The sequence below is a fragment of the Rhizobium sp. 05N49 genome, assembly GCF_056396805.1.
The window spans coordinates 1-57,671 of sequence record NZ_JBFTME010000028.1; the positions used below are offsets into that span (position 1 = coordinate 1).

The following is a 57,671-nucleotide window of genomic DNA, read 5'->3' on the forward strand; positions in this document are numbered from 1 at the left end:
GGGCGTCGGCGTGAACATTCCGCATGTCGAAGTCACCCGTCCCCAGGGCACGACCTTCGACTACGAATTCGGCGGCGTAACCTTCCAGGCGCAGGCCGGCGTCGACTTCCGCGTCACCGACAACTGGTCGACCTTCGTGGAATACAAGGGCACCTATTCGCGCGTCGATGTTCCGATCGATAGCGGCGACCGTCTGAAGACGAACATCGTCACCAACGCGGTCAATGTCGGTATTTCCTATCACTGGTGATCTGGAGCAATTCCAGCAAAAGTGTCAGCGGTTTCGCTGGAATTGCGTCAAACGGAGAGAGCTGCGGGACTATTTCTTGCCGCAGCTCACCTTGCCTTCGACGACGAAGAAGCTTGTGCTACCTTCGATCCGCAAGCTGTAGGTGCCGCCGAAATCCGGCGAGGTCTTGCCGTGCTGGCTTGCGAGAACCGCGAGATCCAGCGACTCGCTTTCGGCGTCGGTACCTTCTGTCGTGAAGACTTCCAGGCGCAGATCGCCATCGCGCGACCAGCGGTTCGTCAAATCCTTCGATTCGAGGATCCGCTTGCCGAAATTCTTGGATTTATTGTCGTCCTTGAGCATCAGCGCACCGCGGAAATGGATCAGCTGATGGCCGCCTCCATCTTCAAAAGCGCTTTCGAGCGTGAAGCGCACATCCTTGTCGTCTGCAGAACAGAAATAGCGGCCGTCTGCGTGCGCCGCACCAGCCGCGCCGAGCAATACGGCAAGCACCATCAATCCACGCCACATAGCCAGAACTCCTGAGATCGGCCCACGAAATCGGCCAATGAATCGGTGTATTCAGGCTAGCGGCAAATCCCTTAATTTTTCAGGCACAGCACCACCGTAAGCCCAGTCCAGAAGCTCGACAGTGTGCAGGATCGGTATTGATGTACCCGACCTGATCTGGGTGATACAGCCAATATTGCCCGTGGCGATGATATCCGGTTTCGTCGCTTCGATATTCCTGACCTTGCGGTCCCTAAGGCTTGCGGAAATATCCGGCTGCAGAATGTTGTAGGTGCCGGCGGAGCCGCAGCAGAGATGGCCTTCGGCCGGATCGCGAACGGTAAAACCGGCGGCCTTCAGCAGGTGCTTCGGCGCGGTGGTGATCTTCTGGCCATGCTGCATCGAACAGGCTGAATGATAGGCAACCGTAATGCCTTTTGGCGTGTGAGCGGGCAGTTCGAGGCCGGCCAGATATTCGGTGATGTCCTTCGCAAGCGCCGACACGCGCGCCGCCTTGCCGGCATAGGCAGGGTCGAGGCGCAGCATGTGACCGTAATCCTTGATCGTCGTGCCGCAGCCGGAGGCGGTGATGATGATCGCGTCGAGGCCGCCAGCCTCGATCTCGCGGATCCAGACATCGATATTGGAACGCGCCGAGGCGAGCGCCTGTTCTTCGCGACCCATGTGGTGAACCAGGGCGCCGCAGCAAGCCTCGCCTTCCGGCACCACGACCTCGACGCCCAGGCGCGTCAGCAGGCGAATGGTCGCCTCGTTGATGGCGGGATCGAGAACAGGTTGCGCGCAACCTGTCAGGATCGCGACGCGGCCGTGACGCTCGGCCTGCGGCTGATGACGACCGGGCCGGGCGAAAGGCGATGGTGCCGGAACGCTTGACGGCGCAAGCGCCAGCATGGCTGCAAAAGGCTTCAGCGCCTCGCCGCGCATCAGGCCAGCAAACGGACGGCCGATGCGGGCAAGCGCAAGGGCCGCGCGAAAGCGACCGGGATAGGGCAGCACCGCCGCCAGAATGGCGCGCGTCAGCCGGTTCATGACCGGCCGCTTATAGGTCTTCTCGATGTGAGCCCGGGCATGGTCGATCAGATGCATGTAGTCGACGCCGGAGGGACAGGTCGTGGTGCAGGCAAGACAGGAAAGACAGCGGTCGATATGGGTGACGACCTCGGTATCGGCCGCACGGTCGTTCTCCAGCATGTCCTTGATCAGATAGATGCGCCCGCGCGGGCTGTCGAGCTCGTTGCCGAGGGTGACATAGGTCGGACAGGTAGCGGTGCAGAAACCGCAATGGACGCATTTGCGCAGGATCTGCTCGGATTCGGCCACATGCGGATCGGCAAGCTGGGCGAGAGTGAAGTTGGTCTGCATTTCAGTGTCTCGCCATCTTGCCCGGATTAAGTATCCCCGCCGGGTCGAAGCTTTCTTTCACACGACGCGACAGCAAGGCCACGGCCTCTTCCTCGGGATGGAAGGCCAATATCGCGGCTCTCGCACTGGCCGGGGCGCGGATCAGCGTCGTGTGGCCACCGCCGAGCGCCTTGACGAAACGGCGGAGGAGATCGGCCTCGGGATCGGCCTCCATGCGCATCCAGACGAGCCCGCCCTGCCAGTCGTAGAACGCGTCGACCCCAGCTTCGAGCCTTAACGCCGCGACCAGCTGGTGGCCGATATCAGGTGCGACCGACACGCGCCAGACAGGTCGCTGCGTTTGATCGGCATAGGGGGCGACATCACGGATTTCCCGCCAGAGCTGACGGCTCGCCGTCTGGCCGAGCCTTGCGGCGTGGCCGCAGGGCGCCATAGCCGACAGGAGCTTGTCCGCCCGCGCGTCTACAGAACCAGGCAGGCCCTCGATGCGCAGCACTGTTGCCTCTCCCTCCGGCAACTCGCCGCCGAGGAATTTCCAGGTGACGGTCAAGGGTAGATGAGCAGCGCCCGAGACTTCCATGGGCAGGGCCATGGCTGCCGCCATCGCATTTGCGGCTTCGGCATCATTGAGGCCGGAGATGACGACGGTTTCCTCGGCCTTGGCGCGTGGCGGCACGCGGAAGGTCACTTCAGTGAGGAAACCGAGCGTGCCGTGCGAGCCGGAAAGCAGCTTCACCAGGTCGAGGCCGGTGACATTCTTCATTACGCGGCCGCCGGCCTTGACGATCTCGCCCTTGCCATTGACGAAACGGATGCCGAGCAGGCTGTCGCGCGCCGCTCCCGCCACGAACCGGCGCGGACCTGAGACATTGGCGGCAAAGACGCCGCCGATCGTCGGTTCGCCCGACGTGCCCATCAGGGCGCGGTGGTCCATAGGCTCGAAGGCCATCATCTGGCCGTTTTCGGCAAGGGCCGCGTCGACCTCGGCGATCGGCGTGCCCGCTCTTGCTGTCATCACCATCTCGCCGGGATTATAGGCGACGATGCCGGAGAGAGCGATCGAGCGCAGGCGGGCCTCCGCCTCGACTGCATTGCCGAAACCGGAGCGTGTATCGCCGCCGCTGATGGCAAGCGCCCTACCCTCTTGCGCATGCGCGCGGATAATGGCCGCGGCTTCCTCTTCGCTTGCCGGCACCAGATCAATCATGCGGCCGAACGCCCCTCGAGCGGGAAGACTTTTGACGGGTTCAGCAGCCATTGCGGATCGAAGGCTGATCGCGCAGCCATCTGCTGGGCGAGATCGACGTCGGAATATTGATGGCGCATCAGGTCGCGTTTTTCGATGCCGACGCCATGTTCGCCGGTCAGGCAACCACCGGCATCGACGCAGAGCCTGAGGATATCGTTGCCGGCCGCTTCGGCCCTGGCGGCATCCTCGGGATCATTGGCATTGAAAAGGATCAGCGGGTGCATATTGCCATCGCCGGCATGGAAGACATTGGCGACGCGCAGGCCATAAGAGGCAACGATTTCCGAGGTGCGCTGCAGCACGAAAGACAGCTGGCTCAGCGGCACGGTGCCATCCATGCAGATGTAATCGGCAATGCGACCGGTGGCGCCGAAGGCCGACTTGCGTCCCTTCCAGATCAACGCCGCTTCGGTGGCCGACTGGCATTCGCGCACGGTTCTGACACCGTGTCTGCGAGCGATCTCCACGATGCTTTTCAGCATATCGTCCATTTCCGCTTCCGATCCCTCGACCTCAACGATCAAGAGCGCGCCGACATCGAGCGGATAGCCGGCATGGGCGAAGGCTTCGCAGATCTCGATCGCCGGCTTGTCCATGAATTCGATGGCGACGGGGATGATGCCAGCGGCGATGACATCGGCGACACAGCGGCCGGCCTCTTCCGAGCTTTCGAAACCGAACAGCACAGGACGGGCGCCCTCCGGCTTGGCGATCAGGCGCACCGTCGCTTCCGTGACGATGCCGAGCTGGCCCTCATGGCCACAGACCAGGCCGAGCAGATCGTAGCCTGCGGCATCGAGCGCCTTGCCGCCGAGTTCGATGACCGTGCCATCGGTCAGCACCATCTTGACGCCGAGCAGGTTGTTGGTCGTGACACCATATTTCAGACAGTGCGCACCACCGGAATTCATGCCGATATTGCCGCCAATCGTGCAGGCAAGCTGCGAGCTCGGATCAGGCGCATAGAAGAAACCGTCCGCCGAGACTGCTTCGGAGATATTGAGATTGGTCACACCGGCCTGAACGACAGCGCAGCGGTTGGCAAAATCGACTTCGAGGATGCGGTTCATCTTCGACAGGCCGAGCACGACGGCATCTTCCTGCGGGATGGCGCCGCCCGAGAGCGAGGTGCCGGCGCCGCGCGGGACGACCGGAATGCCATAGCGATGACAGTATTTCATCACGGCCGCCACTTCCGCGGTCGAACGCGGCAAGGCAACCGCGAGCGGCAGGCGGCGATAGGAGACGAATGCATCCGTCTCGAAAGGCACGAGTTCGCGCGCTTCGTGGATCAGGCATTCCCGCGGCAGGAGATCGACGAGATCGGCAACGATTTCCTTGCGGCGCGCCAGAACGTYAGGACGCGGAGCGAGGAACGAAATGGCGTCGGACATGGCGTTCTCCCTCGGCCAACATGACGGAAACCGGTGACAAATCCTCCCTGCAACCGGTTCTTTCGGCTTAGCACTTTCCCGATACCGGCGCAAATGTTAAGCACTTATGCCAAAAGGGAAAAAGTTATAAAAGCTTATGACCAATCTGGGTGATCTCGAAATCTTTGCCAAGGTCGTTTCAACCGGCAGCATGTCGCTCGCCGGCCGCGCGCTCGGCTTTTCCCCTGCTGTCGTTTCCAAGCGCATCAAGCGGCTGGAAGACCGGTTGGGCACGCGGCTTTTGCAACGCACGACGCGACAGATTTCGCTGACTGAAGCCGGCCAGGGTTTTTACGACCGCGTCCTCGGCATTCTGGCGGGGCTGGAGGAAGCAGAATTCTATATATCCGGCCGCTCGGCGCAGATGCACGGCACGCTGAAAATTTCCGCCCCCACTTCCTTCGGCCGCATGCATATCGCGCCGTATCTGAAAGCCTTCATGGAGGCGCATCCGGAGCTGGCGATCAATCTGGTGCTGACCGATGAATTCAGCGACATCGTCGGCGGCGGCTTCGATCTCGCCATCCGGATCGCGGAACTCACCGATTCCAGTCTCGTGGCGCGGCGGCTGGCCCCTGTGCGCCGCGTGCTCTGCGCCTCGCCCGACTATATCGCCGCTCATGGCATGCCCAAACATATCGAAGAGCTGAAGCAGCACCGCTGTCTGCCCGCCCATAACAATGACGTCTGGCGGCTGGATGGGCCGGACGGCGCCTTCAGCCTGCGGCCCGAGGGCATGCTGATCACCAATTCCAGCGAAGTGATCCGCGAAACTGTCATTGCCGGGCTCGGCATTGCGCTGCGCTCCACATGGGATATCGGCGAAGAGCTGAAAAACGGCAAGCTCATACAGGTGCTGCCGGCCTACGAGGGCTCGCACAATGTGACCCTCTCCGCAGTCTATCCGAGCCGCCAGTTTTTGCCGGCCAAGGTTCGGTTGTTCATCGATTTTCTGGCCGAGCTTTACGGTCCGGTCCCCTATTGGGAGCGCTGAAGCGGGCGACTATTGTGCCAGCCTCTCGATGACGAGATCGAGAAGCGCCCTCAGCCGCGCCAGCCGCTTCATATCGCGGTGATAACCAACCCAGGTATCGCGACCTGGCGGCGGCTCGCCGAGATCGACAGGTTCGATCGCCGGGATGGCGTCGCCAAGCGGGCGCGGCAGGACGGCAAGACCGGCGCCTCTGGCACAGAGTGTCGCCTGCACGTCGCGGTTATTGCTGCGCATGGCGATATCCGCCTTTGGCAACTGCCGCTGCAACCAGCCGACATCGGGCATGCCGCCGAAGGCCTCGTCCATTGTGACGAGCCGGGCGCCTTTACCATCGCCCGCCTCAGGATGCGGCAGACCGCGGCGGATATAGAGACCATAGTCGATATGCAGCAGCTTGCGGGATATGACCTCGGCCTCGGTGAAAGGCGCAATCCGGAAGACGATATCGGCTTCCCGGCGTGAGAGGCTGAGAAGCCGGCTGTCAGTCAGCAGTTCGATGACGACCTTGGGATAGGCAGCAGAGAACTCGGCAAGCACCGGTGAAAGAACATGGGCGCCGAACCAGTCCGACGAGGAAAGCCGCAGCAAGCCGTCGAGCTGCCTGCTCTGGCCGGCGAGCTCGCGCTCCAGCCCGAGCGCATCCTCTTCCATGCGCTCGGCATGAGCGAAGACAGTCGTGCCTTCATCGGTCAGGACAAAACCGTCGGCTGTGCGCTGGAAGAGCGTCTGGCCAAGCGAGGTCTCAAGCGCTCGGAGACGGCGACCCATGGTGGGCTGCGTCAGCCCGAGGCTGCGCGCCGCGGCACCGAGTGTTCCGAGGCGTGCGATTGCGAGGAAGAGTTTGAGATCGCTCCATTCCAACAGCCTAGCCTCAAACAAAATTGCATGATCTTCATTCTGTATCTTTCATTTTCATTCATAATTCAATGAGGCATTCTGCGTCCAACAAACCAAGGAGAGTTCCATGAGCACGATGAAAGCCGCGCTTATCGAGGCGCAGAATTCAGAATTCAAGATTGCCGATCTCGCAAGGCCATCGCCCCAGGCCGGCCAGATCCTCGTCCGCATCAAGGCGGCCGCACTCAATCCGCTGGATCTGAAGATCCGGGCCGGCGAGGCCGCGCATGCCCGTCACCCCCTGCCCGCCATCCTCGGCATCGATATGGCAGGTATCGTGGAAACGGTCGGCCCAGGCGTCGAAGGCTTTCGCCCTGGTGACGAAGTCTATGGCATGACCGGTGGTGTCGGCGGCCTGCAGGGATCGCTTGCCGAATTTGCGGCCGTCGATGCCGATCTCGTGGCCCTCAAGCCGCGCAATCTCTCCATGCGTGAGGCAGCGGCCTTGCCGCTGATTGCAATTACCGCCTGGGAAGGCCTGGCGGAACGTACCCAGGTGAAAGCCGGACAAAAGGTGCTGGTCATCGGCGGCGGTGGCGGCGTCGGCCATATCGCCGTGCAGATGGCGGCTGCTGCCGGTGCCCAAGTCTTTGCCGTCGATGGCGGTTCGAAGGCCGAATATATCCGCAGCATCGGGGCAACGCCGATCGACCATGCCAAGGAGACTACGGAAGATTATGTTGCCCGGTACACCGACGGAAAAGGCTTCGACATCGTCTATGACACGATCGGTGGCAAGGGGCTCGACGCCGCCTTCCAGGCTGTCGCCAAGTTCGGCCATGTCGTCACCAGCCTGGGCTGGGGCACGCATTCGCTGGCACCATTGTCGTTCAAGGGCGCGACCTATTCCGGCGTGTTCACGCTGGCACCGCTGCTGACGGGTGAAGATCGCGCCCATCATGGCGAGATCCTGAAGCAAGTCGCATCACGCGTGGAAGCTGGCTCGCTGATGCCGAATCTCGACCGACGGCAATTTTCGCTTGGAGACGTGGACGAAGCCTACCGGCTGCTCGAAAGCCGGCAGGCTGAAGGCAAGGTGGTCGTCGACATCTGACGACCACCGCAATTTCGGACGCAAAACCACGATGCACTTTTGCTGGAATTGCTCTAGCGCGCCAGATCGAGATAGGCGCTCGCAACCATCGCATCGATATCCGCCGGAACCGGCACGATGCAGGATTCGGCGCCGACGCCACGCTTCGCGACCCGCTCCAGGCAGCGGGCCTGCAGGGTGAAGCCGAGGTCCATGGATTCCACGGAATTGCCAAGCGGACGCGGGCCGGCCAGGTTGGCCATATGACCGCCGCCGAGAACGTGGAATGACCTGCCGTTCTTGAGATGGAAGGTCTCGATAAAATCGGCATCGTAGCGATCGATATCAACGACATCGGGATGGCTGCGGAAGGCGGCCACATCGATCTCATGCGGGAAATGTCCGCCATTCATGAGGATTGCACCGTCCTTGATCAGCGCGAGATCGGCTGCTGTGACGATACCGGGGAAACCGGTAACGGTGGCGATCACGTCGGCCGAGCGGATCGCCTGTTCGCGGAGCGGCGTGACGAAACCGTCGAGATGCGCCTCGAGGCTGGTGACGGGATCGATATCGACGACGCTGACCGTCGAGAAGGCGTTGCGGAAGGCAGTTGCCGTGCCCTTGCCGCAGGCGCCGTAACCGAAGACGGTCACGCGTTTGCCATTGGTGGAACGGTTGGTAAAGCGCATATAGCTTTCGAACAGGCTCTGGCCGACGGCGTGCTTATTTTCTGCGAATTGCTTGATCGGGCTATCATTGATGACGAGGATCGGCATGGCGAGCCTTTCGCGCATCGGCAGCAGGCGGGTTCGGCCGGATGTCGTTTCTTCGGTGCCGCCGAGCAGATTGGCATAGGACTTGTCGGCGGCAATGGCGAAAAGATCGCCGCCATTGTCCAGCAGGAGATCGGGCTTCTCGGCAACCACGGCTTCAAGGCTCTCGTGGTGAGCGACAGGATCGGTCGTCTGGGTCGCGAAGACGGTGATGCCTTGCGCGCGCAGGAATTCCACGGTTGCCGGCTGCGTACTATTCAGATTGCCGGTGCAGATCAGGCGCGCCCCTCCGGCCCGCAGTGTCGTCAGGAGAGCGACGGTCTTCGGCTCCAGATGGATGCCGGTGCCGATCGAAAGACCGGCAAAGGGGAGCGTCCTTTCGAATTCCGCAGCCGTTGCCTTCAGCAGGCGGCAGCTATTGCCGATCCAGTCTATGCGTGTCGCAGATTTTTCCATCTCATGCCCTTTCGTTCCCTCTGTTCTAGCGAGGCAAAGATAGGGCGGGCATGGAGATATTTCTGATGAAAGGGTAGAAAAACTGCCCTTTCAGGACGCCCCGCCTGAGCCCAGCAGCCAGTTTCGGAGTGCCGCAATGGCCGGCCGTTTCGCGTCTGATGTCCGGCAGCAGAGGCTGTAGCCTGCCGGCCGCCGGATGAAGCCGTAAGGGGCGACCAGGATGCCGCGGTCGAGATCGTCTTCGATCGAGGCCTTCGGCGCCAGCGCAATGCCGAGGCCGGCCCGGGCGGCGCCAACAGCCAGAAGAATATCTTCAAATTCCCGAAGACGGGAAAAGGCAACCGGCGGCGTGCCGCTTTCCGCAAACCATTCCGTCCAGAGTTTCGGCGCGCTGCGGCTGACGAGGATGTTGGATTGCGCCAAGGCCGCGACATCGTCTGCAAGTCTTGCGGCAATTGCAGGTGTTGCAACCGGGCCGAATTCATCCTCCATGAAGCGTGTCTCGGTGATACCGGCAGAGGATCTGATCTCGCCGCCCATGATCACGGCATCGAAATCCGGATGTTGCGACAAGGGTTCGACCACCGTCATCGGCACAATATCGATCTCGATATCGCCAAGGCTTGCCTGCATGTCGCCCACCCGCGGCATCAGCCACCAGATGGCGAAAGCCGAGGGCACGCCGAGACGGATGCGCTGGTTGCCCGCCTCCTCGAACGCATCGGCAGCGCGCCTCAAGATGGTAAAGGCGGTTCCCGCTGCCTCGGCAAAGGCACGCGCCTTTTCGGTCGGAATCAGTCTGCGGCCGTCGCGCACGAAGAGCTTGCTGCCGAGATGATCTTCCAGCGTCGATATCTGCTGACGCACGGCGCCGCGCACCACACCCAGCTCTTCGGCCGCCTTCAGAATGCTGCCGTGGCGACAAACGGCTTCAAAGGCGCGGATCGCATTGAGGGGCGGAAGTCGCATGGTTACCACACTTCGAAAAATACCGTGGAACAAATGGGCGCGGCATTGATTGGGATGCCGGACAGGCCCATATTGTACAGCTGTGCAAGACGACGCATTCGGGACAGAAAATGGCGGAATTTCCAAACCTGCCCGGCTTCGATTTTTTCTATGTAAGATGAAATAAATCGCGTCCCGGTTCGTTTTGCACGTATGGATCGCGCAAGCTTTTCATACCATGCTAATATAATAACGACTCAGCTCGACGATCTAAAAGGTGACCCGACAATTGACTCTTCTTGCCCGCCTGGCTTCCGATGTGCAACTCATGTTTCGGCGTCCGCCGCGACAGCAGTATGCTGCACTCTGTTACCGGGTCAAGAAGAAGACCGGCAATCTCGAAGTTCTGCTGATGACCAGCCGCGACACCGGTCGCTGGGTAATCCCCAAGGGCTGGCCGATGGCGCGTAAATGTGCCTATGAGGTGGCAGCCCAGGAAGCCTTCGAGGAGGCTGGCGTGCACGGCACGGTGGAGATGGAATCCCTCGGTTATTATACGTACCGCAAGGTTCTGCGCGACGGCCTGAAAGTGACCTGCAAGGTGCAGGTCTATGCTCTCGAAACGACGAACGTGGCGAAGAACTTCAAGGAAAAGGGCGAGCGCGTCGTCGAGTGGGTTTCCTGCGATGAAGCGGTGAAGCGCGTCCAGGAGCCCGAACTGCGCAATCTCTTTCTCGCCTTCAAGCAGCGCATGACCGAGCGCCTTTCCGACGGCATTTCGAAACAAATTCCGGCAGAATAAGTCTTGCCATCTTGTGCGGCTAGAAAAGGCAGCGCAAAAGCAGGACTTGGCCAGGAAACAGAATGCCGCAACGCAACCCCGTCCTTACGAAACGCACGCTTGATAAGGATCTCGACAAGGTTACCCATGTCGAGGATGCGGCCAAATATGTCTCGCGACGGCTGGTGGCACCGGGGCTTGGCCTGATCTTTCTCGGCCTGGCAATGCTTTTTGCCGGTGTCTATGTCTTCGACAGGCCAGGCGCGGTGCTAGCAGTTGCGGCGGCAGCGCTTGCCGCCTACATGGCGATGAATATCGGCGCCAACGACGTGACCAACAATGTGGGCGCCGCGGTCGGCGCACGCGCCATCACAATGAAACAGGCGCTCATCGTCGCCGCGATCTTCGAGGTGCTGGGCGCGACGATTGCCGGCGGCGAAGTCGTCAAGACGATTTCCTCCAGTATCGTCGATACGGTGCAAGTGCCGCAAGCAATGCTCGGCTGGATTATGATGGCGGCGCTCACGGCTGCCGCACTCTGGATCAACCTCGCCACCTGGATGAATGCGCCGGTTTCGACGACGCATGCGATTGTCGGCGCGGTGATCGGAGCAGGCGTGGGAGCGGTCGGGTTAGAGCCGGTCAATTGGCGGGTGATGCTGGAAATCACCGCGAGCTGGGTGACATCGCCGCTGATTGGCGGGCTGATCGCTGCGGGGCTCCTTTATCTGGTCAAGACACTGATTGTCTATCGCGAGGACAAGATCGCCGCCGCCAGACAATGGGTGCCGGTCATGATCGCCGTGATGGCCGGCGGTTTCATGGCCTATATGGTGCTGCAGCTCGCGCCGCCGGAACGATATCCTTCACTGACGATCCTCCTGATCGGCATCGGGATCGGTCTTGTCAGTTGGCTGGCCGCTCGGCCGATCATCCAGCGGCAGGCAGAAAATCTCGAAAACCGCAACAGCTCGCTGCGCACACTGTTCCACTTTCCGCTGATCGGCTCGGCCGCCCTGCTTTCCTTCGCGCATGGCGCCAACGATGTCTCCAATGCGGTCGGCCCGCTTTCGGCGATTGTTCATTCGGCCGGTATTGCTGATAACAGCACGGTCGGCCATCCGCCACTCTGGGTGATGCTCATCGGCGCCCTTGGAATCTCGGTCGGCCTCCTGCTTTTCGGGCCGCGCCTCATCCGGCTCGTCGGCGAGGAGATCACCAAGCTCAATCCGACGCGCGCCTATTGCGTGGCGCTCTCGACCGCTTTCACCGTTATCGTCGCCTCATGGCTCGGCCTGCCTGTCAGTACGACCCATATCGCCGTCGGCTCGGTGTTCGGCGTCGGCTTTTTTCGCGAGTGGTACACGCGTCATTCGAAGCGACGTATCGAGTTCATACGCCGCAAGACCGAAAGCTTCGAGATCGACGAGCCGGAACCGAATGTCCATGAAGCCCGGCGGCGCTATCTGGTCCGCCGGTCGCATTTCATGACGATCATCGGGGCGTGGGTGATAACCGTGCCGGTTTCAGCCGCGCTTGCGGCGGTGATTTATTGGGCTATGTTCGCGCTCTTCATGTGAATCAGGGTCTTAAGATGCGCGCCAATTTCCGCATGCAGCGGCTTTTCATCGATGCTCCCTTGTCAAGAGATGCCGCCGTCGAGGCCACTTCGGAGCAGTTCAACTATCTCGCCAACGTGCTGCGTATGGAAGACGGCGCGGAAATCCTGCTCTTTAACGGCCGCGATGGGGAGTGGAAGGCGAGCCTCTCCTTCCCGACCCGCAAGCGTATCCTGCTGACGGCGATAGAAGAGACCCGGCCGCAGCCTGCTCCTGCCGATCTTCACTATCTCTTTGCGCCGCTGAAGGTCGGCCGCATGGATTATCTGGTGCAGAAGGCGGTGGAAATGGGAGCCGGCCTGTTGCAGCCGGTCATGACCCAGCACGTACAGGGCAAGATTACCAATCTCGACAAGATCCGCGCCAATGTCATCGAAGCGGCGGAACAGTGCGGCATTCTCGGCATTCCCGATGTAGCCGAGCCCATGCGCCTTGCCGACCTGCTCGACCGCTGGCCTTCGGACCGGCGCATCATCTATTGCGACGAGGGCGATGCCGGACAGAACCCGCTGCCGCTGCTTACCAGGGTGGCGGAAAGGAAGCTCGCGCTGCTGGTCGGCCCGGAAGGCGGCTTCTCGGAAGAGGAACGGACGCGGCTGCGCAGCCTCGATTTCGTGACCGCTATTCCGCTCGGGCCGCGCATCCYGCGCGCCGACACGGCGGCTGTCGCAGCAATGGCGGTGATACAGGCCGCCATCGGTGACTGGAATTGACTGCTGCATGCCGAATGCGCGGAAGTGCCGCTATTTTTTTGATGACTTGTTGAAACAATTTCACTTGCAACTTAGCTGGCTTGCGCACTAATCACCCTTCCAATTGCCCCGGCCCCGGCGCCTTCGAATACAGGTACTTTCATGGCTCGCGATACTACCGACCAGACGCCGATCTCTTCGGTTCAGGAGCTGACCGATTATCTCGCCGCCGGCAATAAGCCGAAGGAGCGTTTCCGCATCGGCACCGAGCATGAGAAGTTCGTCTTCTTCCGCAAGGACAACAGCCCGGTTCCCTATTTCGGCGAGGCCAGCATTTCGGCGCTCTTGAAGGGCCTGCAGGCCAAGAGCGGCTGGGAGCCGATCCTGGACGGCGACAATATCATCGGCCTTGGCGAGCAGAGCGGCATGGGCGCCATCTCGATCGAGCCCGGCGGCCAGTTCGAGCTCTCGGGCGCCCCGCTCGAAAACATCCACCAGACCTGCAAGGAATCCAACCAGCATCTGGCGCAGGTGCGCGAGATCGCCGAGCCGATGGGCATCGGTTTCCTCGGGATCGGCGGCAGCCCGACATGGACCTATGCGGAAACCCCGCATATGCCCAAGTCTCGCTACGAGATCATGACCAGCTACATGCCTGAGGTCGGCACCCGCGGTCTCGACATGATGTACCGCACCTGCACGATCCAGGTGAATCTCGATTTTTCGTCGGAAGACGACATGCGCCGCAAGATGCGCGTGTCGATGAAGCTACAGTCGCTGGCAACCGCGCTCTTCGCCTCTTCCCCCTTCACCGAAGGCAAGCCGAACGGTGCTCTTTCCTGGCGCGGCGATGTCTGGCGCGACGTGGACAACCAGCGCAGCGGCCTGCTCGACTTCACTTTCCGCGACGATTTCGGTTTCAAGGATTATGCCGAATGGGCGCTCGACGTGCCGATGTATTTCGTCATGCGCGACGGCCACTATCACCGGGCGACCCACGTCACGTTCCGCCAGTTCATGAACGGCGCGCTGAAGGGCGAAATCGCCGCGTACGAGCCGACGATGGGCGACTGGACGAACCATCTTTCGACGCTGTTTCCGGATGTACGCCTGAAGCGCTTCCTCGAAATGCGCGGTGCCGATGGCGGCCCATGGCGGCGCATCTGTGCCCTGCCGGCCTTCTGGGTCGGCCTGCTCTATGATGATGCCGCGCTGCAGGCGGCCGACGAATTGACAAAGGACTGGGGTTTTGCGGAAGTGAACGCGCTGCGCAATGTGGTGCCGGACGAAGGCCTCAAAGCCACCTTCCGCGGCCATGCGCTGATCGAGACGGCGCGTGAGGTCGTCAATATTTCCCGGGCCGGTCTCAAGGCGCGCAACAGGCTCAACGGCGACGGCGTCGACGAGAGCATCTTCCTGGCGCCGCTCGACGAGGTTCTCGCCAAGAAGGCGACGCTCGCCGAGGACCTGCTGGCACTCTATCACGGCCGCTGGAATGGCTCTGTCGAGCCGGTCTTCCAGGAATATCAATACTAAGAGGCGATTGGCCCTTTCCAAAAAGGCGTTTGCGCATTCCCATTTCGAGCTATAGTGGCACGAACATGCGCCGCGAATCTGGGAGAGGGACTTTCATGCTGCCGCTTTTCGACATGATGATGCAGGCGCAGAACGGCGCGGCGATGGATGCCATCGCCAAGCAGTACAACCTCGCACAAGAACAGGCGACGAAGGCGATGGCCGCGCTGATGCCGGCATTTTCCGCCGGCCTGAAGCGCAGCACCAGCAACCCTTATGATTTCGTCGGCCTCATGCAAGCGGTGGCATCCGGCAATTATGCCAGATATTTCGAGGACATGAGCAAGGCCTTCACCCCTGAAGGCATTTCCGACGGGAATAACGTCCTTTCCCAGCTTTTTGGATCGAAGGAAGTCTCGCGCGCCATCGCCGCGCAGGCCGCTCAGATGACCGGCATCGGACAGGAGATCTACAAGCAGATGCTGCCGGTCATGGCCGGTACGCTGATGGGCGGGCTCTTCAAGCAATCGACGGGACAGATGGCCTCGCCGGTCAATCCCTTCGTCAATACCGCCATGGGCGAGACAATCCAGAAATGGCTCGAAAGCACCGGCTTTGCGCCGAAACCGAAGGTCGCACCCGAACCCAGCATTTTCGATAATCCGTTCACCCAGGCCATGCAGCTGATGTTCAGCGTGCCGAAGCCGGAGCCTCAGCCGCAACCCGCCAATCCCTTCCTCGACAATCCCTTCACCAAGGCATTCCAGGAGATGATGGCAGGGCTCCAGCAGCCGGCAGCCAAGGCTCCGGAACCGCCGAAGGACGCGCCGAAAGCCGAAAATGACAGCTATACCGAGATGCTGAACGCCATGTTCGACAGCGGTCTCGAAGTGCAGAGAAGCTATCAGAAGAGCCTCGAGGCGATCTTCGAGGCTTATCGGCCCAAACCTGCCGCCTCCCCCGAAGATCCCGCTTCCGCAGGCCCGTCAACAGCGGGCAAGAAATAAAAAAACCCGGAGATGGCTTGGGAAAGCCGATCACCGGGTTAAGCAGCAGGGCTATTGGCTATCACCCTGCGGGGAAACGCGTGCGTTCAGTCCCTGTAGGGGCGCATGACCGCAATATGCCAGCGGCGCTTGGCCGCCTGCGTCAGGTGCTCCGACGGATCTTCAAAGAAGGTCGAGGCGAGAAAAGCGGAGGTGACATCGGCCCGCGTCAGACCGATATCCCGCAACTGATTGTCATCGAGCTCGTGCAGCCCGTTCACCTGCGAGCGATTGCGCACAATGCGAAGGGCGTTTGCCAGCGGTGCAAGGCCAGCCATAAGACGTTGCATGAACGTCGGGGCGAGCTTGCCGCAGTCGAGTTCTAGTGTCTGTTCATGAGTGCGCATCGAACTCTCCTTTCTTCGGGGCGCAGAACAGCCCGCCCCGCCTGCGAGGTCGTGCAGGAAGGGTCAAGCTGGTCACAGGCGGACAGGCAGGGTGTCTGTCCTTCACTTTGCTTGATTTGCATCCCGAAGATGCCAAAGAGCTATTGATCAGTCCAACGAATGTTTCTAATGATTAACATCAGAGATCTTTATGGGTGGATGGGATCATGGCGGCGCCTCTTGATATCGACCAGTTGCAGACCTTCATCGCGATCGTAGACTCCGGCAGTTTCACCAAGGCTGCCGACAAGGTCTACAAGACACAGTCTGCCGTCTCCATGCAGATGCGCCGTCTGGAAGAGCGCATCGGCAAGCAGCTCTTCATCAAGGACGGCCGCGGCAACCGCCTGACGGTCGAGGGCGAAAAGCTGCTCAACTACGCTCGCCGTATCATCCGCCTGAACAATGAGGCGATCGCCGCCTTCGACGACAACCGGCTGGAAGGCACGCTGCGCATCGGCACGCCTGACGATTATGCCGATCGCTACATGCCCGAGATCATCGGCCGTTTCGCCAAGACGCATCCGAATGTGGAACTCTACATCGTCTGCGAGCCTTCGGTCGATCTTGCCGAGCGCATGCACAAGGGCGAGCTCGATATCGCGCTTGTCACCCACAATCCGCGCGAGCGCATTTCGGATGTGGTTCGAACAGAGCCGCTTTGCTGGGTAAGTTCCGCCAACCATCCGATCCGCGACGATGCGCCGGTGCCGCTTGCCGTCGGCCGGCGCGATTGCCAGTGGCGCCAGCTCGCCTGTTCAGCACTCGATGCCGTTGGCCGCGAATATCAGGTCCTGTTCACGAGCTGGTCCTGCACGGTGGTTGCCTCGGCCGTTCTCGCCGGCATGGCGGTTTCGGTCATGCCGGAATCCGCACTTCGGACCGGTATGAAGGTCCTGAGCCAGGCAGACGGCTTCCCTGCCCTGCCCCCGGTGCAGATCGGCATCATGAAGCGGCCCGGCGTTTCGCTGTCGCTGATGAACGCGGTCACGGCGCATATCACCGCCTGCCTCGACAACATCACGCCGACCGTCATCGAAGACGGGCTGGAGCAGGATGTGAAGACAGGTTATGCCCGTCACTATCCACGGCTGAAGGCTGCGGCGAGCATGATGCCGAGCTGGTAAAAGGTTCAGGCCGCCGACGCGGATGTCGGAGCAAAGAGGGAAGCGCGGATGACGCGCTTCCATTCCTCGAGAATACGCTCGCCAAGGCCATCTTCGCTCAAGACCGCAAGGCGAATTGCCGCGCCGATCAGATGGCTGAAAAGGTAAGTGCGCGCTTTCATCTGCTCATCGCAGAATTCCGGCGCCTGACGGCGCACAGCTTCCTGGAAGATCTCCGCAACCCGGCCGCTATGCTCGATGTTCAGACGCAGCAGGTCCTGATCTGTCTCCGTACCCATCCAGACGCCGAGATAGGCAGCATCATTGCGGTATTCGGTGTAATACCAGTCGATCATCGCCGAGATCAGGTCGAGCGCTTCATCCAGGGAACGAACATCCGCGAACATCTCAGCCGTCTTCTGCTGGATTGCCTGCGCGTGACGGTCGAACAGGGCTTTGACGATCGCCGCTTTCTCGGGGAAATACTGATAGACCGAGCCGATCGGAACGTTTGCGGCGACGGCAAGTTCAGTCATCCGCATGGCGCTGACGCCCTTTTCGGCAATGAGAGTGGCGGCGGCGTTGAGGATAAGGTCCAGCCGCTGAATGCTGCGCTCCTGTTTCGGCTTTCTGCGAAGAGCAATACGATCCGAAATGTCCGCGCCCATGTGGTTCCCATCTGTCTTGTTATTCAGCGGCGCAAGCGATCTGTCATACCGGCGCTTCGGGCCGATATGACATGCAGGTATTCATCCGTCGTAAATGGAAATGGTCGGATTTTAGGCAATGGCAAGAGCCAATAAAAAACGGGGCATTACGCCCCGTTTTGGTCTGTGCAAAAAGAGCGCTTAACACTTCGTCAAGCAAGCGGGCTCACCACGCCCGTTTCGTCCTGCGACACTCTGCGGAAGCCCGCTCAGGCAAGGTTCTGCTTCAGGAACGCGACCGTGCGGCTCCAGGCGAGATCGGCCGCTGCCTTGTCATAGCGGGCAGCCGAGGTATCGTTGTTGAAGGCGTGGTTGACGCCATCATAGACGTAGATCTCGAATTTTTTACCATTCTCCTCCAGCGCCTTCTTGTAGGCATCGATGCCGGCATTGATACGATCGTCGAGGCCGGCATAATGAAGCAGTAGCGCCGCCTTGATGTTCGTAACCGCCGAGGCCGGCGGTTGTGCTCCATAGTAGGCCACGCCCGCTTTCAGCTCGGGCGATTTGGTGGCAAGGGTGTTGACTGCGCCACCACCCCAGCAGAAGCCGATGGCGCCGACATTACCGTTCGTCGTATCGAGCTTGGAGAGGTAAAGGACAGTCGCCTCACCATTTGCGGCGACAGTGGCCGCATCGAGTTTGCTGAACATATCGCGCGCCTGATCCTCATTCTCGGGCGTGCCGCCCTGCGGCGAGAGGAAATCCGGTGCGAGTGCCACGAAACCTTCGAGCGCCATGCGGCGAGCGACATCGCGGATATGCGGATTGAGGCCGCGGTTCTCGTGGATGACGATGACCGCGCCGAGCTTGCCGGATGCATTCTTCGGCTGCACCAGATAGCCTTTCATGTCGCCGCCGCTGCCCGGATAGGTAATATCCCGGCCGGTCAGTCGATCGTCATTTTCGGCGACGACCTCGGCAGCTGCCTTGTTGGCGGCCAGCAGCGGTGCGATTGCGGCTGCCGCGGTTGCAGAGCCTGCAAGCTTCGTAAGCTTGTCCATGAAGCTGCGGCGATCCAGCGTCAGATGCGTATATTCATCATAGGCGTTGATCATTGCCTGCGTAATGACGGGCTTTTCCATGACAGACCTCCTCTGTTCCCACCCCATGCCCAATCGGCAAGGGGGAACATAGGTCAGCGGCCGATAACGCAGGAACAAAACTGTGTTACCGGCCTACCTGGAAAAAATCGCGGGGATCAGGAGAATAGCATCCAGCCGGCAAGCCAGGCCCACATGCCAGCCAATACGACGAAGCCGGCGGCAAAGAGCGGGCTGCGATAGCGCAGGTCGTTGCTGGTCACATGCACATAGGCATGCGCATAGCGCAGTGCGACGAAAAGCCAGGCAAGCACGACCGCCACCAGATTATCCGCCTCGGTGATATAAAGAAGAATGCTGCAGGCATAGAAGAGTACCGGCAGCTCGAACTGGTTGGCGAGGCTGTTCTTGACGCAGAGACTTTCGACGGGTTCGTCGCGGTTTTCGCGATAATCGGATTTCTTCATCCGGCCCCCCTGGACCACCTTGCGGCGGCGCAGGCCAAGCAGCCCGTAGAGAATAAAGACCAGCAGAACATGGGCAAGCAGAGGCCAGAACATCTCGAAGCCGGTCATCAATCATTCCTTCGTTTACGCGACTGCGCGACCAGTAGCGGAAAGGCCGGATGGATGCCAGAGCCAAGACGGCCCGCCATGGAGCGGGCCGTCTTCAGGGTCAGACCTGGGCAATACCGCCGTCGACAAAGATCTCGGCGCCGGTGATGAAGCTCGAGTCATCGGAGGCGAGGAAGAGCGCCGTTGCAGCGATTTCTTCCGGACGTCCGACGCGGCCAAGCGGAACCTGCGAGGCCAGGTAGTCCAGCAGGCCCTGCTGCTGCGCCTTGTCCTGGCCGGCGAGTTCGACGAGGCCGGTCGTCTCCGTTGGGCCGGGGCTCAGCGTATTGATGCGGATGCCGCGATCCTTGAGATCGAGGATCCAGTTGCGGGAGAAGTTTCGGATTGCAGCCTTCGAGGCCGCGTAGACGCTGAAGGCCGGCGTGCCGGTGGCGCCTGCCGTCGAGCCGGTCAGGATGACGGAGGAACCCTTGCCGAGCAGGGGCAGCGCCTTCTGCACGGTGAAGAGCACGCCCTTCACATTGCGGCCGAAGGTGTCGTCATACTGTTCTTCGGTAATTGCGCCGATCGGAGCGAACGAGCCGCCGCCGGCATTGACGAAGAGCACGTCGATACGGCCGGCCTCTGCCTTTACCTGATCATAGAGACGGTCGAGATCGGCAAGATTTGCGGAATCGGCCTGGACGCCGGTGACATTGCCGCCGATTTCGGCGACGGCCGCATCCAATACTTCCTTGCGGCGGCCGGTGATGAAGACGCGCGCGCCTTCCGCTGCAAAGCGCTTTGCGGTGGCAAGGCCGATGCCCGAAGTGGCACCAGTGATGACAGCGATCTTTCCATTCAGTCTGTTTGTCATTGTCGTCGTCTCCTGTTGTGTTCGACTGAGCTGAAGATGTGGACGGCGATATCGTTTCGGAATAGAAAGAAATGAAAGACATCATTGCAGGAATGAAACAATGAGTTTTCCGGATTTCGAAGGCCTGGCGATGTTTGCCAAGGTGGCCGAGGAGCGCTCCTTCGCTCGTGCCGCCAAGACGCTCGGCGTTTCGGTACCGACGGTTTCGCGGGCGGTAAGCCGACTGGAGGAACGGCTCGGCGCACGGCTCTTCAATCGCACTTCGCGGCAGCTGGCGCTGACTGATTTCGGGCTGCGGCTGGTTGATCGGGCCCAGCACATCTACGCGGAGGCAGAGGCCGCGGAGAATGAGGCGCGCGAGCTTTCGAGCCAGCCGCGCGGGCTGATCCGTCTTGCCGTGCCGATGGTCTTCGGGCGCCAATGGCTGGCGCCGATCCTGCCCGATTTCTTCGAGGCCTATCCCGAGGTCTCGATCGATATGCATATGAGCGATGCCGTAGTCGACCTCGTCGGCGAGGGTTTCGATGCGGCTCTGCGCATTGCCGTGCTGCCGGATTCCTCGCTGGTGGCAAAGAGGCTGACGCCGGTGGCGCCCTTCATTCTGGCAGCACCCGCCTATCTCGAAAAATACGGCTGCCCGCGGCATCCCCGCGAACTCGCGGCGCATCATTGCCTGGGTTATGCCTACCGGCCGCGGCAGGATATCTGGCGTTTCAGCAACAAGGCAGGAGAAGAGGAAATCGTAGTGCCGACCGGGCCATTACGCGCCACCAATTCGGAGGCCCTGATCCCGATGGCATTGCGTGGCCTCGGCATTGTCGAACTGCCGGAGTTCATGGCCTACGAATATCTTGACGACGGGCGCCTGAAAGCGATCCTCACCGACTGGACCCTGCCGAAAGGCGCCGTCTATTTCGTCACGCCATCGGCGCGTGCCCGGCCGGCAAAGGTGGAAGTGCTTGGCGATTTCCTTGCAGCGAGGCTCTCGCACCCTGTCTGGCGCTGGCCGCGATAGGGTTCAGCTTTCGCGCGATTGATGAAGAAGCGCGCTGCGCACAAGCAGGATCGCGCAGACGGCAAGGCTCGCGAATTTCAGCTTGGTCATCCACGGCAGGATCTGGGCAGCAAAGCCCGCAGCACTGCTATTGCTGAACGCTACGAGGCTCGAGATATTTTCCCCGTAATCGGCGAAGCCGTAAAGGAAGGGCAGAATATAGGTGATCCGCCCCAGAAGACGCGGCGCCTGCTTGCCGCGCCATGTCTCGATCGGCCCGAGCCGCAGGAAGATCAGGAATAGAAGGGCTGTCAGCAGGGCGGGAAAGAGGAGTTCCGGGCCGAAATACATGGCCCGGAGAATGCGGTTTGCCGTCTCGTTTTGATCGAGCAGCGTCTGCATGTGGAAGACGGCGGACACGTCGTAGCCGGAGAAATAGGTATCGAGCATCGCCTGGCCGGTCTCATGCTCGAAGGGCACGGTGTAGCCAAAGGTTGTCCAGCCGAGAACGACGAGGCAGAGGGCTGCGAGCAGCGCGATGATCCAGAGTGGAATTGCGCTGCCCGCTTTCATTGTCAGACGCCGACGCCCGGATAGTTCGGGCTTTCGCGGGTGATCGTCACGTCATGCGGATGGCTTTCGCGGAGCCCGGCACCGGAGATGCGCACAAAGGTGGCACGCTCCTGGAACTCCTTGATGTCCTTGCCGCCGACATAACCCATGGCAGCTTTCAGGCCGCCGGCGAGCTGATGCAGGACGCCGGATACCGGACCCTTGTACGGGACCTGGCCTTCGATGCCTTCCGGCACGAGCTTCAGCGTGTCGCGCACTTCCGCCTGGAAGTAACGGTCTGCCGAGCCGCGTGCCATGGCACCGACGGAACCCATGCCGCGATAGGCCTTGAAGGAGCGACCCTGGTAGAGATAGACCTCGCCCGGGCTTTCATCGGTGCCGGCAAGCAGCGAGCCGACCATGACGGCGGAAGCACCCGATGCGATGGCCTTGGCCACGTCACCCGAGAACTTGATGCCGCCATCGGCGATGACAGGAATATCCTGGTCCCTTGCAGCCTCGACTGCCGACATGATGGCCGCGAGCTGCGGAACGCCGACGCCGGCGACGATACGCGTCGTGCAGATCGAACCCGGGCCGATACCGACCTTGACGGCGTCGGCACCGGCATCGATCAGCGCCTTGGTGCCATCATAGGTCGCGACATTGCCGGCCATGATGCGAACGGAGTTGGAAAGTTTCTTGACGCGGCCAACCGCTTCCAGAACGCGGGCGGAATGGCCGTGCGCCGTATCGACGACGAGCAGGTCGACGCCGGCATCGATCAGCCGTTCGGCACGCTCGAAACCATCGTCACCGACGCCGACGGCAGCGGCAGCCCGCAGGCGGCCCTGCGCATCCTTGGAGGCGTTCGGGTTCAGCTGAGCCTTTTCGATATCCTTGACAGTAATGAGGCCGACGCAGCGGCCTTCGCCGTCGACAACCAGCAGCTTCTCGATACGGTGAGAATGCAAAAGGCGCTTGGCCTCCTGCTGATCGACGCTCTCCTTGACCGTCACGAGGTTTTCGCGGGTCATGAGTTCGTAGATCTTCTGGCTCGGATCGGAGGCAAAGCGGACGTCGCGGTTTGTAAGGATGCCGACGAGGCGGCCGGATTTTTCGACGACCGGAATGCCGGAGATGCCGTGCATCTTCATCAGCGCCAGGGCATCGGCAAGCGTTGCGTCCGGGCCGATGGTCACGGGATTGACGACCATGCCGCTTTCGAACTTCTTGACCTGGCGAACCTGCTCGGCCTGCTCGATCGGCGTCAGGTTCTTATGAATGACGCCAAGGCCGCCAGCCTGTGCCATGGCGATCGCCAGTCGGCCTTCGGTCACAGTATCCATCGCGGCAGAAATGATCGGGATATTCAGCTCGAAGTCGGGTGCGAGGCGCGTTGCGACGCTCGTCTGGCCGGGGAGGACTTCGGAATGACCGGGTTGCAGCAGCACATCATCGAAGGTGAGTGCGTCCAGTCCGGTTGGCGTTTCTATGATGCGAGCCATGGCCAAATTCCTTCAAGAAAGAAAAATGCGACCCACCCGGTACGAATCGTCCGCACCGGCGGTGTGCATGAGTTTATGGAAGTTGGCGAGGGCTGGTAACACGTCTATGACAGGAAGGAAATAGCAAAAAGGCCCGGCACGGGGCCGGGCTCGGTATGGCAGCCATGCAGAGAACGCGTGTCGCATGTCGTTCTCGCAAAACCGCGACGCACTTTTGCGCAACCTCAGATGTCGAACTGATAGGTCTTCGGCACGAAGCGGTAACCGGTCTCCTGTTTCTCCACGAAACCGACCGCCGGGAACGGCATGTGATAGCCGAGGAAGGCGATCTTGTCGCTGGCGATCATGTCGAACACCTTCTTGCGGGTCGCGGCCGCCTGAGCCTTGTCCATGTCGAAACGCACTTCCCAGTCCGGACGCTGCAGCGACAGGATGTAGTGGTTTGCCGTGTCACCCGTCATGATCAGCCGTTTGCCGTCGGACTCGACGTGGAAGATCATGTGGCCGGGTGTGTGGCCTGTCGCGAGCATCGCGGTCAGGCCAGGCGCGATGGTGTCGCCTTCCTTGACGAAGGTCGCCTTTTCGGCGAGCGGCACGACATTCGCAAGCACCGCCTTGTGACCGCCCTCCGCCGGCGTGCCTTCACGCGCCTTGTCCGACCAGAAATCATATTCGGCCTGGCCGATAACATAGCGGGCATTCTTGAAGGCGGGTGCGCCACTTTCCATGAGGCCGCCGATATGGTCTCCATGCAGATGCGTCAGTGCCACGACCGTGACGTCGTCAGGCGAATAGCCTGCGGCCTTAAGGCCGGCGCTGAACTGGCCCATGCCGCGCTCGCGACCGCCGGCCCCAAAGCCGGTATCGACGACAATGACATCGGAACCCGTATCAACGACCACAGGCGCATAGCTGTTTACGAACTTGTCGGTCGGCAGGAAATTGGCGGCGAGAAGCGCCTGAACGGCCTGCGGATCCTGATTGGAGCCGAAAGTTTCATTCGGCTTTTCAATGACATTGAAACCATCGCGGACGGCAGTGAACTTGAATGAGCCGAGCTTGAACTGATTGATCTGCGGCTGCGGGGTGACTTCCATATTGCCTTTTTCTCCAGTTGCGGCCGCCTGGGCCGTTACTCTCAAGATGACCGGCGCGGCCAACAGACCAAGGCCTGCGGCAAAAAGCGTGCGCCGCTTTATTCCATCAGATGTCGTCATATATCCATCCTCCACACTGTGCGGTGCGTCGCCGCACGACCCCCGATATATCCTGCCGTTCCAGCGAGATTTCTTGCTCCGGCCGGGTAAGCATATGTCAATCTTGAGAGATGAAAGTGTCGAGCAAGTCGTCTCACGCAGTCGTGATCCAAACGTGTCACCGGGATCGATTGAGGGATTGGCAGAGCCCCTATCTGGGACTACACAGCACGGGCCTCCCAAGCCCCATCCGCAGCCATCAAGGCATTCGCCTATGAACCGCATCGTCCCCCTGATCCTCGCCGTTGCCCTCTTCATGGAACAGATGGACTCGACAGTCATCGCAACGGCCTTGCCGGCGATTGCGGCCGATCTGCATGTCGGACCAATTACCCTGAAGCTGGCGCTTACCTCCTACATGGTGGCGCTTGCGGTGTTCATTCCGATCAGCGGCTGGATGGCGGATCGCTTCGGCGCCAAGAAAATCTTCCGGCTGGCGATCTGCGTCTTCGTCGTCGGCTCGATCTTCTGCGCCTTCTCTTCGAGCCTCGTCGAATTCGTCATCGCACGCTTCCTGCAGGGCATGGGAGGCGCGATGATGACGCCTGTCGGACGCCTCGTGCTGGTGCGGACGACGCAGAAAAGCGAACTGGTCTCGGCCATGGCGCTGTTGACCATCCCGGCCCTTGTCGGTCCGCTTGCCGGCCCGCCGCTCGGCGGCTTCATCACCACCTATTTCAGCTGGCACTGGATCTTCCTGATCAACGTGCCTGTCGGCGTCATCGGCGTATGGCTGGCGACGATCTTCCTGCCGGAAATAGAAGCGACGGCTCCGCCGAAGCTCGATTTCAACGGCTTCATCCTGACCAGCCTTGCGGCCGCCGGCGTCGTCTTTGGCCTGTCGGTCGTCAGCCTTCCGGCCCTGCCGCCGATCATCGGCATCTCGGCCACGGCAATCGGCATCATCTGCGGCGTGCTCTATGTGCGCCATGCCCGGCGCTATCCGACGCCGATCCTTGACCTCAAACTATTCAAGAATTCGACCTTCCGCGCCTCTACGAGCGGCGGAACTCTGTTTCGCATCTGCGTCGGCGCCATGCCGTTTCTGACGCCGCTGATGCTACAGCTCGGATTTGGCCTGACGCCCTTTCAATCGGGCCTTATCACATTTGCCGGCGCGATCGGCGCCATCACCACGAAGTTCATCGCGCGCCGCGTCTACAAGGCTATCGGCTTCCGCACCACGCTTCTGTGCGCCGGCGCCGTCACCACGGTCGTGACGGCCGTAACCGGCCTCTTCACGCCGGAGACACCGCATCTCGTCATCATCGGCGTGCTGCTGGTCGGCGGCTTTTCCCGTTCCTTCATGTTTACCGGTGTCAATGCGCTGGCCTTTGCGGATATCGACGATGCGCAGGCGAGCCAGGCGACATCCATGGCCTCGGTGATGCAGCAGATCAGCCTGGCGCTCGGCGTTGCCCTCGCCGCCTCGATCCTGGAAACCTCGATCTATTTCCGCGGCGCCGAACTGCAGGTCATCGATTTCCACATCGCCTTCTTTGTCATCGCCGGCCTGACCGTCATCGCAACCATCCCCTTTGCCCGCATGGCGAAGGACGCGGGGGCTTCCGTTTCCGGCCACCGCGCCAAGCGCGTGCCGCCGACGATCAACGCCGAACAGGCCGTCAAATAAGGCGCGGTTCTTCGGCTTTTTCACAGACGGCGCACAGCTTGTTGCCGTCGAGATCCCGGACATAGGCTGCGTAGAAATGCGCGTGATAGGAGCGCAGCCCCGGCTTGCCTTCGTCGCTAGCGCCAGTGGCCATTGCCGCCGCATGGAAAGCATCCACCGCCGCTCGCGTCTCCGCCTCGAAAGCCACCATGGAGCCATTGCCGTTCGTCGCGCGGCGCCGGTTGAAGGGAGTTACCACCCAGAAGCGGCAGCGCGTGTCGCCATCGGCGGCATAGCCGATTTCCTCCTCCGAATTGCGCTGGCGGCGGTAGCCGAGCACCGGCAGAACGGCATCATAGAAATGCCGCGCGCGATCGAGATCGTTGGTGCCGAATGTAACGTAGATAAGCATGGGATCGATAGTATCCAGTCCTGGGAAATCATCATCCGCAGGACTGGCGCCAAGATCAAGCGTCCTCGGGCTCCGTCTCGGCCTTGCGGCCTTTGAAACCCTTCGCCAGCAGGAACATCTCGACCGATTCGGCACGAGATGACGCAGGCTTGACGTGCACGACCTGGCGGAAATGCTGCTTCAACATGGCGAGTAGATCCCGCTCGGTGCCGCCCTGGAAGGTTTTGGCGAGGAAGTGCCCGCCCTCCCCAAGCACCTCGACGGCAAAGTGCGCTGCGACCTCACAAAGGTGCATGGTGCGCAGGTGATCGGTGCGGTGATGGCCGGTCGTGGGTGCCGCCATGTCAGAGAGCACCAGATCCGGCGTACCGCCAACGGCTTCCATCAGCTTTTCCGGGGCTGTCGGATCAAGGAAGTCGAGCTGCAGTACCGTGACGCCGGGAAGCTGCGTCATTTCCAGAAAGTCGATTGCGGCGACGCGGATATCCTCATCCGTCGATCCGGTCACTTTTGCGGCGATCTGCGACCAACTGCCGGGAGCGGCCCCGAGGTCGATGATGCGCCTTGCGCCCTTCAGGATGTTGTACTTCTCATCGATCTCCAGCAGCTTGAAGGCCGCGCGGGCGCGATAGCCTTCCAGCTGGGCGCGCTGCACATAGGGATCGTTGATATGGCGCTCCAGCCACTGGCGTGAGGAGGCCTTGAGCTTCTTCTTCTTAACGCGTTGGCCGAGCTTGCGGCCGGTGCGGCTTCCCGCAATCGTTGGCTTGGTCATGCCTACCCCTTGTTACCCCGTTGGCCGCGACGGTTGCGATGCCGCCGCCAGACGCCGTCATCGGCCATCATGTCGGTGAGCAGGCCTTCCCTCAAGCCGCGATCTGCCACACGCATGCGCGGGCTCGGCCAACGGCGCCGGATCGCCTCCAGGATGGCGCAGCCGGCAAGCACCAGATCGGCGCGATCAGGCCCTATGCAGGGATTGGCAGCGCGGCTTTCGAAATTCCAGGAGAGAAGCTTCGCCTGCATGGCGGAAACCTCATCATCGGACAGCCATATGCCATCGACCTTGCGGCGGTCGTAACGCGGCAGGTCGAGATGCACGCCGGCGAGTGTCGTCACCGTGCCCGAAGTGCCGATCAGATGGAAATCGCCATCTTCGGCAATCTCGATCTCCGGGCAATCGAAACTCGACAGCATGCCCGCAACCTCGCTCACCATRCCCTCGAAAACATCGGGCGTCACATCCCGGCCACCGTGCCGTTCCGAGAGGGTGACGACGCCGACGGGCAGTGAGGTCCAGTGGGTGATGTGATTGGCAAGGCGGGCGAAGCGGTTATCGCCGATGCGGATGACGGCAATCTCCGAGGAACCGCCGCCGATATCAAAGAGGACGACGGAGCGCGTCTCGCGGCCGACCAGAGAGGAGCAGCCGGAAACGGCAAGCCGCGCCTCGGTTTCGCGATCGATGATCTCGAGCTCCAGTCCGGTCTCGACTACAACGCGCTGCAGGAACTCCTCGCCGTTGGCCGCCTGGCGGCAGGCCTCGGTAGCAATCAGCCGCATACGGCGGATGTCGCGGTTCCGGAGCTTGGAGGCGCAGATTCTGAGCGCATCGACGGCCCTTTCCATCGCCTCGTCGGACAGCCTGCCGCTGGCGGCGAGCCCCTCGCCAAGGCGCACGATACGGGAAAAGGCATCCACGACGCGGAACTGGCCGGGGCGCGTCGGCTGGGCGATCAGCAGGCGGCAATTGTTGGTGCCGAGATCGAGCGCGGCATAGAGCTCGTCCGGCCAGGGATGTTCACCCCCTGCCCGCGCCTCTTCATGACCTGGCTGACGGCCCCTGCGATTCGCCGCGTCACCATCGTGCACCTCGCGCGGCACAGGACGCGACGGCGCTTCAGCGCGATGTTCGGGCCTTGCGGACGGCGTCGGCTGCACGGGAGCGAGCGGCCTACCCTGCAGGCCGCGCTTGCTGCGATGCTTGCGTCGGTTACGCCGGCTGGAGGACGAATCACCATCCGGCCGCGGACCATGGCCTTGACTGACGGCCTGAACCACAGGCTCCGGCTGGACGACAGTATCGGATTGGGATGCGCCACGCCCACCACGACGACGGCGTTTCCGCTTGCGGGCCGGGCTTTCGGTGTCTTCCTTCGGGCGCGCTGCCTCCCCGGCGTGGCCGGAGAGATCATGCGAAGCGGGATGAGCGGCGCCGCGGGATTGCCCGCCACGCTTGCCCTTGCGACGCCTGGACTTCTTGCCGTCCTTGCGCCCTGCCGCCGACGCCCCGTCAAATTGCGGCTTCACGCCGCCTTCGGGGTCTTCCACGTTCGTTTTCCATCGCGCCGCGCAAGTCCAGAAAGGTATGCAGCAGGCGCTCATTCGATTTTTGCGTTGGCGCGAAGATATCAGCGAGTGGCGAAATCACCAAATTCTTTTTGATTCCGGATTTTAACCACCTGATTTTCACCCGCCGTGGAGGCATCGAATTTTTTCAAAACGGGTATTTGCATTCGGCGTCGTTTTGGTTATAAGCGCCGCACAGCAGCCAAGCCATGCTTCGGCAGCGCCTGCTGGGGAATAGTTCAATGGTAGAACGACGGACTCTGACTCCGTTAATCTTGGTTCGAGTCCAGGTTCCCCAGCCAATTCTCCCTAAACGCCCTTAATTCCTTGATTTTCCAGTCGTGCCGGATATCGTTTTGGCATCATTGGCGACCTGATGCCCAAAACTGTAGCCCACAGGTGATGCCAACGCGAAATATGCGCGACGGCAACACCGGCGGCAGGCAAGGGCAACAACCTGATGGCGGTCCGCCACGACGTCGAGAATCTCACCCGCCGCGGTAATATCTTCTATTGGCGTGCACGCGTCCCGAGCGCCTTCGGGCAATGCCGACCAGGCAGCCGGCTTTCACTGAGCCTTCACTGTTCTGATCATAAGAAAGCGCAGGCGATCGGCCGCAAGCTGAACTTGCTGGTCGCCGAACTGAAGTTGAAGCAGAAGGAACCCATGTCCAAGGCCCAGCTCCAAAAGCTTTGCGAACACGAACGAGACATGATGCTCATGCATCTTGAAGATGTCTCGATCGTGGCACGACGCTATGGCCGGCCCGCCGACATCGCCGAGCTGGAAATGGATGTCGAAAATGGATGGGCCTATCGACTGCTCGGCATGTTCGGCATCACCCATCACCTGACGCTAAAAGACAATTGCCGAGGCTTGGCCTACCTCAGGCAAAACGGGGTTCCCGCGTCCCATATTTCCGCCATCGGCTCCAACTATTTCGAACTGCTTCACGAGGCCAACACGCGCGGCTTCAAGGCGGGTATTCGAAGATTGATGCACCTCTTCGAAATCAGTCCAAACCCGCTCAACGAGGAAAAGGCCATGAAGGCCTATTTCAGTGGCAGGGCAGACGCTCTCTTCGACGTCGCGGAACGGCATCCACTCGCTGATCGTGACCTGAGCGAACTCACGGGTGGTTCGGCTTCGACACCACAGCCTGCCTTCATCGAAGTTGCGCCCTTGGAAACGACGACGCCATTATCGGAGATTGCAGCTCCCGTCGATGACGTTATCGAGTCCCCTAGGCTCGAAGCTCGGCCGATCTTGRCACTCGATCTCGATCCTTCGCCGCGCGCCGCCGCGATCAATAAGCCGGTTGAGGAAGAGACGCGGCCCGTCATTCCCCTCGCGGATTTCGAAGCTGCGTGCGAGGAGCTCGTCGAAAATATGAAGGATGCTTGGGACGACACCACCGCACGTGACGCACGCGCTCTCGTTCGCATGTTCAAGGGCGTACTCGAAGAACACGGTGTTGAGCACACCGGCCAAATTACCCAGTACCATATCGGCAGGCTTCGCAAGCACTTCAACGATATTCCCGCTCGCTGGGGACAGAGCGCCAGAATGAGGGCGATGTCGGCACCCGAGCTTCGCGCTGAGGGCGAGAGGTTGCGCGAGAAGGCCGGGACGGAGGGCAAAGAGGCGGCCGTGGGCCTCAAAGCAGGCACCATTCGCAAACACCTTGGAAACTTGAACCACTTTCTGAACCATGTCCGCGGCCACGGATTCGAAATCGACGATTGGACCTTCGAAGGCTTGAGGCCGAAAAAGCCGAAGCTTGGCAGTATTCGCAAACAGCAGCACAAGCCGACGCCCGACGAGATCAAACCCATTTTCTCCAGCCCGATCTATACAGGCTCGCTAAACCACGACCGGGGCCGCAAAAAGCCGGGACCGCACGTCTTTCATGACGCCGCCTATTTCTTGCCGATCATGTTCTCATACCTCGGGGCCCGGCGGCGCGAGTTTGCAGGGCTTGCATTAGACGATATTGCCGAAGACGATGGCGGTCTCGTGCTGATCCTGCGGACAAACAAATTTCGGCGGCTGAAGACCGAGCAATCAGAGCGGCTGCTGCCGCTCCCGCAAGAGCTGGTTCGCTTGGGCTTCATGGACTATTGCGCTGCGCTCCAGAACCTGGGGTACGAGGCCGTGTTCCCTGACCTCTTCTCCGATAAGACCGTGAACGATCCGGGCGACCGCTTCTACGACGTCTTCCTCCCGATCATGAAGCAGTCCCTCGAAGAGAAGATGTGGGATCGCGCTTTCCATGCGCTACGCCACGGAATGGCAGATACCCTCCTTCAAGCAGGCGTCCCCCCGTTGGTCATCGACGACATCTCGGGACGACTCAGTCAGGGCGGTGAGACCAGCCTTCGCTACACGAACCCTGCTGGTCTGCCGTTGATGCGCGATGCTCTCAGCAAGTATCCGATCATCACCGCCGGCATCGAACCCAAGCCGATCAAGCTTCTCCCATGGATCGAACAACGGTCGCCGCCGCCTTGGGCGCGCGAGGCAAAGAACGAGGCAAGACGCCGGAAATAATTTCCGACGCCTCCTTCTTCGTTAAGCAGCTTCCCAGACCTGGTTCAGGATACGCGCCGCAAGTGCCGCCTTGTCCTGCGGGAGAAAGCGCCCGTAGTGCTTGGCGACCATTTCGGCGGTGTCCTGGATGGCGTAGCTCGCCTGCTCATAGGAGCCAGTCTGCTTCAGGATGTGGGTCGCCAGCACGTCACGGACATTATGAGGACCGTGCGGTAGCAGCCCCTTGATCGCGCCTCGTCCGGTATAGGGGTTATAGATGCCGTAGCGCTGAATGGTGTGACGCCACGCCTCGTAGAAACTCGTCGTGTCATAGGCCGCGTTTGTGCTGGTCGTCTTGACAGTCTTGACGAAGAACGTGCCGGGATCCGCGGCCGACCGCAGGAGCACCGAGCGGTGCCGGTCGACATAGGCGTCGATGTACTTGTAGAGGTCCAGGAGGTCCGGAAGCACGAGCCGAAACGGCTTGTCGCCAAAGAAGGACGAGTGCGAATTCTTGAAGGCGACCGAGGGAATGAAGACCTCCCAGCCACCTTCCCGATCACTCCACCGTATTTCGCCGCGCTTCATCTTTTCCAGCGCGCGTTCCGAGCGCGGCATCGAGCCTTTTGGATTGAGCATCAGTTGCCTGAGGTTCTTCTGGCGAAGCCCAAGATGCAAACCAAGCCTCAGCATCAGGAATGATCGGACCGCCTCGGCGGCCGGCCGAGGATAACGATGCTCATCCGGCATCAGGCGAATGATCTCCTCGGTGATTTTACGATACTCGCCAACGGGGCTTGCCGCCTCAAGGACCGGCATGATCGGCTCGAACGGATCGCGATGGACGCGCGCGATCCGCTGGATTTCCTTGACCCGGTGGGCAGCATGCTTGTGGAAATCGTCGCAGGCACCGTGCCAGTCCGCATTCGCATAGTCGATCTCATTCTGCGAGACGAGGCCGGCGATCGGTTGAACCCGCGCCAGAAGCTCTGGATGCTGCCGAAGCCATCCGGTCCCCTCCTTGGTGATCGCCAAGGCGATCCGCAACATGTCGACTTCCCAAGCAGTGAAAAAGCCGCGGCGCGTCTCCCGCCACTGCAGATACCAATCCCAGACGCCGGGGAATATGAGGAGCCCGAACGTCAACTGCCGGACCGGCACCCCGTAGCCCTTCACCTCTCCATCTCTGGATGCTGCAAGGGCACCGAACATCAGCCCGAGATGCTCGATCTTTTGTGAGGCGGTTTCTTCGCCCCAGACCCCGTTTCGCTGAAAGCCGACCGACGTCAAAGCCGACGTTTTGAAGCGCACGAGGTCGGCCATTTCCATGGCGAGTGACGGTGGCGCTTCTATCACGCCTGACAGCAAGTCAGGATCCTCGACCCAGGTCTGCTCATAGTTCGCAGGCACAACGATCTTACCGTCGCGTGGCGCCCGCCCACCATAGGAGACGCCAGGGAAACGGATAGCGTAGCGCTGCTTGGCGGCGGCCGCCTGGTACTTCCGGTAGTCGGTCGTGCCGCTGATAATGACCCGCCGCACCCAGTCGACGATCTCCTCCCTTTTCTGGAAGGACAGCGTGTTGAAATCCTCAGGAAGATGCCAGGCAATACGACGCCGCTCCGCGGGCTCTATTCCGGAAAGCTCAAACCCTGACGCCGACCGCGAAGGGTGTGCAAGCTTGGATTTGAAATAACCGGCCGGGAGCCGGTACCGTCGCTCGATCCGCGACAGAATCTCAAAACTCTCGACAGTCCGCGGCACCTTCCGGCCTTCGATCCAGCTTAAAAGCGTTGTCTTTTCCGTAACGTCATCCGGACCGGTGATGGCACGATGGAGCGTCCAGTACGTTTCGCCATGGCGTCGGAGCTGGAGCTGCAACGCCTCGGAGAATTCCGTCGGATCTTCCCTGACGTCGAACAGCGCTTCTGGGAATTCGAGATTTGTGCCTGTACTTGCTGCGGTAGCCCCCGATGCTGGTTTGGGCTGGTTCTGGGTCGCGCGAGCTTGTCGGGGCCTCCTGGGCACCGCCTTCGTACTTGGCGTCTTTAGTGTTTGACGGACGTCGGGGTCTGCTGCCGCGGCTACGAGGCGCGTGTCCCGGATCCACCGACCAATCGCGTCGAAGGCCGGATCGATCTGACGTGCATTGCCGGCGAGCAGATTGGTGTCGAGGCCACACGCCGCCGCGACAACGTGCCAGTCCGTCCTGCCGTTGGTTCTTGGCGCCGGCCTCCTCGTCTGAATGAGCGTGTGCAAATACCACTTCAGCCGGGGAAGTTCGTCGTCCTTGAAAAGCGGCGCCAGCCGCAGTTGGCAGAAGGCGTCGATCTTGCGTTGAAAGGCTTTGGCAGAAAATTGGTTCATTTCCATTCACGTAGCTGTTGTTGGTGGTTCCCGCAGATGCGGGGCACGCGAGCTATGCGAATGGAGTTAACCTCCGGTAACCAAGGGTTTCCGTAGGCGAATGACTTCATAAAAACGATTCAGTTGCAAACGGCGTTTCACGAAGTAACGGGGGGACGAAGTCCCCAATGATAACGCCGTTTGCAAAAAAGTTGGTAATCAGGCAGAGCAGATGGCCAGGAATCGTCAGCCCCGCAGGTGAGGCTTGCTTCGGAAGGGACGGTCATCGCGGGCATAGCGATCGACGAGATCATCGAAGACTTCGTAGGATGCCCGCTCGTCAAATCCTTGGTCCACCAGCAGGGAAGTCACGGCGTCGGCTAGCTGATCGATCCGATCGGGCCGATCTTCCTTCAAATAGCCGGTGATCGCCCAGAACAGCATGGTGCGCGCGACGTCGTCTCTATCCGGGCGCCGTTCGGCCCGATGCCGGTCCCTCAGCCGCTGCTGCCGCTCACGCTGCTTCGCGTTCCGCTGCTCTAAGGTCTGTCGTGCCATGGTGTCCTCCCTGTTCTCGTTGATGGCACTATAATGGTCCAGGGACCGGCGGCATGGCGCAAGGCGTTTGTCGCCGAAACGGAATCATTGTGTTTTGAATCGGAATTCTGGAGTTCCGAATCGAATGAGCGCAATTTGTTTCAGGTTACGGGTACGTCGAGACAAGTTGCCGGCAATCCCACAGCTATACTCGCGGCTCCGGAAGCACGGTATCCGACCCTTTCGATAGGACGTGAATCGGAAATCTGGAAAAACGAAACGTTCGCCCGGAGTTTGGAAACGTTGCCCTAGACGTTCGAATCGTCCGCCCGGAGGTTCGAATCGAATGAGCGCAATTTGTTTCGAGTTGCCAGCAACCTGCATCAAATCGTTTCGCCGCGGATCAACGTGTGGGAGACTTAAGCCCGCTGACCGAGGATCCAGCCTTCCCACGTTTTGACGTCATCTACTTCCGGTACGCCTTCGCCCCGTCGGCCATCGACGACGTCGATCATGCCGAGCAGGCCGACCGCGGCGTCGAACCGGTCCTCACCGTCATTGCCGTTTCCGAAACCATCGCTGATCAGACATTGGAGTGCGCTCCCGTCGACGTGTGGCCTGTTCTCCAGCCACCGCATCAGATGACTTGCCACGGACCGGCGCCCGTCTTGCTGTCGCTTACTCCAAACAGGGCGTCGGGGAATTCCAAGCTGGCCATAGACGTCGCCGGGATAGGTCTCAGCGACAACAGTGGCCCCCGGTATCATCAACTCATGGAGCGGCCCGTCGAACGGCCATAGCGATAGCTCCCCGAGGTTCGGGAGGATGATTTCGCGCCAGCCGGTCAAGGCGGCTTTCCCCACTTGGTTGCCGCCGAGCGTCCAGAACAGCATGCAAGCGTCGCCGCGATCCGGCGTCGCCCGCTCACAGCGGCGCAAAAGATCCTTACCGCTCAGCCCTAAAGCGTCGAAAAGATGCTGCCGCTGCGTGCCCCCAGGCCGCATCGGATAAAAGGGTCGGTCGATGGAGATTTCGCTGCGATGCTCCGCAACGTCGAACCACCGCGCAAGGCGTGCGTCCCCGAACGACCGCAAGAAGGAACGAAAGTCGGGCACACCTAAAGYGCTGCCGTAGGCGGCAGGAAGACCGATCGGGAAGTCAAAACCCATCAGCACTGCGGCGTCTGCTGCCGAACGTCGCCGCAGCCGATGTGTGAGATTCCGCGTGTCGCCGACAGGCTCCGGCGCCGACAGCACCCATGTCTTGCCCTGGCGGACCGCCACGCACATCCACCGCTTCTTAGCTTCGATGCTCCAGTCGCAATGCGCGATAACCGTTACAGACATCCCGTCCTCCAGATCTCGCTCAGGATTTACGAGTCAGCGACCAGGATGTCGATAACGGCCTGACCATCAAGGGCCTGGGCATCGAAGAGTTCGCGCACCAGCCGGTCGAAGGCCCGACGGTTCTTCAGGATCACTTCCGTGGCATGTGCCTGTGCGAACTCGAGCCGCCGATGCACCCGCTCTGCCAGATCGGCGTCGCGGCTGAGGATCGCGGTCGGATCTTTGTGTCCGAGGTAGAGCAGCGGATGGCGGCCACCGAAGCCGAGCGCCTGTTCCATGTCCAGCGCGACACGAGTCGCGCGTGCAAGGTCGCTCTCTTCGGTGCCGCCGGAGCCTGCCGATACAGTCTTGAGCACTATCAGCTCGGCGGCGCGGCCTGCCATCAGCATCGCCAGCAGCCGTTCGTACCAAGCCTCGGTATCAGGTGCGTTGGTCGCAAAGGTCACTGCATTGTGGCCGCCGTCCTTGGCGTCGATCGTCAGACCCATGATCGCCCCAAGGCGCAGAGCGTGATGGACGACTGCATGGCCTGATTCGTGAATCGCCAGACGCCATCGGACATCATAAGGCACCGGCGGCCGGTGACCACGAATGCCGGCTTCGACATCGGCGTAGGTCAGGCCGCGCTTTTCGCGGCGAGCTTTCAATCGCGCTTCGCGGACGATCCGTTCAATGTCGGCGCCAGTCAGGCCCATTGCTCGTGTTGCCAGACGTCGCAACGCCTGAAGCACTGGGTTATCCTGCTCGGCCGTCTCTGGCCTGTCGATGCCGGTTTCACCGTCACCTTCCAGGATGATCTCGATCTCGTCCATCAAGCCGCCAATTTTGGTGGTTCCGATCATCGCTCACCTCCGACTTGGGTGTCAGACGCGGTGACGGCGTCGAGGTCGCCGCCTAAATGATAGGCGAGAATGCCGGCGAGGGTCGGAATGTCGGGCCGCGGGATCTCGATCTGCGTTTCCAGCCGTCCTGAGCGGCGGATCGCCTCGTCGATTTCGGTGGGCCGATTGGTAGCGCCGACCACGATGACGCCATCGGTCTTCACGGCACCGTCGAGAAGCTCCAGCACCTTGTTGACGCACGCATTCCAATAGTCCGCGTATGGCCGCGACGCCGAGGCACGCTGGCCGATGCCGTCGATCTCGTCAATGAACAGGATGCACGGTGCCTGACGCCGGGCCTCAGCAAACGTGTCGGCCATCCTGCTCAGCACCTCATGCAAGTACTCACCCTGCAGCCAGGTTGAGACAGAGGTGACGACGAGCGGGATCTGCAGCGTGTTGCACAGGGCGCGTGCGAAGGTGGTTTTGCCGGTCCCCGGCGGTCCGGACAGAAGAAGCTTGGTGCTCATCTGTGACCACGGCAGTTCGCCGCCGAGATAGTCCGCGAGATCGACCTTCAAGCCGAGCGCCCATGCCGTCGCAGCACCATAGCCCCTCAGCGTCTCGACACGCAGCGCGGTCGGCGGAGATGCATCATCGACGGGCTCCGGCCGAATCACTTCGGCGCCCGTCGGCTTGCCTTTTGATTTCCCTTTTCCCTTGGACGATGGTGTAGACGTCGACGAAGCGCGGCCGTCGGACCCGCCGCCATCCCCCGAGTTCTCTCCTCTGCGCTCGCTTGGGCTCTGCGTGATGAGACGTCGCGAAGAGGCCGCCTTGTCTTCCGCGCCTCCATCCTTTTTGTCTTCGCGGTTCAGCGCCGCCAGTCCGGTGAGCGCATCGAGGCTCGACAGGATCGGACGGCCAGGTCGAATGGCGATGGCCAGATCGTCGAGCGTGAGCGCGCTGGCATCGAGTTTGGCGATGCTGCTGTCATGACGCATAACGGCTTCGCTGCCGTAGACAGCCTCCAGCAGGTCGGCGATCAGCAGGCGATCGATCCCGGCGCCCGACAGCCTGATGTCGCAGGTCAGATCAACTTGATCAGGAACGCCAGTGTGCGTCTCCGCCACGGCAAGCACCGGCGTGCCATCCGCAAGCGCCCGCAGCAATTGCCCGCGCAGGGCGGCCCGGCTCGGGCGGTTGGTCTCACCTGCCGGTACCTGCAAGAACACGCGCCGAGTCTCGCCGTCCACCCACTTCCATAGATCGTCGTTGAAGGCGAAATCCGCGGCCACACCGGTGTAAGGCCCATAAGGTACGACGTCGGTCACTTCGATTAGCTGCGGCAAGGCCCGCTCGAAGCCGTCGGCGAGGACTGCCACGGCGAAGACGGGTGCCGGCTGACGCAAATGCGCGACCAAATCGCGCAGCAAGACGCCTGACTGTTCCATCGCCGCGGCAAGCAACAACAGAGTTGCCATGGGTTTGACGCTCGGCTTGTAGCCAGCCTCGGCAACGACGCGGACCGCGTAGGCGAGTGCGGCCGAGCTCGAGTCCTCTTCGTTCGCCGGATGCCGTCTGAGGTTATCCGGCCGCACCGGCACGGCCGGGACGAGAACGGGGCGGCCATGTCCGTCCTGCGGTGCATCGATCAGAAAGCCTGCGAGATGATTCCGCACCCACTGACGGTCCTGTTCAAACTCGCCAGTGAGCTGGGAGGGATCGAAGGCTGGGCTAAAGCGGCCGACAACATGACCATCGACGATGCTGGTGCTCCTAGTCAGCAGGCCGTTGCGGACCGCGAGACGCCGAACGGCAAGGCGCTCGACATGGGCAAAGCGCCGGAGCAGGAAAGAAGAGAGGCGATCCATCAACGATCCTCCTTCAGGGCTGGGTGAACGGAAACAATTTCCGGCGGCACGCCCTGACGCGCGAACGTCCGATAATTGGCGCCAGCCCTTCGCTCGAGGCAATCGAGAACGAGCCGGCAAGCGGGATCTCCGGATTCTGCAAGATGCCGGAGTGGTTCCAGCACCACGGAGGGAATGGCGCGCGCGTCCGATGCCCCCTGCCGGGCAAACGCAAGAGCGAGGCCGATGATCAGAGCTGGGTCGTCCTGCGGACGCGGATCCACAAGGGGCCGATTGGGCTTGGAAGCTCTCGAGCTGCCTCTCTTGAGGCGGGCAGAAGTCGATGGTGCTTGGGTGGACATGATGTCGGCGGACATGCAGGATCTCCTTGCCGATCCGGCTTCAGCGGACGGCGTCTTCTCAAGGATGATGGGAACGGCAAGAGGCGGCCGCGGCGTCACGCGCCGCAGCTATCTCGTCTTTCGAGCGGGTGTCGATCGCCTAGGCGTCGAGCAGCCGCCGGGCAAAGCCGACGCGGATGTGCTCAGGTGGCCAGGAGACCACGTCATCTGCAAGCGCCTCCGGATCATCGCGGCCGTCGTCGTCATCATCGAAGCTCGGCTCTTCACAGGAGCCGCAACGGCATCCAGCTCCCTGATCCTTAGCGTCATCGGTGACGTCCTCGCAGATCTTCACGCGGGGGATCGCCCGCAGCGTCCCAACGCGGCGCGCATGGAGCGACGTCGTGGAGCCGGCAGCCGCGAGCGGTGGGGTGGCCGTCACCATTGGCGTCTCTGGGAGACCAAGCGCAAGGCGAGCTGCAGCCTCGAGAAGCTGCTGCACGCGGCGCCCGAAGCGTAGGCGCAGTTCCGCCATGCAAGCCGCGGCGCCATCGATCTCCAGAAGATCGTCGATTTCAGCGAGCGCCCAGACGCCCGCCGCATGATCGCTCGGACGGCTGGCGCCATCGATGATCGCGACACCGACCGTCTCCACCATCAGCCGCTTCTGGGTCTTGTAGAGCCAGTCCGGCAGCACCATGGCCGATGCCAGCATCTTGAGCTTCAGCTCCTCGAGCCGGCTGGTGTCGCCGTAGGATGCCAGCGACCTCTTGAGGTCTAGCACGAAAGCGGCCCGCCTGGCGCGGTTCACGACGATCAAGTCCGGCGTGTAGCTGCCTCTGGCCGGCGCCTCGCAGTCAAGCCGCACGCCCTCGAGTTGCCTCCAATCATTGCCGGCCACCGCTTCGATGGCTGCCTTGACCAGCGGCAGTTTGATCGACTGCATCAGCACAACGAGATTTGGGTTTACCTTAGCTAGGCGTTCGACGGCCTGCTCCAAAAGCTTGCCTTCCCTGAATGACACCGCCCTGACCATTGAGGCCACGTTGACATAGTGGCCGAGGATTTCGTCCTCGACCGGCTCACTGTCAGCGATCGCGGCGATGGCTCTGTCGATCAGCACGGCGAAGTCGGCCTCGACGTCCGGATAACGAACCAGATGTGGGTGGCGCCGCAGCGCCGGCGGTTCAGCCTGAATACCGGCACGCTCGCCGAAGTAGCGCCGGGACGCCGGGCCAGCGAGTGAAGAGATGGTGGAGGACGCCGAAGTCACGGCGCGGAGAACTTCCCCGGCGGGGGATGAAGCGTATAGGTTGGTCAAAGCCCGATTCCTTTTCGTTGAAGGCTGAGGGTCAGGCTCATGTCGGTGTTGGTAGCACCGGCATGGGCCGCTAGCTCCATTCCGTGGAGCCACCCAGTCCTGACAGGACCCGGACCGGATCTCAAGCCTCCCACCGGCAAAAAGAGAACAGATCCTGAACGCGGTTAACGGCGGGCTCACGCCGGAATTCTGTCCGCACGCGATGGTAAACGACCCGTGAAGCGCAATGAGGTTGCGCTAAGCGGGGCACCAAACGCACAGCCGGAATCAAGAAAGGGGCCCGAAAGCCCCTTTCTTATCTTCAGTCCGCCGACGCCTCGGCGGGTTTGCGCGTGAGCGCCTTTGGCTTCCTTAGTCCAGGCAGCCCTTCGGTCGAACCGAAGGAAAGGATGTTGGAACCAACGGCCTCAGATACGCCACCGCTCCGGGTAAACATCGCCGGCGGCACGTAGTCCTCGATCGTCTCATCCTCGTCCCTCGACGGGTCGAGGTTTGGCGCCTCCACCCGCACGACGCCACCCAGCGCCTCCAGCCCACTGCGCATCGCCTTGCCAGGTGAGTTCGAGGCAGCGCTGGCCTCAAGAGGCCATTCAGGCTGCTTCGCTTTCGAGGTTGCCCAATCGAGGAGCGGCAGCAGCTCCTGGCTCAGCCACAGTTCGAGCTCCTTCGCCTCAGGCCAGGCCTCTCGATCACCAACATCGTCGAGCGTCTCGAACACTCTGTGCCAGCGGCTTCCGGGAGCGAGCTCGGTCGCGGAGAGCTTGCGGACGTCGATGTCGCCTGGCGCATCGAGAAGCAGGACGTTGCCCAGGCTGCGCTTGGCAAGTCGGCCCAAAGGCTCAAGCACCGGAACGAGGGCTTTCTTCTGAAGACGCTTGCCCCGAGGTTTGCGTTCGAGAATGTCCTCGACAGTCTTGGCAAGCATTGCCGCGTTCTCAACGAAGGCGGCAAGACCGCTCTTCGTCTTCACGTCGATCAGCGCCCGCAATCCGGAAAGACCGCCGGCGTCGGCAAGCTCTTTTGCGTTGACCTCTTCGGAGACTGCTTCGGAGCCGTCTGCCAGCAGAGCTTTCACCTCGCTGACGCGAATGCCGTCGTTCTCCTCCGCAAAAGCCAAGGCAGCCTCAACCTTTTCTTCCGGCGCGGACGCCAGATGAAAAAGAACCGTGGGGCTGACGGCCAGCTCGACCGCACGTGTACGGTACGGAGCAAGATTGCGAGCAACAGACCGATAGTTGCGCGCGGTCTTCGAGGAGATATCGCATCGCTGCGATACCCATTTCTCGAAGGTGCCGGGCTCAACGAGCTCGGACGCCTGCTCCAGCAGGTCACCCAATTCGAAGGCCTGCTCCGTGGACCGGCGTCCCAAGGCCAGGATGCCAGCGGCTGTCGCCTCTAGTGCCTTCTTGCTTTGCGCACCGATGTTGAGCGCATCGTAGTCAAAGCGGCCGGATGCCGCTTCGGTCGTTTTCTTCGTCATGTCAAAGATCCTTGCGTGTTGCAAAAGCATCAACTGCACCTGCGCAATTGATACATAAATTATCCCTTAGATTTAAAAGCATCTCAAGACGTATCAAAAGTTGTCTATCCGGTTTTTACTTAAAAAATTGAGGATATTGCGTGTATTAATACTTAAACTACTCAATTTTTCGCGCATTCAAATTTTTCTTACTTGGATTTGGCAAAAGTAACAAAACACAACCATAGGGCGCGCCACCTTGCGCGCCGTGCATGTTTTCGAAAACCTGCCGACCTGGTAACAACGGGACAGTAGAGGTGCCACGATGTCAAAAGCGGTCCTAACGACAAAAGTCGATCCGACCTACGACGATCTTCCGGAGCAGCGCTACCATTTCCCGCGCACCTATCTGCGTCAGGTCGAGGCCGCGCGGGGAGACTGGATCGTCTACTATGAGCCACGGCGGCCGAGCGGCGATCTGATGAAAACGGGCGGCAAGCAGGCATATTTCGCGACAGCCAGGATCACCAACATCATCGGAGATTCGTCGAAGGCCGACCACTTCTATGCGCTGATCGACGACTTCCTTCCCTTCGATCATGCCATACCCTTCAAGGCCGGGGACCACTATTATGAGGACGGCCTGCGCAAGGAGGACGGCTCTACGAACAAGGGCGCCTTCGGGCGCGCCGTTCGCAACATCTCAGATGAAGAATACGACCTGATCCTCGCCGCTGGCTTCGCGCATGTACTGGGCAAGCGAGATCGAAATCGCCCGGCGCCCGATCCGGCTGAGGAGGCCCCTCTCGGGTTGGGTGACAATCCACAGATGCCCTTCGAGGTTGACAGCATCGACCGACGGATCGTATCTCAGGTGGTGCAGCGACCCTTTCGCGACAGGGCGTTTTCCGTAGCGATCAAGGCGGCCTATCAGGACACCTGCGCTGTCACAGGCCTCAAGCTGATAAATGGCGGCGGGCGATCGGAGGTTCAGGCCGCACACATCCGCCCAGTGGCCGACCGGGGGCCGGACAGCGTACGCAACGGCCTCGCACTCTCAGGAACCGTGCATTGGATGTACTATCGGGGTCTGATCTCCGTAGATGACGACTACAGCGTGCTGATCTCAGGTGGCGGAGTTCCTGATACCACACGCGCTTCGTCAATCCGGAGCGACGCCTGCTGGTACCGTCACGCCCCGATGAACTGCCCCATTCACAGTTCCTACTGTATCGCCGCGAGACGGTGTTCAAGGTGTGACGAGGCGGAAATTATTTCCGCAGAAGCGAAAGCCTCCATCGCTTGTTATTCTGCGGGCGTCTCATTTGGGGTCGTGTTCTGCCTGTCCTTGCGAAGTCGGTCGCGGCACGCGATGTAACAAAGTGCGGAAGTTCAGAAGCTGTAGGGATGACATTGCTTTGTCGCATAGCTTACAGATGCCGATCCACCGATGGCGCAACCAATGTTCAGGTGTCGTTCCCGGCCAGATCACCGATCCTTCTCCTGAGGAGCTCGAGGCTTGGCTCGTCCTCTTCTAGGCCATCCAAGTCTTCCCGCGTGACCCGAACGACGTGGACAAATCGATCCGGTCGGCGCTCGGGCCAGCGAACACCCGCAGCCAGCCGCCAGCCGTCATGGAGGGAAGGACCTTCCGCTGCGGCCTGCCAGAGCCACTCGACGCGGCGCGCCAGGGGCGCTAGGTCGCGGAGCGGGTCCCAAGACCACCGGACTGAATAGGAGCCGCCCCCATCCTCGACGAGCAGCGCCATGAAGTAGCGATCTGCGTAACGCTCAGCCTTCTCGCGCTCCAGCTCCGACCAATAAATACGCTCGGCGGTCAAGCTCTTCACCTCGACATGCCATTCCTCGCCGGCTCGCGACAGCAGGACATCAGTCTCGCGTAGTTGATCGTCCCTGACGTTCGCCGTGCATGTCCAGGAGGCATCGAGGTTGCAAGATATTTGCTGCATTAGCCATGCCTCCGCCCGCATCCCGCGGGCGGCCACCGCCTTAGCGGCCTCAGCCGCCTCACGTCTCGCCCCTCTCTTCTGCTCATCTTGGTTGCGGCCGCCGCCGAACAACGCTTTGCGGGTCAGATGACCCGTGGGCCGTCCTCCACCAGAGCGGCTGGCGTTCCCCTCGTTGCCGTTATCATCCTCGGCTGTGTCAACGAGGCCGTCCACGACGCCGGGGTCGTGCTCCCCCTCTCCGCCGTCTTCGCTTTCGTCTTCCTCGTCATCGAAGGAATCGGCATCCTGAGCATCGTCGCCTTCGCTCGCGTCGACGGCGCCCGCTCCAGAAATATCGGTTTCGCCCCCCTCCTCGGTGTCATCCTTATCATCCCCAGTCTCGTCAAAGTCATACAGGGCTTCCTTGATCCGGTACCCTGGGATACCGTCATCGGCGAGGATGGCAGCTACCTCGTCGCGCCGCGCCTTGAGAACCTTCGCGAACCGGTATTTGAGGTCCGCCCCGTGGCCGCCAAATCCCTCGGCTATGGCAGCCGCTACAGCCTCCCATAGATCAGGGGCTTGCAGGCTGATGAGCCACGTTAAGCCGTTGTTGTAGGAGGCTGAGCTCCGGTCGGCGAGCAACTGGCCCTCGATCGAGATACGGAGCCGAAGGTCTTGAACTGCGATCAGGCGAGGAATTGATCTTAGGGGCTGCGCCTTGGTCGCACATATAGCGGCGAGCGCTCCCCGTCGGCCTGCCACTCTACTCTCCAAGAATTTCGTGCGCTTTTCGGGAGCCGACTCATAGCTCGGCTCYACCTCAAGTACCTCGGATGCGCAACGCACGCCGAGAGCCTGGACCGCACCAATACCTCGCTCCAGGCGTACCGGGAGAATCGCCTTTCCGATTAGCCCGAGCCCGTTAAGCACCTCCTGGTTCTCGAAGCGGCCTTGGTCAATCCACAACGTGTTCCCCGACTTCTCGACGACAATCTCGTCCTGTTGTCCTGGCCGAATTGCCGCGACCTTAGAGATCTTCGCCATTCCGTCGGGCCGGCGCGCGGTGCGCAGTAGAGCGTCGTAGAAGTCGCGTACCGCTTTCGTCGACGGGATCGCATCGGCCTCGATGCTGGCAAGAACCTCGTCTGACCAGGCACACCACGTCCCCCAATCGGTCGGCAGGGAGCTGCGCACGCCGAGACCGTCCACGAAGGTCGCCTTCAAGGCCGCGCGCCTCAGGGTATTGGTGGTACCGACGTCCAGAATCGGCGTGATCCCAGGAATACCCTTGCCGGGCCAGAAGAGTTCGTGAGGAGCCAGGCGGTCGCCCCGCCGTCCGCCGATGGGTCGTTGGGGAAGATACCGCTCCTTTCGCATCTGATAGTTGGCAAACGAGGTGTAGGGTATAGGTGTGTGGGTTCGATCCGCGCTGTAGACTTTGCGCCATCGGCCGGAGAGTAGCGCCACCGCGGCAGACAGCGTCATCATGCAGGTTGCGACCTGCGAAGGTCCGACGCGTTCGAGTGCCGCAGGGAAGTGCTCGATGTACCATTCTTGGTTGATATAGTTCAGGCCGAGTTGCGTTAGGGATTGCCGGAACCTGGAATACGCCGGATTTCTCGCTAGCGAACCATTTCGCGGTACCAGCTTGATCTTGGGTTCCCAGGCCACGCCTAGGAACCGCAGCAACGCCTTCCATTTCTTCGATCCAAACAGGAGGGTTGCTTGTCGAGGTGCCCCAACGACATAACGGTCGGAAACTTCCTTGAAGTATGCAGCAAGCTCCGGCGGTGCACCCAGGTCCCGGTTAGCATACGCCTCGACCGCACGTATCCAGCCATCCCTTGCCGGCACCCGCACGACCCTTGCCAGTGCGGCGCGCACGCTCGTGTCGTCGGGGCGCTCGACAAAGGCTCCTTGATGGCCGAACTCCGGCACATTTGCCCATTTCTCGATCAGCGCGAGGGCCTCGAGGCCGTGACTTTCCCAATCCTCGTTGTCCCATGCGTCAATCGTACCGACCAGGGAGCGCTTGAGCCAGTCGTCTTGGGATCGAAGCAGCCGGCCCGTAAGCAACGACATCCAGCGCGCTTCTGCAGCCGCGTCGTACCCGTTAAGGAGTTCTTCGGCGTTCGGATGAAGCGTGTCCGCCGGCAACCACGCAGGCCACTCCTCGGGCCGATGGCGGAGCAGGCTCGGCGCCTGATCCAGCGCACGGACGGTCCCTTCCGCGGTCGGCCAGATCTGTGCACGCGCGAGCGTCTGTATGACCAAGTCCTGCTGGGGAGACGCGAGGCAGCCCGAGTACGCGATCCTCAGTGCCTGCACGGCTGCATCGAGGGTCAATGCCCGCGTGCGCGAGAGAATTTCCGCGTAGTCGACCGGACGGAGCGGCTGGGCCTCGAATGGAGATCGTAGTTCGCCGAAGACGGGCGAGAGCGCTGGCACGGCAAGCTTCTTCTCGCGGCCCAGCTTCGCTGGCACGACGCGGTCGAGCTCGTGCTCCCAAACCCTGCAATCGGCGGGCTTCACGCTTCCGCCACCGATCAACGGAATGAACTCTGCTTCCGTCACCGCCCGCGCTATCGCCTGCTGGATGAGACGATCCGGCCGTTTAACTCGGCCGCCTCTCGTCGCGCGGACCATGTCGGCAAACAGCCTCACGGTTGAGGTAGCTGGGACGTCATGGATTACATGGCGGACAAGCGCCTGGAGCTGTTCTCGCACCAACTGGTCGTGATCATCAGCACGTATGCCGTTACGGTTGCTTGTGAGAGCGAAGGAGCCGTGTATCAGGAACCTGGCCGCGATCGTCTCAGTCGTTGGGAAGAACACGTGAACCGGAATTTCCGCGGGGGCCGGACCCGCGACGCCCCTTTCGATCGGCACTGCGATGGCGGCGCTTAGGCTCTTCGAACGCTCGGACGGAGCCGCCGCAACCGCGCTCCAGATGCGCCAGTCGCTAGAGATGATATCGTCGCCCCTCACGATTGAGAGCGTGGCTGGCGAGTTCCGGAGCGTTGCACCACGTTGGCGCGCTACGGACAGTCTCATCGTTTGCTGGCCATGCCGCTCCACCAGTACGGTGTCGAGGTGGCGACACAGAAGAAGAAAATGGGGATCGAGGGATTCGAGTCTTGCCGAGATCTCATCCTTGTTTTGCTGCGACCGGAACGGCAGGCGGATGATCGTGGCGTAGCCTGCACGGAGCAGCTCGGCCGACTCGCTATCGCGTTCGATACGATGGGGCAGCCTGAACGTCAGCCGAGGTGCATCAGCCTGGATCTCCTCCAATGCAACCTTGGATAATTCCGCGTCGAAGCCGAAGTCGAACGGGCCTGAATGGATGCTTGGGCGGTCACTTATCTCCAAAACGGATTTGAAGCCCAACCCCTTCGCGCCGATGAGGTTGGCCGAGCTCGTCCCACTGGGAGCCAGCGCGTCATCCGCGTTCTGCAGCAGCTCCCAAAGCGATCGCCCCGCATAGTCGCGGCTTGTCTCGTCTTCGTGGTTAGCATCCTCCTGAAGCTGATCGCGATCGATCCGGTAAACTTCGAGACGCCGCTCGCGGATCGCGTCCACGAGCTTCCGATCGGAGACGTCGTCGAGCGTCTCTCCGGGTCCACGTGTGGCCTTGGCGCTCAAGTTTTCGCGACACACGGATATGACGCCGCGGCGGTCGAAGCGCCGGCCGTGGTTGGCCACATACAATGCTCCATCGGTGATGCGGAAAAGAAGCGCTCGCGAGCGGCCCTCAACCAGCCGCGATGAGCTCATGCAACTCTCCTCCGCTGAGCACTCCCGACTCTTGGTCTAGGCCCAGGCTCACCTTGGTTACGACTGAGCCGTCCACCTCCGCCGCCGCCAGCTCAAGCCGCTGGGGGGCGTTGCTGGTGCCCGCGATCAGCGACCGGTAGAGTCCCACGCTACGGCTCTGAAGCCTGAGTGGATCACGTCCACGCTTTGCCGTTCTTTCCGTCCATTCCGATAGAAGCATCATCTCCCCCACGCCCGGTTTAATGGATAGCTTTCATCCCACAATTGTAAAGGTCATCGAGCGCTCGAAAGGTATCAAGGAGATACTCGTCACCGAGAGAAAAGTTGCTGCCCTTGGCTACAGCGGCACTGAGGTCGCCTGCTCAGTCGTCACGTCGGATCCTTGGGGCCGGGAGCAGACTGGCCGGTTCTGGAATGCTTGTGAGTACAACCGCCCACATGCGACCAATCTGACGGTCCCTCAGGTGCGCGGGGAGCCGCAGGGTACAGTGGCCGGCAATCAGGCCGGGGGACCATTGAGGGCGGCGAAGTGAAATCCCATTTTCTCGTCATTTGAAAGGAATTGCGATACGCCGTCTAGCCTGATCGATGCCAGGAGCTTGTCGTCTAAGCAATCGGCTAGATGTAGATGTTGTTCGTCGTCCGGCCAGGAAAATCGTGAATGCTGCCACCACGTGTCCGCAAAGTAGAGCTTTGCCATCAGTAGGCCGAAGCTCCTTGGTGAAAGCTTGCGGGCCGACGGCCAACGGTCTTCGCCTGACATACCAATATGGAAGTGGGCGCCCGGGTGCCGTACATTACGGTACTGAGACCCACTGTACTCGAAACGAACCCGAGGAATAAAAATTTTCGAGGGGATTTCGGCGACCAGTTCGGAAAATTCCTCATCGCTCAGAAGTCCTTCGTCACGCTCTCGTTCGAGGCTTCGGTAGAATTCGATGGCTTCAGGGGAACCGCTTAAACGGGGGTTAGGATAATAGGCCAGTGCGTACTCGGACGGACCGACATGGGAGAATTGGAAGTAGGAAAAATCCGTGAGCAGCAGATTGTAGTGCGATAGGGATAGCCCGCGATCGTAGACCGCAGGATAATCTTTGGAAGTAAGACTAAGTTTGTTAAACTCGATCGACCGCGGCAATGATGTTTCATAGACGGTCGAGAGCCATAAATCCTGCTCGACGAAGAATTCAATCGTCGCCCGGATGCTGGCGTTAAACTCGCCTAGTTGCATTCACTGGTCCTCGATCAAGCTTGCGATGTCTTCGTCCGACAGCTTAAGCTCGTCTTTCATGCGCTCCACTCGGCGCTTCGCTTCGATGATGCGAGCATGCTTTTCTTCAAGTCCGCGTTGGATCGTATTAAGGCTGGTCATGTCCGGCATAGTGAACTCGATCCTTGGACTTCTGCCGAGCGCAGTTGCTACTTCTTCCTCAAGCCTTGAAAACGTCTTGTTCCGATATCCGAAAATTCGGAGCCAACCCTTGGTTCGCGTGAATGCAACGAATAGCTTGTTGCGGCCGGTTCTGGTCTCCAGTACGGCGGCGTCTGCGCCTAGCACAATGACGACCGCCGCCTCATTGCCCTTCGCCCGGTAAACAGTGCTCAAAGTGACTTTTCCTTCGATCCGGAAAGCTGGCTCACTGTAGGGGTCATTAATTATGTTATTGCAGGAGATCTGCGCTTCGATCAACGTTTTGGAAAGCTTCGCGAAGTAGCTCCTGGCTGACATATCATCCAGGCAGACTACGAGAATGTCATCCGGATTGAGGCCTTGTTCGACAAAGGAGCGGACTTGAGCCGCGGCAAGAGCGACTTCGTCGTCGATGTTATCTGCGCCGACGATATCCACCAGCCTAACTTCATGAGGGGTTTCCAGTGTGCTTGGGCTATTAATCGTCGGCCGTTCAACGATGCAGTGGCTCCCGACGGTGAAGTCGCCCTGCACCACGTCGTAGCCTACATCCTCCCAGTGCTTGCCATTCTCGAGCATCTGCACCGTCTTGCGATAAACGCCGAATCCTATTGCATGGGCCAGCACTAGGACGTCCCTTTGATTGCGATACGCACGTTGAAGGACGAAGTCATTCGTATCGGTGCCTGCAGGGAGGCTCCGCGTTAGCAAAATCCTTGGTTGACCATCGCTGTCTTCACCGAAAAGTTGGTCCGGCTCGCGCACTTTGACATCGAACACGTTCTGAAGCTCGTCGTAAGCCCAAATGATCTGCTTCTCGTCTCGCCCTCCTTTCGCGAGGAAAAAGCACATCTGGTAAAAGCTATCAGGGAAGTCCTGGCCTTCATCAACCAGAATGACATCATAGTAAGGGGTAAGCGTCCCGGAATCCACAAGCTCTCTGCATACGGTCCCAAATGGGTCTGCCGCACCTCGAACGTCGCTGAAAGTCCGCGGCGCCATCCCAGCACGAACACTTGCATCGCGATAAACGCCGGGCACATTTGCGCGGCCCCATCCGTGCCTGACATGTATGTTTTCCCAATTCGGATCAACCTCCGCAAAATGGCGATGAAAACGCGTTATCAAGCGTTCGATGATGTCGCGCAGGCTGCGGGTGTAGTAGGTGATCAGGATCTTCGCATCGGGATTTTCAATGTGGGCCAATGCCGCCTTCATGGCCAAGATGACCGTCTTTCCTGTCCCGGCAAGCCCTCTAATCCGTTGGGGACCGCGAATGGCAGTCAGCGCCACTGATCGTTGGGTCGCGTCAAAATTGTAGATCACGGCTTCAAGATCGCGGAATGCGCGTGCAACGGGATGTAGTTGCTCGTAATTCTCAACTTCGGATAGCTGTCCAAGCGCTTTGGCGCCTTCGATGATCGCCTGCACCTCCGCTTGCTGCTCGGGGGTCAGGGAGCCACTTTCTTCCTTAAGAACGCGGACGAGTTCATTTTCGCTGTGAACCAGTTCTACCTCATCGTCGCTCAGGTCGTCTTCGCTCACATTGGGAGCGTAGACCACTGGCACGACGTCGAATATGAGACGACGGCGCTTTTTCAACTGCAGGCTCTTACCCATCAGCGATTCCGTGGACGCGGCAGCTTGCAAGATGCTCAGCGCATCCCGGCGTACATCCTTGGCATTATCGGAGAGCGAAAATTTGATTAACTTGATGCCGTGATCACTGCTGAAAATCGTCAAGTCGGCGCTGTGTGTGCGTCCATCATAATCTTTGACCTTCGGCCATCCCGCATAGAGGATGATCTGATCGTCGACCGAGTAAACCTCACCGTGGCGGATCTTCTTGATTATTTGCGCTGCGGTGTTGCTGATCGGTTGACGTATGGCGGTCGGAATGAAGGATATGGGCATTGAACGCTCTCATGCTGAGGTGACGCGAAGATATGGGCATGCGCCGACCGAAGCAAGTTCTCGTTTGGATCGAGTACCCGCTCAAGATATAACCTATCAGACTACTTCAGCGTCCGCTTCCAGGATCGTCACCCGTGCTTTCCGATGGCCGAGATGGAGGCACAAAGCGGAAATCATTTCCGCGAGTGGGGCCGCAGCCTTTCAGGCTCTTTGTTGGAGGGCAGCGGTTAAAGCAGACGTTCCGCGTTGACAGGAGCGGCGCCACTTACGGCCCTTAGCGGCCATTTTCGACAACCCTCGATACTGCGCTGCAGCTTCGCCGGATCGGCCATTCGCATACTCGCTCGCTTTCTGATCTTCGGTCGGGCATGGGGAAATTGAATTCCTAGGTGCAAACGGACCACCGGCGCGATAGGTAATGGAAAACAAGACCGTTTAGTGAGTCCCTGGCCCTCATGTCCGATGTTTTCAACCTGATCCTGTCCCTGACACCCGAAGATGGTTCCACCATTGCCAACGGGACCATGCTGGCGCTGCTGCGCGAGCACATGCCGGACCTTGCCGAAGATGACTACATCGCCGCGCGCGATGCGCTGATCGATGAGGGCGTCCTGGGGCGTGGCAAGGGACGTGGCGGGTCGATCTTCCGTATCACAGATGAACCGGACGATGAGGATGCTTTCCTCGACGAGGACGAGGGCGACGAGGACGACGGGTTCGAACTGACCCACACCGAAGAGGCAGCCTCGCGTCAGCGACGGGCCAAGGCCGGTAAGAAGGTCGCTCGCACGCCGGACGGGCCGGTGCAGGTGCTGTCCTACCGCCACGGCGAGACGCGGGTGAACAACCCCGAGGTCGGGATGGTCCATGCCGGCACAGATCCGGATGGCGACAAGTCGGTCTGGGCCTATGACCCGCATCTCGACCCGGTGCTGAACTTCGACGCTGCGCGCGCGGGGATCGAGAAGCTGATCAACGATGCGCTGGCCAGCGGTGATCTCGAACAGATGCGGGACGCGCTGCAGGAGCTGAAGCGGCTGCAGGCGCCCTATCTCAACTGGACGGGTAAGGCGGAGCGGACGAGCTTTGAGGTCGATACCGTCTCGCTCCATGTCCATGAACGGGTGGACCCGGCGACGATCCTTGCCAATGCGGCCAAGCGGCTAAAGGGCAAGGATTCGGCGACGCAGTGGCGGCAGCCGGACCTGTTCGCGGCGCCGTTCGAGAACTTGCCGCTGCGCCAGGCGCTGGATTTCTACCACCACGAAAAGGGCTGGTCGAACCGGCTGGTGGCGGGCGACAGCCTGCTGGTGATGAACTCGCTCCTGACCAAGGAGAGCATGGGCGGTAAGGTTCAGATGATCTACATCGATCCCCCCTATGGCATCAAATACGGGTCGAACTTCCAGCCCTTCACCAACAAGCGCGACGTGAAGGATCGCGCGGACGAGGACCTGACCCAGGAACCCGAGATGATCAAAGCGTTCCGGGACACCTGGGAACTCGGTATCCACTCCTACCTTACCTATCTGCGCGACAGGCTGATGCTAGCGCGGGAGTTGCTGACCGAGAGCGGGTCGGTGTTTGTGCAGATTTCGGATGAGAACCTACACCGTGTCCGCGAACTGATGGACGAGGTATTCGGAAATCAGAACGCGCTGCCAATGATAACCTTCCGCAAGACCACGGGAGCTGGCAGCCCTAGCGGCTACGTCGAAGCGTTGCCGCAGACAGTTGATTATCTTGTCTGGTATGCAAAGGACAGGCGCGCAGCCAAGATCAATCGACTTTTCGTCGAGAAGAGCTTTGAGGACGATTTCAATTACTCGAACGTCCAGCTTCCGACAGGCGAGCGCAGGCCAATCAAAAAGAATGAGTCGCTGCCAGACCTTCCAGAGGGCTCACGCACCTACGCGCCGAACCCGATGACTTCGCAATCGGGTGGGCCCACTACGCAATTCGAATATGAAGTAAACGGCGCCAAATTTGTCCCCGGCAAGGGCGGTTGGAAAACCAATCTTACGGGTGTTACGCGCCTTTCCGCAGCAAATAGGCTTATAGGGATAGGGGCCACTCTCAGATTTGCGCGCTATTCGACGGATTTCCCATGCAAGCCTGTCATCGACATCTGGGACGATACACGCCAGAGCGGCTTCGGCGAACAGAAAGCATATGTCGTTCAGACGGCATTGAAGGTCGTCGAACGTTGCCTCCTTATGACCACCGATCCCGGCGATCTAGTGCTCGATCCCACCTGCGGCTCCGGCACGACCGCTTTCGTCGCCGAAAAATGGGGGCGGCGCTGGATAACCTGCGACACCTCGCGCGTGGCGATCACGCTGGCCAAGCAGCGGTTGATGACCGCCAGTTTCGACTACTTCGCCCTGCGCTATCCGCATGAGGGGCTGAAAGGCGGGTTCGATTATGAAACCGTGCCGCACATCACGCTGAAAAGCATCGCCAACAACCCCGACATCGACACCATCTATGACGAGAACCACCCGAAGATCGCAGCGGCGCTGGAAAGCCTCAACGCCGCGCTCAAGGAGGCGCCGCTGCGCCTGAAATCCCCCCAGGGCGGGCGCAAGGGCGAATGGATCGACTTTTCGGCGCCTGACGATGCAACCTTTAGACTTCCGACCGGGCAAGCGGTGCCGGTCAACGCGATGCTGGAATGGGAGGTGCCCTTCGACTGGCCCGACGACTGGCCCAAGGCCGCCCGCGCGTCGTTCGACGCCTTCCACGCCGCCCGGCTGGCGATGCGGCGCCGGATGGACGAGTCCATCGCCGACCATGCCGAGCAGGAGACGCTCTACGACAAGCCGCGCATCGACCGCTCCAAGCTGCGCATATGCGGTCCCTTTTCGGTCGAGGCGGTACCGGCGCCTACCGTCCTGTCGCTGGACGACAGCATCCCACCGCAGGAGGCCGACGAGACCGTCGCCCGCTCCGGCGAGACCTCTCGCCAGGCGCTGTGGCGCGACGAACTGCTCAAGACCGGCGTGCGCGGCAAGGGCGGCGCCATGCTCCGCTTTGCCGAGTTCGAGACGCTGCCGGGGTTGAAGCACATCCACGCCAGCGGATCGCTCGCCGAGACCGGCGAGAGGGTGGTCGTCAGCTTCGGCCCCGAGCACGCAGCGCTGGAGCAGCGGCAGGTGGAACTGGCGCTGACCGAGGTCGAGACCCTACGCCCGTCGCCGAAATTCATCCTGTTCTGCGCCTTCACTTTCGACCCGGAGGCCGCGAAGGACATCGACGAGGTGAACTGGCCCGGCGTCACGCTGCTCAAGGCGCAGATGAACACTGACCTCTTGACCGAGGATCTGAAGAAGGGCCGCAGTTCCAACCAGTCCTTCTGGCTGATGGGCCAGYCCGATGTGGACCTGCGCGAGCGTAAGGACGGGCTGTGGGAGGTTCAGGTCAACGGTTTCGACTATTTCGATCCGCGCAAGGGCGATCTGGTTTCGGGCGGCACCAAGCAGATCGCCATGTGGTCGCTCGACGTGGACTACGACAACCGCTCGCTGATGCCGCATCAGGTCTTCTTCCCGATGGCGGATGCCAAGGGCGGCTGGAACCGCCTGCGCAAGACCGTGCGCGCGGAGCTGGACGAGGACCTGCTGGAGCAATTCCACGGCACCGTCTCGCTACCTTTCGAGGCGGGCGAGAACCGGCGCATCGCGGTCAAGATCGTGGACGACCGCGGGATCGAATCGCTCAAGATCATGTCGCTGGAGGGATAAGCCTATGTCCCTCATCATCAATTCGCCCTTCGTCTGCCCGGCGCAGCATTGGGTCGAGGCCAAGGGCGGCAAGCTGGAGATCAAGCCCGAGCGGCGGCCGGCAAGCTACGAGGTCTTTGACGCGCGCAACAACACCAAGCGCACCGAGGTACTGGATCTGGTGAACACGATCCGCACCCGCGTGGATCAGTGGCGCGAAGACGGCTGGCCTGGCGTTACCATCGTCACCCGCAAACTGTTGGAGCACTGGCACGACCGCGAAGCGCGACAGCATCCGTTCTATTTCTGCCAGCTTGAGGCCATCGAGACGCTGATCTGGTGGGTCGAGGGTGCGGCAGGCTACAAGCAGGGCATCGCGATCCCCGGTGACGGCGGGGTGTGGGAGCGTCTCTGCAACAAGATGGCGACGGGCGCGGGCAAGACCACGGTGATGGCGATGATCATCACCTGGCAGGTGCTGAACGCACTGACTTATCCGAAGCGGAACAAGGATTTCAGCCGCGCCGTGTTGATTGTGGCGCCCGGCCTAACCGTAAAGGAACGGCTTCAGGTGCTGCTCCCCAGCGAGGGCAGCTACTACGACGAATTCAACCTTTGCCCGTCCGAGGCCCTGCGCCAGAAGCTGAACCAGGCCGTGGTGCTGATCGAGAACTGGCACACGTTGATGCCGGTGAAGGAAGCGGACCGCTCGGTGGTGAAGAAGGGGCGAGAATCTGACGAGGCCTTCACGCGGCGGGTGCTGGGCAAGCTGGCGGCGCACAAGGACATCATCGTCATCAACGACGAGGCGCACCACGCCTATCGCAAGCCGCCCGAGGTGAAGATTAGCAAGAAGCATGCCGAGGAGCATGGCATCGACCTCGACGAGGCAACGCGCTGGATTGAGGGGCTCGACCGCATCCACAAGACCCGGCGCATCCAGCGCTGCTTCGACCTGTCGGCCACGCCCTTCGCGCCGACGGGTAAGAAGAGCACCGATACGGCGCTGTTCGACTGGATCATCTCGGATTTCGGCCTGAACGACGCGATTGAGGCCGGGCTGGTGAAGACCCCGCGCGTGGTGGTCAGAGACGATGCGGTTCCGGATGCGAAGACACTGCGCTCGAAACTCTACCACATTTACCGCGACCCGACCGTTTCCGAAGATCTGAACCGCAAGGCCGAAGCGCATGAGGCGCTGCCGAAGCTGGTCCAGGACGCCTATACGCTGCTCGGCGCCGACTGGCGGGAAACCAGGGCGCAATGGCAGGAGGTCGGGCATCATTCACCGCCCGTCATGCTCACGGTCTGCAATCGCACCGAGACCGCTGCCCGCATTGAGACCTATTTCAACAAGGGCGATGCGCACTGGCCCGAATTGCACGCACCGACTCGAACGCTCCGTGTCGATTCCAAGGTTCTGGAGAAGGCGGAGATTGGCGAAACCGCGACCTCCGACAAGGATTACGAGGCCCGGCTGAAAGCGATCATCGATGCGGTAGACATCCCGGAAACGCGCCGCCAGCAGTTCCTCGCCTTGAAGAAGGAGGAACTGCTGCGCGAGATCGTCGATAACGTCGGAAAGCGGGGTGCGGCCGGACAGGATCTGCAGAACGTCATATCGGTTGCGATGCTGTCGGAGGGATGGGACGCCAAAAACGTCACGCACATCATGGGTCTCCGGGCCTTCACCTCGCAGCTGCTCTGCGAACAGGTCGTCGGGCGCGGATTGCGTCGGGTGTCCTATGACATGGACGATAATGGCCTGTTCCTGCCCGAATACGTGAACGTTTTCGGTGTGCCGCTTTCCATTTCGGAAACAGGTGAAGGCGGGGAAGCTCCGCCGCCTCCGAAGCCGACCACCCAGATCGAAGTCCTGCCCGAGCGGGCCCACCTGGAACTTCGCTGGCCGAACGTGCTGCGGATTGAAACGGTCGTGAGGCCGCAGCTTGCCATGGACTGGGGCAAGGTAACACGGCTCGTGCTCGACCCTGCCAGCACGCCAATCAGCGCGGAATTGGCCCCCGCGCTCGGCGGCGCGACCGACATGGGCAAGGTGACAGCCATCGACCTCGAGAAACTGCCTGACGGCTTTCGTCTGCAACGTCTAGTCTTTCAGGCAGCACGGAAGGCCTTCGCCGAACTCAGCCACGGTTTTTCGGGTAACCACGAGTATCTCGCCGCGCAGTTGGTCAGGATCGTCGAGGCGTTCCTCAACTCCGACCGCCTTGACATCCCGTCGCTGTTCCACTCCGACCCGCTTCGGCGGAGGATTCTGATCGCACTCAACATCGACCTTGTCGTTCAGCATGTGCTGAGCAACGTGACCGAGCAGAACACAGAACGTCTGACGCCGGTGTTCGACGAGGAAAACCCGATCGGCGCCACCGGCCAAATGCGGACCTGGTACACCGCCAAGCCGTGCTTTCCTACCACCAAGTCGCATATCAGCGACCTGGTCGGGGATTCATCCTGGGAGGGGCATGCAGCGAACATCTTGGAGAAACGCGACGACGTCATCGCCTATGCCAAGAACGATCATCTCGGCTTCCAGATCTACTACATGTGGGCGGGTTCACGGCGACGGTATGTTCCTGACTTCCTTGTGCGCCTCACAGGTGGGACGATGCTGGCGCTGGAAGTCAAGGGCACTGACAGCCCGCAGGACAAAGCAAAGAGGCTCGCGCTCGACGAGTGGATCAGGGCAATCAATACTTCAGGTGGCTTCGGTCGCTGGGATTGGGACGTAGCGTTTGCTCCCTATCAAATAGAGGACATTATCCGGAGGAGAGCGGGCCATCGGTTTGCCGCACATTCCCTAGTCAGGCTGCGGCGTGCCTTCACGGTCGCGAGAATCGGTATTCCCGCAGGCACCGAAGGAGTCATCGTCGATAGCTATCCGTCGCGAGATGCATACGAGGTTGAGGTTTCGCTTGCCCCGGCCCTGACAGTAACGGTGTTCGGGAGTGATCTGGAGCCGATCGATGCATGACACCCCGCCTCGGCAGCCAATAGGCCAGCAATCGTGGATTGGGAATCCCCAAGAACTTCGCATCGCCGATAATAAGGTCGCTGACTACCTTCTCAACAGCAACCATCCAATAGGAGCAGCGAAGGCCAAATTTTTTGAAGGCGTTGGCCACAAAAGCGAAGACATTGAGTTATTTAAGGAAACGATGCGAGAGCACGCTGCTTGCAATCCTGTCGCTTCAGTAGAGAAACATGCCTTCGGAATAAAGCTGGTCGTTGACTGCTTTGTAGGGATGCCGAATGGCCGCAGTTATTGCATTAGGACGGTCTGGAATGATCACGGAGACGGCCTACCACCTATCTTGATTACCGCGCATCCAATCGATTTAGCCTAAGTACGCGCTATTTCGGAACGAAAAATCAAATCAACAGCCACGCTGGGTGGACTTGAATG

At 60.8% G+C, this 57,671-nt stretch carries 46 protein-coding genes and 1 tRNA gene; 17 read left to right on the top strand and 30 right to left on the bottom strand.

Annotated elements, in window-relative coordinates:
- On the top strand, nt 1-250 hold a 250-nt coding region (locus AC1DF8_RS32705; RefSeq protein ID WP_478155514.1), incomplete at its 5' end, for an outer membrane protein.
- A 69-nt stretch (nt 251-319) separates the two neighbouring features.
- Here the strand turns inward: AC1DF8_RS32705 and AC1DF8_RS32710 are convergent.
- The 4 genes from AC1DF8_RS32710 to AC1DF8_RS32725 are packed head-to-tail and all read right to left on the bottom strand — an operon-like array spanning nt 320 to nt 4,765.
- Nucleotides 320-760 (bottom strand): hypothetical protein, encoded by a 441-nt coding sequence (locus AC1DF8_RS32710; RefSeq protein WP_112969788.1) that lies wholly within the window; start codon nt 758-760, stop codon nt 320-322.
- 51 nt (nt 761-811) lie between these two features.
- Nucleotides 812-2,122 carry a glycolate oxidase subunit GlcF gene (glcF, locus tag AC1DF8_RS32715; RefSeq protein ID WP_478156807.1) on the bottom strand — a complete coding sequence of 437 codons (1,311 nt, stop codon included), beginning with the start codon at nt 2,120-2,122 and terminating at the stop codon, nt 812-814.
- Between the two features lies 1 nt (nt 2,123).
- Nucleotides 2,124-3,329: an FAD-binding protein gene (locus AC1DF8_RS32720; protein WP_478156809.1), complete on the bottom strand. Its 1,206-nt coding sequence runs from the start codon at nt 3,327-3,329 to the stop codon at nt 2,124-2,126.
- Nucleotides 3,326-4,765 carry an FAD-linked oxidase C-terminal domain-containing protein gene (locus tag AC1DF8_RS32725; protein WP_478156811.1) on the bottom strand — a complete coding sequence of 480 codons (1,440 nt, stop codon included), beginning with the start codon at nt 4,763-4,765 and terminating at the stop codon, nt 3,326-3,328. Before AC1DF8_RS32725 ends, AC1DF8_RS32720 begins: the two co-directional genes overlap by 4 nt.
- A gap of 136 nt (nt 4,766-4,901) precedes the next feature.
- Between AC1DF8_RS32725 and AC1DF8_RS32730 the strand changes: the two genes are divergently transcribed.
- A complete protein-coding gene (locus tag AC1DF8_RS32730; RefSeq protein ID WP_112541446.1) occupies nt 4,902-5,798 on the top strand; it encodes a LysR family transcriptional regulator in 897 nt (298 codons plus the stop codon).
- 9 nt (nt 5,799-5,807) lie between these two features.
- Here the strand turns inward: AC1DF8_RS32730 and AC1DF8_RS32735 are convergent, their stop codons facing one another.
- Nucleotides 5,808-6,659 (bottom strand): LysR family transcriptional regulator, encoded by an 852-nt coding sequence (locus AC1DF8_RS32735; RefSeq protein ID WP_183880779.1) that lies wholly within the window; start codon nt 6,657-6,659, stop codon nt 5,808-5,810.
- A gap of 103 nt (nt 6,660-6,762) precedes the next feature.
- Between AC1DF8_RS32735 and AC1DF8_RS32740 the strand changes: the two genes are divergently transcribed.
- The gene (locus AC1DF8_RS32740; RefSeq protein ID WP_478156814.1) at nt 6,763-7,749 is read left to right on the top strand and encodes a zinc-dependent alcohol dehydrogenase family protein; all 987 of its coding nucleotides are present in this window, start codon (nt 6,763-6,765) and stop codon (nt 7,747-7,749) included.
- Nucleotides 7,750-7,802: 53 nt separating this feature from the next.
- On the opposite strand, the gene AC1DF8_RS32745 is transcribed toward AC1DF8_RS32740, so the two are convergent.
- A complete protein-coding gene (locus AC1DF8_RS32745; protein ID WP_478156816.1) occupies nt 7,803-8,960 on the bottom strand; it encodes an adenosylhomocysteinase in 1,158 nt (385 codons plus the stop codon).
- Nucleotides 8,961-9,050: 90 nt separating this feature from the next.
- The gene (locus tag AC1DF8_RS32750; RefSeq protein WP_113116561.1) at nt 9,051-9,929 is read right to left on the bottom strand and encodes a LysR substrate-binding domain-containing protein; all 879 of its coding nucleotides are present in this window, start codon (nt 9,927-9,929) and stop codon (nt 9,051-9,053) included.
- Between the two features lie 268 nt (nt 9,930-10,197).
- Here AC1DF8_RS32750 and AC1DF8_RS32755 point away from each other — a divergent pair, with 268 nt between their 5' ends.
- The 5 genes from AC1DF8_RS32755 (at nt 10,198) to AC1DF8_RS32775 (ending at nt 15,522) form a co-directional block, all read left to right on the top strand.
- On the top strand, nt 10,198-10,710 hold the full coding sequence (locus AC1DF8_RS32755) for an NUDIX hydrolase (RefSeq protein ID WP_112970227.1): 513 nt from the start codon (nt 10,198-10,200) through the stop codon (nt 10,708-10,710).
- 62 nt (nt 10,711-10,772) lie between these two features.
- Nucleotides 10,773-12,269 (top strand): inorganic phosphate transporter, encoded by a 1,497-nt coding sequence (locus AC1DF8_RS32760; RefSeq protein WP_112969797.1) that lies wholly within the window; start codon nt 10,773-10,775, stop codon nt 12,267-12,269.
- 14 nt (nt 12,270-12,283) lie between these two features.
- Entirely contained in the window at nt 12,284-13,021 is a 738-nt protein-coding gene (locus AC1DF8_RS32765; protein ID WP_478156818.1) for a 16S rRNA (uracil(1498)-N(3))-methyltransferase, read from the top strand.
- Between the two features lie 141 nt (nt 13,022-13,162).
- Nucleotides 13,163-14,536 (top strand): glutamate--cysteine ligase, encoded by a 1,374-nt coding sequence (locus AC1DF8_RS32770; RefSeq protein ID WP_478156820.1) that lies wholly within the window; start codon nt 13,163-13,165, stop codon nt 14,534-14,536.
- Nucleotides 14,537-14,631: 95 nt separating this feature from the next.
- The gene (locus tag AC1DF8_RS32775; protein ID WP_478156822.1) at nt 14,632-15,522 is read left to right on the top strand and encodes a DUF937 domain-containing protein; all 891 of its coding nucleotides are present in this window, start codon (nt 14,632-14,634) and stop codon (nt 15,520-15,522) included.
- Between the two features lie 86 nt (nt 15,523-15,608).
- Here the strand turns inward: AC1DF8_RS32775 and AC1DF8_RS32780 are convergent, their stop codons facing one another.
- Nucleotides 15,609-15,908 carry a YjiS-like domain-containing protein gene (locus AC1DF8_RS32780; protein ID WP_112541455.1) on the bottom strand — a complete coding sequence of 100 codons (300 nt, stop codon included), beginning with the start codon at nt 15,906-15,908 and terminating at the stop codon, nt 15,609-15,611.
- Between the two features lie 206 nt (nt 15,909-16,114).
- Here AC1DF8_RS32780 and AC1DF8_RS32785 point away from each other — a divergent pair, with 206 nt between their 5' ends.
- Complete coding sequence (locus AC1DF8_RS32785; RefSeq protein ID WP_478156824.1) at nt 16,115-17,074, top strand: LysR substrate-binding domain-containing protein; 960 nt, start codon at nt 16,115-16,117, stop codon at nt 17,072-17,074.
- A 5-nt stretch (nt 17,075-17,079) separates the two neighbouring features.
- On the opposite strand, the gene AC1DF8_RS32790 is transcribed toward AC1DF8_RS32785, so the two are convergent.
- The 4 genes from AC1DF8_RS32790 to AC1DF8_RS32805 all read right to left on the bottom strand — a co-directional run bounded on the left by AC1DF8_RS32790 (nt 17,080) and on the right by AC1DF8_RS32805 (nt 20,234).
- On the bottom strand, nt 17,080-17,721 hold the full coding sequence (locus AC1DF8_RS32790; RefSeq protein ID WP_183848067.1) for a TetR/AcrR family transcriptional regulator: 642 nt from the start codon (nt 17,719-17,721) through the stop codon (nt 17,080-17,082).
- A gap of 248 nt (nt 17,722-17,969) precedes the next feature.
- Nucleotides 17,970-18,845: a dienelactone hydrolase family protein gene (locus AC1DF8_RS32795; RefSeq protein WP_113015356.1), complete on the bottom strand. Its 876-nt coding sequence runs from the start codon at nt 18,843-18,845 to the stop codon at nt 17,970-17,972.
- A gap of 116 nt (nt 18,846-18,961) precedes the next feature.
- Nucleotides 18,962-19,378, bottom strand: coding sequence for an MAPEG family protein (locus AC1DF8_RS32800; protein ID WP_478156826.1), 417 nt, complete (start codon nt 19,376-19,378; stop codon nt 18,962-18,964).
- Nucleotides 19,379-19,478: 100 nt separating this feature from the next.
- The gene (locus AC1DF8_RS32805) at nt 19,479-20,234 is read right to left on the bottom strand and encodes an SDR family oxidoreductase (RefSeq protein WP_113116569.1); all 756 of its coding nucleotides are present in this window, start codon (nt 20,232-20,234) and stop codon (nt 19,479-19,481) included.
- A 100-nt stretch (nt 20,235-20,334) separates the two neighbouring features.
- Between AC1DF8_RS32805 and AC1DF8_RS32810 the strand changes: the two genes are divergently transcribed.
- Entirely contained in the window at nt 20,335-21,249 is a 915-nt protein-coding gene (locus AC1DF8_RS32810) for a LysR family transcriptional regulator (protein ID WP_478156827.1), read from the top strand.
- A 3-nt stretch (nt 21,250-21,252) separates the two neighbouring features.
- Here AC1DF8_RS32810 and AC1DF8_RS32815 read toward each other — a convergent pair whose 3' ends face one another.
- The 3 genes from AC1DF8_RS32815 to AC1DF8_RS32825 all read right to left on the bottom strand — a co-directional run bounded on the left by AC1DF8_RS32815 (nt 21,253) and on the right by AC1DF8_RS32825 (nt 24,505).
- Nucleotides 21,253-21,801, bottom strand: a complete 549-nt coding sequence (locus tag AC1DF8_RS32815) for a hypothetical protein (RefSeq protein ID WP_113209192.1) — start codon at nt 21,799-21,801, stop codon at nt 21,253-21,255.
- Between the two features lie 2 nt (nt 21,802-21,803).
- Nucleotides 21,804-23,288: an IMP dehydrogenase gene (gene guaB, locus AC1DF8_RS32820; protein ID WP_112541462.1), complete on the bottom strand. Its 1,485-nt coding sequence runs from the start codon at nt 23,286-23,288 to the stop codon at nt 21,804-21,806.
- A 224-nt stretch (nt 23,289-23,512) separates the two neighbouring features.
- Nucleotides 23,513-24,505 (bottom strand): MBL fold metallo-hydrolase, encoded by a 993-nt coding sequence (locus tag AC1DF8_RS32825; protein ID WP_478156830.1) that lies wholly within the window; start codon nt 24,503-24,505, stop codon nt 23,513-23,515.
- Nucleotides 24,506-24,758: 253 nt separating this feature from the next.
- Here AC1DF8_RS32825 and AC1DF8_RS32830 point away from each other — a divergent pair, with 253 nt between their 5' ends.
- Nucleotides 24,759-26,177 carry a DHA2 family efflux MFS transporter permease subunit gene (locus tag AC1DF8_RS32830; RefSeq protein WP_478156832.1) on the top strand — a complete coding sequence of 473 codons (1,419 nt, stop codon included), beginning with the start codon at nt 24,759-24,761 and terminating at the stop codon, nt 26,175-26,177.
- Here AC1DF8_RS32830 and AC1DF8_RS32835 read toward each other — a convergent pair.
- Genes AC1DF8_RS32835 through AC1DF8_RS32845 form a run of 3 tightly spaced genes read right to left on the bottom strand, consistent with a single transcriptional unit; the run spans nt 26,170 to nt 28,899 of the window.
- On the bottom strand, nt 26,170-26,568 hold the full coding sequence (locus AC1DF8_RS32835) for a VOC family protein (protein WP_478156834.1): 399 nt from the start codon (nt 26,566-26,568) through the stop codon (nt 26,170-26,172). The genes AC1DF8_RS32830 and AC1DF8_RS32835 overlap by 8 nt on opposite strands.
- Nucleotides 26,569-26,623: 55 nt before the next feature.
- The gene (locus tag AC1DF8_RS32840) at nt 26,624-27,343 is read right to left on the bottom strand and encodes an RlmE family RNA methyltransferase (protein WP_478156836.1); all 720 of its coding nucleotides are present in this window, start codon (nt 27,341-27,343) and stop codon (nt 26,624-26,626) included.
- 2 nt (nt 27,344-27,345) lie between these two features.
- Nucleotides 27,346-28,899 (bottom strand): Ppx/GppA phosphatase family protein, encoded by a 1,554-nt coding sequence (locus tag AC1DF8_RS32845; RefSeq protein WP_478156838.1) that lies wholly within the window; start codon nt 28,897-28,899, stop codon nt 27,346-27,348.
- Between the two features lie 246 nt (nt 28,900-29,145).
- Here AC1DF8_RS32845 and AC1DF8_RS32850 point away from each other — a divergent pair.
- Nucleotides 29,146-29,219, top strand: a tRNA-Gln gene (locus tag AC1DF8_RS32850).
- Nucleotides 29,220-29,485: 266 nt separating this feature from the next.
- Here the strand turns inward: AC1DF8_RS32850 and AC1DF8_RS32855 are convergent.
- The gene (locus AC1DF8_RS32855) at nt 29,486-29,764 is read right to left on the bottom strand and encodes a hypothetical protein (protein WP_478156840.1); all 279 of its coding nucleotides are present in this window, start codon (nt 29,762-29,764) and stop codon (nt 29,486-29,488) included.
- Between AC1DF8_RS32855 and AC1DF8_RS32860 the strand changes: the two genes are divergently transcribed.
- Complete coding sequence (locus AC1DF8_RS32860; protein WP_478156842.1) at nt 29,747-31,468, top strand: site-specific integrase; 1,722 nt, start codon at nt 29,747-29,749, stop codon at nt 31,466-31,468. The two genes, AC1DF8_RS32855 and AC1DF8_RS32860, sit on opposite strands and share 18 nt — an antisense overlap.
- A gap of 21 nt (nt 31,469-31,489) precedes the next feature.
- Here the strand turns inward: AC1DF8_RS32860 and AC1DF8_RS32865 are convergent, their stop codons facing one another.
- From AC1DF8_RS32865 to AC1DF8_RS32900, 8 genes are all read right to left on the bottom strand, one after another.
- On the bottom strand, nt 31,490-33,820 hold the full coding sequence (locus AC1DF8_RS32865) for a hypothetical protein (protein WP_478156844.1): 2,331 nt from the start codon (nt 33,818-33,820) through the stop codon (nt 31,490-31,492).
- Between the two features lie 219 nt (nt 33,821-34,039).
- Nucleotides 34,040-34,351, bottom strand: coding sequence for a hypothetical protein (locus AC1DF8_RS32870; RefSeq protein ID WP_478156846.1), 312 nt, complete (start codon nt 34,349-34,351; stop codon nt 34,040-34,042).
- 398 nt (nt 34,352-34,749) lie between these two features.
- On the bottom strand, nt 34,750-35,676 hold the full coding sequence (locus AC1DF8_RS32875) for a DUF429 domain-containing protein (protein WP_478156848.1): 927 nt from the start codon (nt 35,674-35,676) through the stop codon (nt 34,750-34,752).
- Between the two features lie 26 nt (nt 35,677-35,702).
- Complete coding sequence (locus AC1DF8_RS32880) at nt 35,703-36,518, bottom strand: ATP-dependent metallopeptidase FtsH/Yme1/Tma family protein (protein WP_478156850.1); 816 nt, start codon at nt 36,516-36,518, stop codon at nt 35,703-35,705.
- Nucleotides 36,515-38,371, bottom strand: a complete 1,857-nt coding sequence (locus tag AC1DF8_RS32885) for an ATP-binding protein (RefSeq protein WP_478156852.1) — start codon at nt 38,369-38,371, stop codon at nt 36,515-36,517. Before AC1DF8_RS32885 ends, AC1DF8_RS32880 begins: the two co-directional genes overlap by 4 nt.
- The gene (locus AC1DF8_RS32890; protein ID WP_478156854.1) at nt 38,371-38,727 is read right to left on the bottom strand and encodes a hypothetical protein; all 357 of its coding nucleotides are present in this window, start codon (nt 38,725-38,727) and stop codon (nt 38,371-38,373) included. The genes AC1DF8_RS32885 and AC1DF8_RS32890 overlap by 1 nt, the downstream gene beginning before the upstream one ends.
- 124 nt (nt 38,728-38,851) lie before the next feature.
- Complete coding sequence (locus AC1DF8_RS32895; RefSeq protein ID WP_478156856.1) at nt 38,852-39,964, bottom strand: hypothetical protein; 1,113 nt, start codon at nt 39,962-39,964, stop codon at nt 38,852-38,854.
- A 349-nt stretch (nt 39,965-40,313) separates the two neighbouring features.
- Complete coding sequence (locus AC1DF8_RS32900) at nt 40,314-41,492, bottom strand: hypothetical protein (protein ID WP_478156857.1); 1,179 nt, start codon at nt 41,490-41,492, stop codon at nt 40,314-40,316.
- A 304-nt stretch (nt 41,493-41,796) separates the two neighbouring features.
- Between AC1DF8_RS32900 and AC1DF8_RS32905 the strand changes: the two genes are divergently transcribed.
- Complete coding sequence (locus AC1DF8_RS32905) at nt 41,797-42,849, top strand: HNH endonuclease (RefSeq protein ID WP_478156859.1); 1,053 nt, start codon at nt 41,797-41,799, stop codon at nt 42,847-42,849.
- Between the two features lie 88 nt (nt 42,850-42,937).
- Here the strand turns inward: AC1DF8_RS32905 and AC1DF8_RS32910 are convergent, their stop codons facing one another.
- From AC1DF8_RS32910 to AC1DF8_RS32920, 3 genes are all read right to left on the bottom strand, one after another.
- Complete coding sequence (locus AC1DF8_RS32910; RefSeq protein WP_478156861.1) at nt 42,938-47,200, bottom strand: protein NO VEIN domain-containing protein; 4,263 nt, start codon at nt 47,198-47,200, stop codon at nt 42,938-42,940.
- Between the two features lie 499 nt (nt 47,201-47,699).
- Nucleotides 47,700-48,431: a DUF2290 domain-containing protein gene (locus AC1DF8_RS32915; RefSeq protein WP_478156863.1), complete on the bottom strand. Its 732-nt coding sequence runs from the start codon at nt 48,429-48,431 to the stop codon at nt 47,700-47,702.
- Nucleotides 48,432-50,525, bottom strand: coding sequence for a DEAD/DEAH box helicase (locus tag AC1DF8_RS32920; protein WP_478156865.1), 2,094 nt, complete (start codon nt 50,523-50,525; stop codon nt 48,432-48,434).
- 455 nt (nt 50,526-50,980) lie between these two features.
- Here AC1DF8_RS32920 and AC1DF8_RS32925 point away from each other — a divergent pair, with 455 nt between their 5' ends.
- The 3 genes from AC1DF8_RS32925 to AC1DF8_RS32935 are packed head-to-tail and all read left to right on the top strand — an operon-like array spanning nt 50,981 to nt 57,612.
- Complete coding sequence (locus tag AC1DF8_RS32925) at nt 50,981-54,268, top strand: site-specific DNA-methyltransferase (RefSeq protein ID WP_478156867.1); 3,288 nt, start codon at nt 50,981-50,983, stop codon at nt 54,266-54,268.
- 4 nt (nt 54,269-54,272) lie between these two features.
- Nucleotides 54,273-57,239 carry a BPTD_3080 family restriction endonuclease gene (locus AC1DF8_RS32930; RefSeq protein WP_478156869.1) on the top strand — a complete coding sequence of 989 codons (2,967 nt, stop codon included), beginning with the start codon at nt 54,273-54,275 and terminating at the stop codon, nt 57,237-57,239.
- Nucleotides 57,232-57,612, top strand: a complete 381-nt coding sequence (locus AC1DF8_RS32935; protein WP_478156871.1) for a DUF6883 domain-containing protein — start codon at nt 57,232-57,234, stop codon at nt 57,610-57,612. Before AC1DF8_RS32930 ends, AC1DF8_RS32935 begins: the two co-directional genes overlap by 8 nt.
- Nucleotides 57,613-57,671: the final 59 nt, after the last annotated feature.

Coding starts and splice junctions, on each gene's coding strand:
- AC1DF8_RS32710 (WP_112969788.1), bottom strand. CDS start 760: ATGTGGCGTGGATTGATGGTGCTTGCCGTATTGCTCGGCGCGGCTGGT.
- glcF (WP_478156807.1), bottom strand. CDS start 2,122: ATGCAGACCAACTTCACTCTCGCCCAGCTTGCCGATCCGCATGTGGCC.
- AC1DF8_RS32720 (WP_478156809.1), bottom strand. CDS start 3,329: ATGATTGATCTGGTGCCGGCAAGCGAAGAGGAAGCCGCGGCCATTATC.
- AC1DF8_RS32730 (WP_112541446.1), top strand. CDS start 4,902: ATGACCAATCTGGGTGATCTCGAAATCTTTGCCAAGGTCGTTTCAACC.
- AC1DF8_RS32740 (WP_478156814.1), top strand. CDS start 6,763: ATGAGCACGATGAAAGCCGCGCTTATCGAGGCGCAGAATTCAGAATTC.
- AC1DF8_RS32745 (WP_478156816.1), bottom strand. CDS start 8,960: ATGGAAAAATCTGCGACACGCATAGACTGGATCGGCAATAGCTGCCGC.
- AC1DF8_RS32750 (WP_113116561.1), bottom strand. CDS start 9,929: ATGCGACTTCCGCCCCTCAATGCGATCCGCGCCTTTGAAGCCGTTTGT.
- AC1DF8_RS32760 (WP_112969797.1), top strand. CDS start 10,773: ATGCCGCAACGCAACCCCGTCCTTACGAAACGCACGCTTGATAAGGAT.
- AC1DF8_RS32770 (WP_478156820.1), top strand. CDS start 13,163: ATGGCTCGCGATACTACCGACCAGACGCCGATCTCTTCGGTTCAGGAG.
- AC1DF8_RS32775 (WP_478156822.1), top strand. CDS start 14,632: ATGCTGCCGCTTTTCGACATGATGATGCAGGCGCAGAACGGCGCGGCG.
- AC1DF8_RS32780 (WP_112541455.1), bottom strand. CDS start 15,908: ATGCGCACTCATGAACAGACACTAGAACTCGACTGCGGCAAGCTCGCC.
- AC1DF8_RS32785 (WP_478156824.1), top strand. CDS start 16,115: ATGGCGGCGCCTCTTGATATCGACCAGTTGCAGACCTTCATCGCGATC.
- AC1DF8_RS32790 (WP_183848067.1), bottom strand. CDS start 17,721: ATGGGCGCGGACATTTCGGATCGTATTGCTCTTCGCAGAAAGCCGAAA.
- AC1DF8_RS32795 (WP_113015356.1), bottom strand. CDS start 18,845: ATGGAAAAGCCCGTCATTACGCAGGCAATGATCAACGCCTATGATGAA.
- AC1DF8_RS32800 (WP_478156826.1), bottom strand. CDS start 19,378: ATGACCGGCTTCGAGATGTTCTGGCCTCTGCTTGCCCATGTTCTGCTG.
- AC1DF8_RS32805 (WP_113116569.1), bottom strand. CDS start 20,234: ATGACAAACAGACTGAATGGAAAGATCGCTGTCATCACTGGTGCCACT.
- AC1DF8_RS32810 (WP_478156827.1), top strand. CDS start 20,335: ATGAGTTTTCCGGATTTCGAAGGCCTGGCGATGTTTGCCAAGGTGGCC.
- AC1DF8_RS32815 (WP_113209192.1), bottom strand. CDS start 21,801: ATGAAAGCGGGCAGCGCAATTCCACTCTGGATCATCGCGCTGCTCGCA.
- guaB (WP_112541462.1), bottom strand. CDS start 23,288: ATGGCTCGCATCATAGAAACGCCAACCGGACTGGACGCACTCACCTTC.
- AC1DF8_RS32825 (WP_478156830.1), bottom strand. CDS start 24,505: ATGACGACATCTGATGGAATAAAGCGGCGCACGCTTTTTGCCGCAGGC.
- AC1DF8_RS32830 (WP_478156832.1), top strand. CDS start 24,759: ATGAACCGCATCGTCCCCCTGATCCTCGCCGTTGCCCTCTTCATGGAA.
- AC1DF8_RS32835 (WP_478156834.1), bottom strand. CDS start 26,568: ATGCTTATCTACGTTACATTCGGCACCAACGATCTCGATCGCGCGCGG.
- AC1DF8_RS32840 (WP_478156836.1), bottom strand. CDS start 27,343: ATGACCAAGCCAACGATTGCGGGAAGCCGCACCGGCCGCAAGCTCGGC.
- AC1DF8_RS32855 (WP_478156840.1), bottom strand. CDS start 29,764: ATGGGTGATGCCGAACATGCCGAGCAGTCGATAGGCCCATCCATTTTC.
- AC1DF8_RS32865 (WP_478156844.1), bottom strand. CDS start 33,820: ATGGAAATGAACCAATTTTCTGCCAAAGCCTTTCAACGCAAGATCGAC.
- AC1DF8_RS32870 (WP_478156846.1), bottom strand. CDS start 34,351: ATGGCACGACAGACCTTAGAGCAGCGGAACGCGAAGCAGCGTGAGCGG.
- AC1DF8_RS32880 (WP_478156850.1), bottom strand. CDS start 36,518: ATGATCGGAACCACCAAAATTGGCGGCTTGATGGACGAGATCGAGATC.
- AC1DF8_RS32885 (WP_478156852.1), bottom strand. CDS start 38,371: ATGGATCGCCTCTCTTCTTTCCTGCTCCGGCGCTTTGCCCATGTCGAG.
- AC1DF8_RS32890 (WP_478156854.1), bottom strand. CDS start 38,727: ATGTCCGCCGACATCATGTCCACCCAAGCACCATCGACTTCTGCCCGC.
- AC1DF8_RS32900 (WP_478156857.1), bottom strand. CDS start 41,492: ATGACGAAGAAAACGACCGAAGCGGCATCCGGCCGCTTTGACTACGAT.
- AC1DF8_RS32905 (WP_478156859.1), top strand. CDS start 41,797: ATGTCAAAAGCGGTCCTAACGACAAAAGTCGATCCGACCTACGACGAT.
- AC1DF8_RS32915 (WP_478156863.1), bottom strand. CDS start 48,431: ATGCAACTAGGCGAGTTTAACGCCAGCATCCGGGCGACGATTGAATTC.
- AC1DF8_RS32920 (WP_478156865.1), bottom strand. CDS start 50,525: ATGCCCATATCCTTCATTCCGACCGCCATACGTCAACCGATCAGCAAC.
- AC1DF8_RS32930 (WP_478156869.1), top strand. CDS start 54,273: ATGTCCCTCATCATCAATTCGCCCTTCGTCTGCCCGGCGCAGCATTGG.
- AC1DF8_RS32935 (WP_478156871.1), top strand. CDS start 57,232: ATGCATGACACCCCGCCTCGGCAGCCAATAGGCCAGCAATCGTGGATT.